The organism is Xanthomonas sp. D-109 (assembly GCF_017746095.1).
Taxonomy (GTDB): Bacteria; Pseudomonadota; Gammaproteobacteria; order Xanthomonadales; family Xanthomonadaceae; genus Xanthomonas_A; species Xanthomonas_A sacchari.
The window spans coordinates 19,222-63,763 of record NZ_JAGHWV010000002.1; the positions used below are offsets into that span (position 1 = coordinate 19,222).

The following is a 44,542-nucleotide window of genomic DNA, read 5'->3' on the forward strand; positions in this document are numbered from 1 at the left end:
TCTCCACAAGCACACGCCTATGCGTTCTTGCGCGGCGCTGCGCGCTACGGACCCTCACCCCAACCCCTCTCCCGGCGGGAGAGGGGCTGAAGCGCGTTCCTGCCGCATGTTGCGTAGCGCTGCGTCGACTTCAGCGCTGAGCAAGCCCAATCCCGAATCCCACTCCCGAATCCCGGCCTCTCAGAAATCCAGCACATATTCCATCGCCACCTCGCGGCCGATCGCGTCGTACAGGGTGGTGTTGTAGAACTGGTAGCCGTAGTAGCGCTCCTTGTTGTCGTAGCCGACGGTGTCGAGCACGTTGTTGATGTACAGGTTGACCTTCATCTTCGGGGCGATGCGGTAGCCGGCGGTGAGGTTCCAGTACAGCGCCGGGCCGACACGGCCGAAGTAGCGCGTGGTGCTCTCGCCGAAGTGGCGGTTGCCGCTGTCGGTGACGCGGCAGGCGTCGGAGGGGCTGGGCTGGTAGCCGTCGTCGAAGCGGGTGCAGGTGCCCCAGTTCACCGCCTGGGTGGAGCCGAAGCGCTTGGCGTACACGGTCAGGTCCAGCGGGCCGCCGTTCTCCCAGTGCACGCTGCCGCGCAGCTTGCTGCGGATCTTCTGGTCGCGCAGGTTCTTGTCGTCGTCGGTGCGGTAGGTCTGCTCGTGGTAGCCGATCAGGTTGTTGTAATCCAGGGCGAAACTGAAGTTGCCCCAGCGCGCGGTGTTGAGCCGGTATTTCAGCGAGGCATCGACGCCGGACACGTGCATCTGCGCGATGTTGATCGGTCCCTGCTCGATGCCGGTGACGCGGCCGTCGGCATCGCGCGACACGCGCGAGAGGATGCGGGCGCAGTATTCGGCGCCGCCGGGATTGACCCACACGCCGCCGGCCGTGGTCAGGCCGGTGCGGCAGCCTGCTTCGGCGCTGAGCACCTCGTCGCGGTTGAGATCCTTGATCATGTCCTGCAACCGGATCTTGTAGTAGTCCGCGGTCAGCGACAGGCCCTCGGCGATGTCCCAGACGAAGCCGGCGGTGACCGAGCGGCCATGCTCCGATTCCAGGTCCGGGGTGCCGCGGCGGTTGACCTGCATCAGGTAGAACACGTCGCTGTTCTCGGCGCTGCAGCCGCCGGTGAGGTAGTAGCCCTTCTGGATGCAGCGGTACTGGTCGATCACGGTCTGCTGGGTGGAGCTGGGCTCGCCGAGCACGTAGTGCATGTCCGGGGCGCGGAAACTGGTGGCGACGCTGCCGCGCAGCAGCAGCGTGCTCAGCGGCCGCCACTCCAGGCCGGCACTCCAGGTGGTGTCGCGCTGGGTGCCGATCGCCGCGCCGAGGTCGCTGCCATAGGCGCGATAGTCGCCGTAGCGGTCGTGACGCGCGGCCAGGCTGGCGTTGAGCGTGGACAGCAGCGGCACGTCGAACTCGATGCCGCCGGAGTAGCGCAGGCGCTCGCCGCCGCCGTAGTCGACCACGTCCAGCGGATAGCAGGTGTTGGCGCAGGGATCGGGCGACAGCCGGTAACCCTGCTTGGCCACTTCGCCGACCGCGGCGAACTTGATCGGCCCGGCCCAGCCCTGCAGCAATTCGCCGGTGATGTTGGCGCTGGCCTGGTTGACCCAGGAATCGGCGCGGTTGTGCGCCTTCACCGCCAGGTCGTTGTACTGCGCGCCGGTCAGCGGCTGGTACCAGCGTTCCTCGTTGAGATCGTAGATCGGCGTGCCGTCGGCGGTGCTGCCCAGTTGCGGGCCGAGGAAGTAGGCGGTGGCCTTCTGCGTGTCCACGGTACGCACGTATTCGTCCACGGTGTAGCGCGCGCGGCCCACCGCCACTTCCCAGTCGAAGCGATCGGCAAGGCGGCCCTTGAGGCCGGCGCTCAGGTCCCAGGACAGTTCCCTGGTGGTGTTGGCCAGGTTCTTCCAGCCGCCGGATTCGAAGCGGGTGAGCTGGCGGATCGCGTACAGGTCGCGGTCGCTGCCGGTGTCGTGGAACGGGCCGAGGTAGACGTAGGGCGGGTCGTAGGTCCAGTAGCCCACGCTCCTGGTCGTGGACAGCGTGCTCCAGGCCTGCACGCCGTTGTCGAAGTCGAAGGTGCCGTACAGATACGCCGAGCCGCTGTCGCCGCCGCTGGCGGCCAGCCAGTCGGCGTAGTCGTGGGCCATGCCGCAGTAACCGCCGAGGTTGCGCACGGTGTCGCTGTTGTAGTCGTAGCTCAGCCGCTGCGCATCGATGAACTGGCCGCCGAAGCGTGCACAGGTGCCGCTGGGCGGCGCCAGGCGCGTGTTGTTGCCGGCGTCGACCAGGCTCAGTCCGGTGAACGGATTGAAGCCGTACTTGCGCGCCTGCGCGGTCCAGTTGCTGTAGGACTCGTCGTCCTGGTCGTCCATCTTCGGCCGCTCGCCGACCGAGAGCGGATCGCGCCGGGTCCACTGCAGCGCGTAGGTCAGGTTCCACTTGTCGCCGCTGCGCCCGCCGACCCAGGACAGGTCGACCACGTCGCGCCCGCCGGCGGTGGCGGTGCCGCCGCGCAGGCGCACCTGGTTGCCTTCGTAGCCCTGCTTGAGGATCACGTTGATGACGCCGGCGACCGCGTCCGAGCCGTAGATGGCCGACGCGCCGCCGGTGAGGATCTCGATGCGTTCCACCGCCGCGGACGGGATGTTGGCGTAGTTGGCGAAGTTGCTCTCGCCGGCGTAGGGCTGCGGGTAGTCGGCGACGCGGTGGCCGTTGACCAGCAGCAGCGTGCGCCCGGGCCCGAGGTCGCGCAGGCTCACCGGCGAGGCGTTGGGCGTGTGCGAGCCGTACTTGGTGTCGGCCTCGACGCTGCCCTGCTGGTTGAGCGTGCTGAGCACGTCGTAGACGGTGAGGAAGCCTTCCTGCTGGATCTGCTGCGCACTGATCGTCAGCACCGGTTCGGCGCCCTCCACTTCCGAGCGCTTGATCCGCGAGCCGGTGACCACGACCTGGCCCAGGTCGGTGGCGGCGGCCTTGGGCGCGGCGGTGTCGGCATCCTGCGCGCGCGCCTCGCTGGCGCCGTACAGCGCCAGCACGATGCCGAACGCGAGGGTGGTGAGTGGGCGACGTGGCATGCGGTGTCCTCTGCAGCGGATGAAAGCGACGCCGTGCACGCACGACGTCCGGCGTCCCCTTCGCTGCGCCGCGCCCACGACCGTGCGCGCATGCCGCAGGCACACGCCACCCTGCGCCGGTCGCGACGCACAGAAGAAAACGAACATGCGGGCGTGCAGTTTCCCCTGCGCCCGTGCGCCCTAACCTGCATGGCGCCGACACCCGCTGTCAACACGCTGCCACGCATCGCGCGTAGACGCTTGTCGGTTATGCGCGATTCGCCGCATCGCGCGCGGAATCGTGCCGCATCGCCGCGGCGGGACACGGCGGCCCCGCTCAGGCGGGCGATGGCTCCTGCGTGGCGTGGCGCCCGCTGGCATACGGACCATGCACGGCCAGCACCGTGTCCGACTCGTCGCTGTTGTCGGTGACCACGATGCGGTACTGCGCGCCGCCCGGCGCGACCCGCACCACCACGTGGCCATTGGTGCTGGTCATCTCGCGGATGCGCTTGTTGGCGACGATATTCTCCGGCTTCATCGCGGTGGCGTAGATGTCGCGCGGGCCCGGGTACAGGCGTTCGCTGAGCATGTTCTCCAGCGGCGACACCGAGGGGTGCGCCGAGTCGTTGGTGAGGATGACGAACGCACGCGGGCGCAATGCGCGCACGCAGGCCGGGCCCATCGCGTCGGCATAGGCGTGATGGTTGGCCACCGCCACGTCGACCGCACCGGTCACCTGCGCCACCGGCGTTTCCACATCGCGCCAGGGGTCCTCGTCGTAGTAGTTGATGCTGTTGGAGAGATCGCCGCCGCTGTAGTAGGTGAACGCGCCATACTGCAGGCGCAGCGCCGCCGAGCACTGGTTCTCCGTCGGCACGGCGCCGGGCGGGAACAGTGCGCGCGTGCGCTCGCCATCGCCAGTCCAGACCTCGCCATTGACCACCAGGTTGCGGATGGCGAAGCCGGGATAGGCCGCGGCGTCGCGCCGCAGCCGCAGTTGGTCGGCGGCACCGGCACGGAAGCGCTCGACCTGCGCGCCGCGGGCGCGCTCCTGCTGGATGAAGGCGCGGTAGTTGCGCTGGTTGGGATCGTCCAGCGCTTGCGGAAACGCATAGTCCGGGTAGCCGCGGTCGAGGTAGCGGCGGATCGGTAGCAGTTGCGCCACGTCGGTCACGCCGGTCAGGGCGTAGTGCCCACCCGGCGCCAGCGGCGTGTCCGGCAGGCATTCGCCCATATGGTCGCGGTGGAAGTGGGTGAGGATGAACTCGTCGAGTTCATGCCGCCCCGCCTGCGCCAGATGCCGGCGCGCGTAGCGGCCGACCCACTCGCCCGGGCGGCGGCTGGCGTTGGGCAGCTCGTCGATCAGGTACTTGTCCAGGCCGTCGATGGCGCCGGCGTCGATCATCATCGCGGTGCCGTCGGGGCAGACGATCAGCGTCGCATTGCCGCGGCCGGTGCCGATGTGGTGGATGTCGAGCATGCCCGGGATCCAGCCGCCGAGCGGTTCGCGGATGCGATCGACCGAGGCCGAAGGCGTGGCGGCGGCGCGCTGCGCCCAGCCGGGGAGCGGCAGCATGCTGGAGGCGAGCGCGGTGCCGAGGCCGCCGAGGAAGCGACGGCGGGTGAAATGCGGAAGCGTCATCGAAAAGTCCTGGCGATCAACGAAACATGCGCACGTGGCATCGCCGCGCGCTGGCGGCGACCCACGTGCGACTCAGGGCGCGTGTCACCACGCCCATTGCAGCGAGGCGACGTAGCTGCGGCCGAAGATCGGCCGGCCCACGGTCGCGTCCGCCTGCACCAGGTCGCCGGACACGCCGGGCGCGCGCGCATTGCCTTCGGTGAGGCCGTGCGCATCGGTGACGTTGGTGCACAGCAGTTGCGCGCTGAGGTTGGCGTCGAGCTGCAGATGCAGGCCCAGGTCCAGGGTGCGATAGGCCGGCAGCACGCTGGCGTTGGTGAAGTCCTGGAAGCGCCGGCCGATGCCGAACCAGGTGGCGTAGGCGCGCGCATCCACCCCACCGACCTGGAAGCGGTAGCTCGGTTGCAGCGACCAGCTGTACTTGGGCACGCGCGGAATCTCGTTGTCGACCAGCGCGGCACCGGACAGGCCGCTGAAGGTGTCGGCGCCGCTGATGCGCGGATCCTGCAGGGTCACCGAGCCGGTCAGCTCGAACCCGCCCAGCGGCCGCCACGTACCCTCGAACTCCACGCCCTTGGTGCGCGTGTCGATCATCAGCGGCACGTTGACCAGCAGGCCGTTGGCGTTGGCGACATAGGTGCTCGAATTGAGTTTCCTGAAATCGCTGTAGAAGCCAATCAGCACCAGTTCCAGCGGGCGCGTGGCGTACTTCACGCCGAGTTCGGCCTGGCGGATCGGGGTCACCGGCGTGGCGCTGCCGTCGGGCATGCGCCCGCCGACGCCGTTGACCACGTTGCCCCATTGCTCGCTCAAGCGCGGGAAGCTGAAGCTCTCGGTGTAGCGCGCGAACACGTTGAACGGCTCGGTGAACTTATAGGAGGCGCCCAGCGTCCACGAGGTGCCGGCCATGTCCTTGCTGTAGGGCACGCTGCCGACCAGGCCGGTGACGGTGCGCGCGGCCAGCGGACCGCTCGTGGCGATGGTCTGGGTGCCGATCACGCCGCGGTTGCCGTCCTCGCGGCGCCACACCCGGCGCACGCCGGCATCCACTTCCAGCGCATCGTTGAGCTTCCAGGTATCGGCGGCATACAGCGCGGTGGCGGTGCCGTGGCTATCGCCGATCAGGTCGCCGCTGCCGTAGCTGGTGAAGCCGTTCTCGGTGACGTTGCCGAGTACCTGCCCGGCCGCGTTCAGGGCCTGGATGTCGAGCGCGTCGGGATTGCTCTTGACGTCGGTCAGCAGCGCATTGCCGATCTGCTGCTGGCGCAAGGTGAAGTGGCTGAAGCTCAGGCCCAGCGACACGTCGTGGCTGCTGCCGCCGGACATCTCGAACAGCCGTCCCAGGCGCAGGTCGTTGACGAAGTCGCTGTAGTGGGTCTGCGTGCTCGACCAGGTGTTGATCATGGTCAGGCCGGCGGTGGAGGCCGGATCGAATGGGGTGTTGGTGCCGGCCAGCACGTAACGCAGCGAGGCGGTGCCCGGGAACGCGGCGCGCGCGGCGGCCAGGCGGCTGCTGAGCGCGCTGGCCGCGTCCACCGGAGACCCGTTGAACAGCGCGTTGAAGCCCACGTCGCCATCGACATAGCGCGCCTTGTCGCTGAGCCGCCAGCCGTTGGCGAACTCGGTGTCGCCGCCCACGGTCAGGGTGCGGGTGACCGGATGCACGCCATCGGCCAGGTCGCGCGTCTCCACGCGGTTGCCGCCGTTGCCGTCCAGCGTGCGGATGCGCACGTTGCGGAAGCTGTCGCTGACGAGCGTGCCGGTGGACGGGTCGATCAGGTCGGCCAGCGAATCGCCGTTGCGCGGATCGGCCAGCGGGATCGCGCTGTAGAACACGCCGCGGTCGTTGAGGTATTTGAAGTCGGCGAAGAGCTTGCCGAAATCGAACTTGTAGGTGCCGCCGACCTTGATCTGCCCACCTTGGTTGCCGTTGCCGAAGCCCGGATCGCGCAGGCCGTCGCTCTGCCGGTAGAAGCCGCTGACCGCATACAGCAGGTTGTCGTTGCCCTCGACCGGCCCGGAGGTGGTGGCGTCGATGCGGCCCAGCGCGTTCGAACCGCCGGTCAGCTTGACCGCGCCCTTGGCGGTGTCGGTGCCGTGGTTGGTGATGAAGTTGAGCACGCCGCCGGCGGCATTGTTGCTGTAGATCGGCGCGGTGCCGCCGCGCACGATCTCCGCGTCCTGGGTGCCCAGGTCCAGCCGGTACACCTCATCGATCTGCAGCTGGCGCTCGTAGTTGGATTCGAACAGCGGCAGGCCGTCCTCCTGCACGTCGAGCAGGCGGAAACCCGACCACGGCAGGCCGCGGATCACCACGTTCTCGCCGCCGGCCTCGCCACCGGAATTCTCGACGGTGACGCCAGGTACCGAGCGCAGCATGTCGACCATGCTGCGCGGCGCCTGGCGCGCGATCGCTTCCGAGTCGACCGTGGAGATCGCATACGGCGCGGCGAACTTGGGCTGCTGGGTGGCGGTGCCGGTGACCACGATCCGGTCCAGATCGATCGCCCCGGCCGCGCCGTTGCTCGCAGCGATCGGGCTGGCTGCGGCGCTGCCGTTGGCCTGCACGATCACCGTATCGCCGTCCACGCGGAACGCCAGACCGGTGCCTTGCAGCAACCGGGCCAGGACCTGCTGCGCGTCGCCGGTGACGTTGCCGCCGGGGCTGCGCTTGCCGCGCAGCAGGTTCGGGTCGGCGATCACTTGCAGGCCGGTGGCGCGCGAGAACGCATTCAAGGTCTCGCCAAGGTCGCCAGGCGGCAATGTCGCGGCGGCAGCCGGCATCGCCACGGGCGCAGCGGCCTGAGCGGCGAGCGGCAGCGTCGCCATCGCGGTGACCAGGGCGACGGCCAATGCGGTGGCGCGAGGAAGTTGGGCGCAACGATGCAGCGGAGTACGGGGTGGCATGAGCGTGGGTCTGTCGAATTGCCAACGTGGCGTGGCGACAACAAAGACGCCGCACGACAGCAATTCCGACACCGGATTTCGTGAAATTTTTGTGACGCGTCGCAAGTCGTCGCGAGACGCCCATCGCACTTGCGTTCCGATTGCCGCCATCGCCTGCGCGATCGCGCGGGTCGCCAGGACGATTGCCGGGCGCACTGGCACCCGGCACGGCGGCGGCCCGATCGGGCCTGCGCGTTGCGCCGCCGCTCGGCGGCGCAACGCGGACGGCGGTCAGCCGCTTACGGCGAGGTCTTGAACGAGGCGTACGCCGTCGGGCTCCAGTTGCCGTTGTAGGCTCGCAACGACACCCAGTAGGTGGTGTTCGGACTGAGGTTGTTGAAAGTCCACGACGGCGTGGTGAAACCGCTGCTGGTCCCGGAAATCGCGGTGCCGGCATAGGCGTCGTTCTGGCTGGCGTACAGCGCGGTGTACACGCCGGCATGGGCGACATTGCCGCCGTACACCGGCGTGCTGCCCTGGTCCGTGATCGAGAAGGTCACCGTGGCGGTGCTGCGGGTGACATCGACATGGATGCTGGACGGTGCCGTGGGATCGTGCGCGACCGGCGTCACCGACGCCGACACCGAGGCGGCGCTGTTGCCCTGGGCGTTGAACTCGACCACGCTGACCGTGGCCGGCGTGCCGTTGTCCAGGCCATCGACATAGCCGGAGGTCGCGGTCGGCGGCAGGGTGATCGGCCCGAACGTGCTCGATCCCTGCTTGGCGGTGAGGATGTAGCCTTGTTCGACCGGATTGGCCGGTTGCCCGCCCCAGCTGACCTGCACGTTGTGGTTGCCGGCCGTGGTGGAGGCGATCGTCGGCGACGCCGGCGGGCCGACCGCGATCGCGGGCAACGGCAGGGTCTGCCCGGTGGTGCTGCCGTAGACCACCTTGCTCGGCTGCCAGCCGTCGCTGCCGGCCAGGTACACGTCGGCGGCCAGCGCCGCCGCTTCGCCGTCGCTCAGCGGCACGTTGCTCTTCGGCGAAGTGCTCTCGCGCAGGCCGATGTCGAAGCTGCCCCAGGTGCCGGCGGCGTTCTGGATACTGGAATCGTATTCGCGGTAGGTGGAGGTCGGCAGATTGTTGGTCCCGCCGGCGTCGGTCGACAGCGGGATGAATTCGATCCAGCCTGCGTTGCGCACCTGGCTGCCGAGCTTGGTGTGCAGGAAGTACACGGTGGAATACTGCCCCCACGGCCGTCCCAGCCACACGTTGTTCATGTACGGGCTGTCGAACAGCAGCTGCGTGTTGTTGAACACGAAGCCGTTGTCCTCGCTGGCGCTGCCGCGCGACTGTGCGGTGATGGTGGCTTCGCCGCCGAGGTCGCTGTGGATCTTGGTCTTGACGATGCTGTTGTCGAACACCGCCTTGCCGTTGCCGAAGATGTAGTCGACATAGCCTTCGACGTAGCAGTTGTCGAAGTAGGCGCGCTGGCCGTTGGTCACGTACAGCGTGTCCTGCCCGCCGAGCACGCGCACCGCGCGATACACGGCGCGATCGCCGCGCGACAGCAGCGCCACCGCCTGCGCGTTGTTCTCCAGTCCGGGCGCCTCGTAATCGGCGGTGTTCTGGATGGTCAGGTTGGCCGCGTAGAAATCCGAGCCGCTGACCGTCAGCGTGGAGCTGCCCGAGGTGCCGAGCGGCTTGCCGCTGGCCGCGTTGATGGTGGTCGCCGAATCGTTGTTGGTGATGACCACCTGCGAGGCATCGGCCCCGGTGCCGAGGAAGCCGACATTGGCCTGGGTGACGTTGAGTTTCTCGTGATACACGCCCGGCCGGATCTGGATCAGGCCGCCGCTGGCGGGCATCGCCGCCAGCGCCGCGCCGATGGTGGTGTAGGTACCGCTGCCGTCGGCCGCCACCACCAGCGGCGGCAGCGCGCTGAGGTTGACGCCGTTGATGCCCTTGGTGCCGGGACGCTGGCCGGGGAACTGCGCCAGGTACTGGATGGTCTCCACCGGCTTGTCGGTGATCAGGAAGCCGAACTTGGCGGTGTCGTGCCACCACTCGCGGAACGGCCGGTGGTCGGTACAACCGCCGCCGGCGCGGTCGAACTGGGTGGTGCTGGCGCTGCCGCATTCGGCCGGCTGCATCGGCGGCACCAGCGGCCCGCACACCCCGCCTTCCCAGATGGTGCCGGCGTCGCCGCTGAGATTGGACGCCGCGCCGCTGGGCGAACTCAGCGTGCACAGACGCTCGGGCACGTACACGCCCAGATTCAGGCCCTTTTGCCACAGCGAGGTGAACAGGTCGTCCTGGCCGTAGTTGAGGATCGCCCCGGCCGCCTTCAGGCTCAGTTCCGGCGGCAGCAGGCTGGTCGGCGTGCTTTGCTGGAACCAGTTCCACCAAGCGCTGTAGTCGTTGATCGCCCATGGCGAGGCGCCGGAGCCCTTCGACGCCGCGCCGTTGGTCGTGTAGACCGGTTGCACGTACAACAGCGAGACGTCGGTGTTGCCGATGGCTTGGTCGTCCGGATAGCGGCTGTGGTAGTAGTCTTGCGTCTGCTTGGCGTAATCGGACGGACCATTGAACAAAAGCGTCTGGAACTTGAGCACCACGTGCTCCGCCAACCAAAGCTCATAACCCGGGTCGTTGACGGTATTGATGGTGTGCAAAAGCCATGCGGCCGTGTCACGGACGTTCTCCGTCTGGCGCAGGTCCAGGAAGATCAGGCCGGTGTAGCTGTCCGCGTACAGCGCGAGCATCGTCGCGTCGAGCGAAGCCGGCCTGATGTTGATGTCGTCGCAGACCTGGTGGTCGTTGGTGTACCCGTACCCATCGGCATGGTTGTCGCAGATCGGCGTCGAAGAGATGTCCGACCACGTCGGCGTCTTCAGCGTCGTATCGCCGCCAGCCTCCTTCTGCCATCGGTAGATATCCGAATATTCGTTGCGCAACAGCATCCGCTTCAGGCTTTTGTCGTGCATCAGATACGGGACGTAATCGCTGGTTTCGTACACGTCCAGCTCGATCGCCTCGATGCCGTAGTTCATCGTGTTGATCGCGGCCTCGACAGTATTCTCCGGATGCGTGCGGTCCACCACGCCGCGATGCGCAGCGACGATGACCGGCGCGCTATCGCGCAAGGTGCCATCGGTGGTGGAAACGGTGCGTTGCTGGAAGGCGTCGAGCAACCGCTGCGTGGTGCCGCTGTCGATGACGTTGTAATACTGCGCCTGCGCTGGCGTCGCGATGCAGACGGCGATGGTCAGGGCGAGCACGTTGGCGACCATCAGCGGCATGGCCTTGCGCTGGAATTGCCTGTTCATGGGGAATCCTTTTCAGAGGCGGATCGGGGAACGACGCCGTCGCGCGGGGGCGCGGCGGCCGCTGTCGGAGCGTTGGCTCCGACAGCAAAGACGTCGCGGCATGCGCTTCCCGACAGCCCGATCGCATGAAATTTTTATGACCCGCCGAAGCGGAGTGGACGGCACGCTAGCGGCGTGCGGGCGTGTCCTTTGCGAGCGTGATGCCCGTTGCAGTGCGCTGGATCCGCAGCGGATACAGCCGCGCCAGGTGCGCCAGGGTCTGCTCCGGCTGGTCCAGGCGGAAGCGCCCGGACACCTGCAGCGCGCCCACCGCCGGATCGGCGATGGCGATCGGTCGCGGCGAGCGCCGGTTGAGCCGCTCCACCAGCCGCGACAGCGGAATGCCGGCGGTCTGCAGCCAGCCTTCGCGCCAGTCGCCGGCGCCTGGATCGAAGCGGGCGAGCGTGCCGAGCCCGGCGGGGGCGGCCTCGATGCGCATGCCCTGGGCCAGCACCCGGTGCGCGCGGCCGCTGACGATTTCCACCCGTCCCGAATACACCGACAGTTCGCTGATCGCGCCATCGCGGGCCAGATTGAACACGGTGCCCAGCACGCGGACCCGCGTCGCGCCGAGCGTGACCTCGAATGGGCGACGCGCATCGTGCGCCACATCGAAGAACGCTTCCCCGGCTTCGAGCGCGACCTCCCGACGGTGCGCGCGCAACTGCACGCGCACGCGGCTGGCACCGTTGAGGGTGAGCACCGAGCCGTCGTCCAGATGCAGCACCCGCATCTGGCCGGGCGCGGTGGCGACCACCAGCGGGGCCGGGTCTGGACGCAACCACGGCCACAGCAGCACCGCCAGCAACGCCAGGCTGGCGGCCAGCCCCACCGCCACAGGCCAGCGCCGTCGCGGCGTGCGCACGGGGGCGACGTGCGGCGCGGCCGTCGGCAACGCCACGCCGGCCAGGGCCTGCAGCAGCGCCGGCTCGTGCGCCAGCGCCCACAGCGCGTCGAACTCGGCGCGATGCGCGGGATCTGCGTCCAGCCACTGCTGCAACCCAGGCGGGTCGACCCCCTCGCCAGCGAGCTTGCGCGCCACCCAGTCCGCCGCATCGGCGGGCGATTGACCAGAAGGATGTCGCGGAAAAAGGTGTTCCAGACTCATGATTCTCCGTCCTGCCCGGGGCTCGGCAGCGCGCCCCGGGCAACCGCAGGGACACCGGCCAGCGGAAGCGTGGCATCGTTGCGCGCCACCGCATCCTGCAGCCAGCGCAGCGCGCGACTGACATGCTTTTCCACCGCACCTTCGCTCAAGCCCAGCGCCTGGGCGATCTCGCGGTAGCTCTGCCCGCGCAGCCGGCAGCGCACGAACACCTCGCGGCGCAGTGGCGGCATGCCCTGCAACGCACGGGCGAAACACTCTATACGCTCACGTTGCATCGCAGCCTCCTCCACACCCAGGGCAGGACTGGGCAGGTCGTCGCTGATCGGTTCGGTGCGCTGGCGCTGGCGCCGACGCATGTGGTCGTTGAGCAGATTCAGCGCGATGGAACGGGCCAGCGCGGCCATGTCGGTCACCACATGCTCGCGCGCGTAGACGACCAGGCGCAGGAAGGTCTCCTGCACCAGGTCCTCGGCCAGCGACCAGTCGCCGGTGCGCCGGAACAGAAAGCGATGCAAGGCTGGCCGGTGCTGGTCCAGCCGATGCTGATCGATGTGGCTGGCCGGGGTGGCCATGGAGTCCGAGGTGTGGAAGTGCGTGGACAGCTTATAACGCATCGGCATGCAACCGGCATGACCGGCGGGGTGCCGCCGTTGGCGCTCGCCTGCCCGCAGCACGCGAAACGGCACAAAAAAAGAGCCCCGCATCGCTGCGGGGCTCCTTTCGACTGCGTGGAACGGTCGGCCGAGGCCGGCTGGATCAGAAATCCATGCCGCCCATGCCGCCCATGCCGCCGCCCATGCCGCCCGGAGCGGCCGGCTCTTCCTTCTTCGGGGCCTCGGCCACCATCGCTTCGGTGGTGATCATCAGGCCGGCGATCGAGGCGGCGTTCTGCAGCGCCGAACGGGTCACCTTGGTCGGATCCAGGATGCCGAACTCGACCATGTCGCCGAACTCGCCGTTGGCGGCGTTGTAGCCGAAGTTGCCGCTGCCTTCCTTGACCTTGTTGAGGATCACGGACGGCTCTTCGCCGGCGTTGGTGACGATCTCGCGCAGCGGCGCTTCCATCGCGCGCAGCGCGATCTGGATGCCGTGGGTCTGATCTTCATTGGCGCCCTTCAGCTCGCCGATCGCGCTCAGCGCGCGCACCAGCGCCACGCCGCCGCCCGGGACCACGCCCTCTTCCACCGCCGCACGGGTCGCGTGCAGGGCGTCTTCGACGCGCGCCTTCTTTTCCTTCATCTCGATCTCGGTGGAGGCACCGACCTTGATCACCGCCACGCCGCCGGCGAGCTTGGCCACGCGCTCCTGCAGCTTCTCGCGGTCGTAGTCCGAAGAAGTCTCTTCGATCTGCGCCTTGATCTGCTTGATGCGCGACTCGATCGCCGAGGTGTCGCCGGCGCCATCGATGATGGTGGTGTTCTCCTTGGAGACCTGCACCTTCTTGGCGCGGCCCAGGTCCTTGATGGTCGCCTTCTCCAGCGCCAGGCCCACTTCCTCGGAGATCACGGTGCCGCCGGTCAGCACGGCCATGTCTTCCAGCATCGCCTTGCGACGGTCGCCGAAGCCCGGGGCCTTGACCGCCACGACCTTGACGATGCCGCGGATGGTGTTGACCACCAGGGTCGCCAGCGCCTCGCCTTCCACTTCCTCGGCGACGATCAGCAGCGGCTTGCCGGCCTTGGCCACGCCTTCCAGCACCGGCAGCAGGTCACGCACGTTGGAGATCTTCTTGTCGTGCAGCAGCACGAACGGATCGTCCAGGTCGGCCTGCTGGCTCTGCTGGTTGTTGATGAAGTACGGCGACAGATAGCCGCGGTCGAACTGCATGCCCTCGACCACGTCCAGCTCGTTCTCCAGGCCCGAGCCTTCCTCGACCGTGATCACGCCTTCCTTGCCGACCTTCTTCATCGCGTCGGCAATGATGTTGCCGATCGACTCGTCGGAGTTGGCGGAGATGGTGCCGACCTGGGCGATGGCCTTGTCGTCGGCGGTGGGCTTGCTGATCTTCTTCAGCTCGGCCACGGCAGCCACGACGGCCTTGTCGATGCCGCGCTTGAGGTCCATCGGGTTCATGCCGGCGGCGACCGCCTTGGAGCCTTCGCGGATCAGCGCCTGCGCCAGCACGGTGGCGGTGGTGGTGCCGTCGCCGGCGTTGTCGGAGGTCTTGGACGCGACTTCCTTCACCATCTGCGCGCCCATGTTCTCGAACTTGTCGGCCAGTTCGATTTCCTTGGCGACGGAGACGCCGTCCTTGGTGATGGTCGGGGCGCCGAAGCTCTTCTCGAGCACGACGTTGCGGCCCTTCGGGCCCAGGGTGGCCTTGACGGCATTGGCGAGGATGTTGACGCCGCGCACCATGCGCGAACGGGCGTCTTCACCGAAACGGATATCTTTGGCAGCCATGTTGAGTTACCTCGGGAATAGGGAATGGAGAACAGGGAATAGGCAGATCAAGAGCGGGCGGTCGGGACGGATGGAAATCGCGGGCGACGAAGGCGCCTTGCCGATTCCCGATTCACCATTCCCGATTCCCGCGATCGGCGGCGCTGTTAGCCGACGATCGCCAGAACGTCGTCTTCGCGCAGCACCTTGTACTCGACGCCTTCGGCCTTGTAGCTGGAACCGGCGTACTGGCCGTAGATGACCTTGTCGCCGACCTTCAGCGCCGGGGCGCGCACGCTGCCGTTGTCCAGCGGCTTGCCGGCGCCGACGGCCACGACTTCACCCTTGGTGGACTTTTCCTTGGCCGAATCCGGGATCACGATGCCGCCGGCGGAGATTTCGTCGGCTTCGATCGGCTTGACTACGACGCGGTCGTGAAGCGGCTTGATGCTCATTGAGTGAGACCTCTTAAGTGATTGATTGGTCTAGGAAAGGCCGGCGATGTTAGCACTCGCGCATGACGACTGCCAGCAACGCTCGCGAAAAAACCCGGTAGCGCCGGGATGCGCCAGATGTAGTGCCGTGGCGGGGGCTTTCAAGGGCCAGGGGCAAAAAATTTTTGCCGGCGCCGTGCATTCGGTGCCAAGCAGTGACCGAATTCCGTCACTGTGTCACAGAGGCAGGCTAGGCTGGCCGCGGACCCAGGGGGGGATCCATCACCAAAAGGAGTTGTCGATGAAGCCATCCGCCGTTGCGCTGCCGCTGGCCTGCCTGCTCGCCCTTGCCGGGCCGGCCCAGGCCGCCGTGTTCATCAACGAATTGCATTACGACGATGCCACCGCCGCCGGCGACACCGGCGAAGGCGTGGAGATCGTCGCCACCGCCGGGGAGAGCCTGAGCGGCTACCGCGTCTACCTGTACAACGGCAGCACCCCCGGCTCGGCCACCGTCTACGCCAACAGCGCGGTGCCGGCCGGCAACCTGGTCAGCTGCGGCGGGCAGGTGCGCATCGCCACCGTCAGCTATGCCAGCAACGGCATCCAGAACGGGCCCAACGACGGCCTGGCGCTGGTCGACGGCAACGGCAAGGTGGTGCAGTTCCTCAGCTACGAGGGCGCCATCACCGGCGGCGGCGGCCCCGCCGCGGGCATGACCAGCCAGAACCTGCCGGTCAGCGAGAGCAACAGCACTCCGGCCGGCACCTCGCTGCAACTGCGCGGCAACGGCAGCGCCGCGGCCGATTTCAGCTGGAGCGACAGCGCCACCAGCACCTTCGGCGCCTGCAACAACGGCCAGACCTTCGCCGGCGGCGGCAGCAATGCCGCGCCGACGGTGACCGCCACCACCCCGACCCAGGGCGCCACCGACTTCCCCGCCGCCGGCGACCTGGCGGTGACCTTCAGCGAGGCGGTGAGCCTGGCCAGCGGCGCGTTCGGCCTGAGCTGCCAGCAGTCCGGCAGCGTGGCGCTGACCTATCCCGGCAGCGGCACCCAGTTCGCGCTGTCCACCAACACCGCGCTGAAAGCCGGCGAGAGCTGCACCCTGAGCATCGTCGCCGCGCGCGTCAGCGATGCCGACGGCGCGCACCCGGCGCAGGACCGCAGCGTCGCCTTCACCGTGGCCAGCGGCTCGGGCGGCGGCAGCGGCGCCGGCACCTACTATTCGCACGTCAACACCTCCAGCCCCAGCCAGTTGCGCTGCTCGCTGCACGAGACGATCAAGGGCCACACCGTCTATCCGTACAGCAGCAGCTCCGGCACCGACACCTGGGCCATCCTGGAGATCGCCGACGAGGATCCGAACAACAGCCAGCGCGTGCTCGACGCCTACCGCAACCGCAGCTACGCCAAGGGCACCGACCGCGCGGGCAGCGGCAGCGGCCTGAAGTACAACCGCGAGCATAGCTGGCCGAACTCGCTGGGCTTCGGCACCTCCACCGGCGACAAGGGCCTGCCGTACGCGCCGTACACCGACACCCACATGCTGTACCTGACCGACGCCACCTGGAACGCCGACCGCGGCAACAAGCCCTACGCCAAGTGCGACAGCAACTGCGGCGAGCGCGCCACCGAGGCCAACGCCGGCTTCGGCGGCGGCAGCGGCCGCTACCCGGGCAACTCCAACTGGGTGCGCACCCCGGATGGCAACAGCGGCACCTTCGAGGTGTGGGACCATCGCAAGGGCGACATGGCGCGTGCGGTGATGTACATGGCGATCCGCTATGAAGGCGGGGTCGATGCCAAGACCGGGCAATCCGAGCCGGACCTGGAGCTGACCGACGACCGCAGCAAGATCGTCAAGACCTCGTCCTCGCCGGCCTACATGGGCCTGCTGTCGACGCTGATCGCGTGGAGCCAGCAGGACCCGCCGGACGATGCCGAGCGCGCCCGCAACGAGGTGATCTACAGCTTCCAGGGCAACCGCAACCCGTTCATCGACCACCCGGAGTGGGCGACCTCGTCGCTGTTCACTTCCGCCAAGCCCGCCAGTTGCCAGTTGCTCAACTGAGCCGTGTCACCTCGCCCGCTGCGGCTGCAGCGGGCGGGGATTAGGGATTAGGGATTAGGGATTGGGGATTCGCGGCGGCCGGCCACGGACCGGCGCCGCCAAAGCGCGGCCGGCATCCCTATACTGTCGGCCGCATGTCCGCGCCCGCCCTCCGCTTGCTGCTCAGCACCTGCCCCGACCCGGCCAGCGCCGCGCGGATCGCCCAGGCGCTGGTCGACGAGCGCCTGGCCGCCTGCGTCAGCCGCCTGCCCGGCGTGCAGTCCACCTACCGCTGGCAAGGCGAGGTGGAACACGGCGAGGAAGTGCTGCTGCTGATCAAGACCGCCGCCGACCGCCTGCCCGCCCTGCGGCAGCGGCTGTGCGCGTTGCACCCCTACGAGGTCCCCGAACTGGTCGAACTCGAGGTCGCCGGCGGCCTGCCGGCCTACCTGCAATGGGTGCATGCCGAAACCCGTGAGGAACCGTAAGCCGATGACCCTGCTGCACCGCCTCGCCGCCCTGTGCCTGCTGGCCGTGGCCGCCTTCCCCGCCCTGGCGATCAGCGAAAAGGACTTGCTGCCGGTGGACCAGGCCTTCGCGCTCAGCGCGCAGGCGCCCGAACGCGGCCGCATCGCGCTGCACTGGGACATCGCCAAGGGCTACTACCTGTACCGGCACCGCATCGCGGTCAAGGTGATCGGCGGCTTCAAGCCCAACCCGACCCTGCAGTTGCCGGCCGGCCACAAGAAGACCGACCCGTACTTCGGCGAGGTGGAGACCTACCGCGACGCCTTGAACGCGGTGCAGAGCGGCATCGCCGACCCCGGCACCGACCGCGTGCAGGTCGAGGTGCGCTACCAGGGCTGCGCCGATGCCGGCGTGTGCTATCCGCCGCAGAAGCGCCTGCTCGAGGTGACCCTGCCGGCCGCCACGGCCTCCGCCGATGCCGCGCCGGCGTCGGCGCTGCCGCCGCCGGCGGCGACGGGCGGGCTGCCGGGCAACGGCCCGGGCGCGGGCAACGGGGCCAAGCCGCTGTTCGGTCCCGGCCCCGGCGCCGCTGCGGTGCAGGGTCTGCCGCTGCCGTCGGACCAGGCGTTCCATTTCGAAGCCATCGCCAACGACGGCAACACCCTGTTGCTGCGCTTCACCCCGGCACCCGGCTACTACCTCTACCGCGACCGTACCGCGCTGGCGCTGGAGGGCGCGCCCGGCATCCGCACCGGCATGCCGCGCTGGCCGCAGGGCAGCTCGCACCAGGACGAACACTTCGGCAAGGTGGTGGTGTACTTCGACCAGACCGAGGTCACCGTGCCGCTGCAGCGCCAGCGCGCCGATGCCGCCGCCGCGACCCTGGTGGCGACCTTCCAGGGCTGCCAGACCGACGGCATCTGCTACCCGCCGATGACCCGACGGGTGAAGCTGGCGCTGCCCAAGGGCACCGTCACCCCGGCCGACCAGGCCGAGGTCAGCCCGCTGCTGGTGACCCCGCTGGACAGCCGCCAGGCCGATGCCGACGACGCGGCCGCGGCCACGGCCGCCGATGCCCCGCCGGCGACGCCGGACGCCTCGGCGCACAACGCCGCGCGCAGCGCCGCACCGCCGCCGGCCACGCAGAACCTGCTGTGGATCCTGCTGCTGGCGCTCGGCGGCGGGCTGCTGCTGAACCTGCTGCCGTGCGTGCTGCCGATCCTGTCGCTGAAGGTGCTGGGCCTGGCGCAGAGCGGCGAAAGCCGCGGCCGCGCCCGCAGCCATGCGCTGTGGTACACGCTGGGCGTGCTCGCTTCCTTCGCCGTGATCGGCGGCATCGCCGTGGCCGCGCGGCTGCTGTGGGGCTTCCAGTTGCAGCGTCCGGGCTTCGTCGCGGTGCTGGTGTACCTGATGTTCGTGGTCGGGCTGAGCCTGTCGGGCGTGTTCACCCTCAGCGCCAACCTGGGTGGCGTCGGCCAGTCGCTGTCCACGCGCAGCGGCCCGGTCGGCGACTTCTTCACCGGCGTGCTGGCCTGCGTGGTGTCCAGCGCCTGCATCGGCCCGTTCATGGGCCCGGCGCTGGGCTATGCGCTGACCGCGCCGGCGGCGGCGGCGATGCTGGTGTTCCTGACCCTGGGCCTGGGCCTGGCGCTGCCGTTCCTGCTGATCGGCTTCGTGCCGTCGCTGGCCAGGCGCCTGCCCAAGCCGGGCGCGTGGATGGAGACGCTCAAGCAGGTGCTGGCGTTCCCGATGTACCTGAGCGCGATCTGGCTGCTGTGGGTGCTGGGCAAGCAGCGCGGCGTGGACGCGGTGGCGCTGCTGCTGATCGGAGCCACTCTGCTGGCGCTGGGCCTTTGGTGGTTCGAGCGCGCGCGCTGGCGCGACCACAAGACCGGCATGCGCCTGGCCGCCGTGCTGCTGCTGGCCGCCCTGCTGCCGGCCTGGGGCGTGACCCGGCTGCCGCCGCCCAGCGCCAGCGTCGAGCGCAACACCGTGGCCTATTCGCCGCAGATGCTCGACCGCCTGCGCACCGACAACCGCGTGGTGTTCGTCAACATGACCGCCGACTGGTGCGTCACCTGCAAGGCCAACGAGCGCAACGTGTTCGACAGCGATGCGTTCCGCGACACCATCAAGCGGGTGGACGCGGTGTACATGAAGGGCGACTGGACCAACGAGGATCCGCGCATCAGCGCCTTCCTCGCCGAGCACAAGGCGGTGGGCGTGCCGCTGTACGTGGTCTATGGCCCGGGCGCGCCGCCGACGGTGCTGCCGCCGGTGCTGAGCCAGGCGGTGGTCGAGGACGCCCTGCTGCGCGCGGCGCGATGACTCCCGGCACGCGGCGCCTGCTGGCGGTCGCCGCGGTGGCGGCGGTGCTCGGCGTGGCGGCGGCGCACTGGTGGGAACGGCGGACGCCGGCGATGGCCCCGGCAACGTCCGCCACGGCCAGCGGCCATGCGGCAGCGCCGCCGGTCGCCGCGGCGCGCCCGGGCGATCCCGCCCCGGCGCTGCGCCTGCCCACGCTCGACGGCGGCCACCTGACCCTGGCGCAATTCCGCGGCCGGCCACTGCTGGTCAACGTGTGGGCGAGCTGGTGCGAACCGTGCGTGCGCGAGATGCCGGAACTGGACCGGCTGGCGCGCGCGCAACCGAGCGACGGCCTGCAGGTGCTGGGCATCGCCCTGGACCGCGCCGAGGACGTGCGCGCCTTCCTGCAGCAGGTGCCGATCGGCTACCCGATCGCGCTGGAGACGCCTGGCCCGGCCGACGCCAGCGTGCGCCTGGGCGACACCCAGGGCCTGCTGCCGTACAGCGTGCTGATCGACGCCGACGGCCGCATCGTCAGGCAGAAGCTCGGCCCGTTCGCGCCGGGCGAGGTCGAGGGCTGGGTGGGCGGCGGCGCGCAGCCGCCACGCTAGCCCGCGAACGCTGGACGCGCTCGCGCAGGAGCGGCTTCAGCCGCGACCAGGCATTACCGGTAAGGCCCGGTCGCGGCTGAAGCCGCTCCTGCGCGGGCAAAGCGGGCAGCGCACGCGTGCGGATCCGGCACTAGAACGCCAGCCGCTGCGGCGCATCACCACTGGCGCCACCATCGGCGGTCCGCGCCTGCGCCAGCGTCGCCAGTTCCTCGGCCAGGCGCTGCGCGGCGGCGCGCAGTTCCGGCACCGCGGTGATTTCCCACAGGCCGCCGCGCAGCAGCGGCCCCAGGCAGTACAGGCCGGAGACCGGCTGGCCGCCGGCGTCGCGTACCCGCAGCCGCGGATCGACGACCACCCCCAGGCCCAGCGGATCGGCCTGCAACAGGCCGGCCTCGCGCAGCGCCGCGACCAGCGGATGGCTGGTGCGGGCGACGTCGGTATCCAGCCCGGTGGCGCGGATCAGCACGTCGAACTGTTCGGTGCGCGCGCCGCGGTCGGCGCGGTCGCGGATCACCGCCTCCACCGCGTCCTCGCCCAGGCGCGCGCGCAGCAGGCGGCCGGCGCGAATCCGCAGCTGCCCCTGTTGCTGCATCTGCGCCAGCGCGGTGGCCGCAGCCGGCGCCAGGCGGTGCCGCGCCACCTCCCAGTACGGCCGCAGGTGGCGCAGGAAACGCGCGCGTGCCGCCGGCGCCAGGCCGCTCCAGAACGGCTGCAGGTGCGGACGCAGCGCATCCACCACGCAGCGCCAGTCCTCCACCACCGTGGTCAGTTGCCGCAGGCTGCGCACCAGGCCGCGCAGGTCGTGGCCGCGCAGCGCCTGCACCACGCTGGGCGGCAGGCTCACCGGCGCGCCCGGCTGAAGCAGATGCGCCTGCGGCGCCAGGCCGCGCCGCGACAGGGCGGTGATCGCGCCGCGGTGGCCGCGCCGGCGCAGGGTCAGGGCCACGTCGGCCATGGTCAGGCCGGTGCCGACCAGCAGCAGCCGCGCCTGCGGCGGCACCGTGTCGAGCACACCGTCCTGCCACGGCCAGCCGATGTAGCGCCGGTGCACCGCCAGGCGCGGGCCCACGCCCGGCAGCGCCGCCGGCGGCAGTGCGCCGATCGCCAGCACCACCACGTCGCTGACGAAATCCTCGCCATTGGCGAGGAACACGCGAAAGCCGTGCGGATCGCGCTCCAGCGCCACCGCCTCCTGCGCCAGCGGCACCACTTCGGTGGCCGCCTCCGCCAGGGCGGCCGCCAGGTGCTGCTCCAGGTACTGGCCGTACTGCAGCCGCGGCAGGAACGCCATGCCCTGCGCCGCATCCAGGTGCAGCGCCGCGGCGAAGCCGCCGGGATCCTGCGGATCCACGCCCAGGTCCTTGGCGCGCACGTTCAACAGGTGCTCCGGCCGCGCCGCGCCATAGGCGACGCCGCGGCCGAAGGTGTCGGCCATGCCGACCAGGGTGATGCGGCTGGCGGTACCCTGCCGGGCCAGCGCCGCGGCCAGCACATTGCCGCAGAATCCTGCGCCGATGATCGCAATTCGCATGGCACGCACCTTGGCCGCTCGGGGCATCCTTTGTGCCCCGGATGCGGCGCGCGGGTGTAAATCGCCGGTTAATGCGTGCGCTGTGCGGCATGGCGATCGGGCATCAGCACATGGGCGATGCCCATGAGCGGGCCGGGACACCGGCGCGCGGACCGCGCCGATCCGCCGCGGCCCGCCGTCTCGCTAGCGCGCCGGCAGGCGTTCCACCAGGCCGGGCGCATCGGCGATGAAGGTATCCAGCGCGCCGTCGGCGACCTTGACCGGGCCGCCGAAGCGGGTCGCGCCGGGAATGGAGGGAATCGCCTCCGCCTGCGCGGCGAGCTGCCTGGCCGCAGCGAAGGCCTGCCCGGCCGCCGGATCGGAGGCCAGTGCCTGGTTCAGCCCGTCCACGCTCCGGCGCAGCGCGCGGCCCCACAGCGCGGTCGCGTCCAGCCACGGCGCCGCCTCGGCCACGAACGCGCCGGTGGAGGTGCCGGCACGGATGCGCTGCGGTGCCGCCGCCAGGTCGTCGGCGGCGCGACCCAGCGCGGCCAGCGCCGCGGCGCGGGCAGCCGGATCGCCATCGGCCAGCGCGTCGCGGGTGGTGTCGATCAGCGCCTTGAGCCGCGGCGCCTGCGGCTGCCAGGGCAGATGGCCGAAGGTCGGCGCCAGGTGCTGGGTGTCGAAGAAGGTCAGCAGCGCGTCGGCCACCTGCGCATCGCCGCCGGCCAGGTCGCGCGCGGCCGCGCGCCAGGTGCGCTGTGCGTCGTAGCCGCGGTCGTTCCAGGCGAAGGCCAGCAGCCCGGCCACCGCCGGCCGGCTGGCCACTTCCTGGTTCATCGGGTTGGACACGATGCCGCTCAATTCCGCCGACAGCCCGGCCTGGCGGCGGTCGTACGGCGCCAGCAGCAGGCGCCCTGCGGTCTCGGCGAAGTCGTTGACCGGATAGTTGTCCCACAGCAGGGTCTTGCGCCCGAACGCCTTGGTCGCGTTCTTCGCATCGCTGACCGAGATCGACGCCGGGACCACGTCGGTGCCGGTCCACTGCACCACCACGCGCGGATCCAGTGCCTTGCGCAGCGTCGCCTTGTACGGCGATTCGGTGACGTTGTAGTACTCGGTCGGCACCATGATCAGCGCGCCGTGGCCGGCCGCGGCGATGTCCGCCTGCACCGCGTTGAGCAGTTGCGCCTGCGCAGTCGCCGCGGCCTGCTCGCCGGCCGGGCCGAACGCGGTGGCGTCGCCGGGGCAGTTCCACTTGGTGTATTCGATGTCGTCGAAGGCGATGTAGAAGCTGCGCACCCCGCGCGCGCGCAACGCGGCGAACTTGCGCCGGATCGCCTGCAGGTCGGCCGCGTCGCTGTAGCAGATCGAGGGCCCCGGCGAGAGCGCGTAGACGAAGTTGATGTGCTCGCGGTTGGCCACCGCGGCCAGCTTGCCCAGCGCCGCCAGCGTGGCCGCCGGGTACGGCGCGCGCCAGCGATCGCGCGCGAAGGCGTCGTCCTTCGGACTGTAGATGTAGGTGTTGGCCTTGAACCGCGCCAGGAACGCCAGGTGCGCGGCGCGTTCGGCCATGCTCCAGGGCTTGCCGTAAAAACCCTCGATCGTGCCGCGGACCGGCATCGCCGGCGCGTCGGTCACCGCCACCGAGGCGATGCGCCCGTGCGCGACCAGTTGCCGGAAGGTCTGCGCCGCGTGGTACAGGCCGGCGCCGTCGCGGCCGGCCAGCACGATCCGCGTGCCACCGCCGCTGGCCACGCTGCCCAGCGCATAGCCTTCCGCGCGTTCCGGCACATCCAGGTCGACGGCGGCCAGCGCATCGCGCACCGGCGCCGCGTCGACGGTGCCGAGCACCACCGACACCGCCTGCGGGTCGTGCGGCAGCGTGCTGGCGCGGCGGATGCGGGAAACGCCGGCCTCGCGCAACACGGCGCGCACCAGCGCGTCGGTAGCCGGGTCGGCCTTGCCGGCCTGCACCAGCACCACCGACGGCCCCAGCGGCAACTCCGGCCCGAGCAGGCGCAGCGCGGTCGGCGCCGGGTACACCGCCGGCAGGGTGGCCGGCGCCGCCGCCAGCGCGGGCGCGGTCGCGCCGGCCAGCAGCGCGAACGCCAGGATGTGGCGGCCAAGGCCGCAACGGCCAATACGCTCGGTTCGCATGCGCCTACCCTCGACTGGTATGTCAGTGATTTTGAAATGGTATATACCACTTCCACCGGCGCGTCGACGCGCGGCGGCGATGGCGCTGCAATGTGGCCGTCCCATGCTGCAGCGACACTTGCATGGTCCGCGCAAGATGCGACATAACCGCAGGCAGTGGCGCGGCCCGTTGCCCGCCCGCCATGCCTGCGCTGACGCGACGCAGACCGGCGAAAAATCAAACATTTGTTTAAAACATCCGCAACTTCGCCGAACTGGACAGCAATGCCGGCTTCGCGCAGACTGCCGCCCTTTCCGCTGCTTTGTTCCCGATGGCGCGACTGCTGCTGCTGCACGGCCCCAACCTCAACCTGCTCGGCACCCGCGAGCCGGGCGTGTACGGCCATGCCACCCTGGCGCAGATCGATGCCGCGCTGTTGGCCCAGGCCAGTGCCGCCGGCCACGCGCTGGAGAGCCTGCAATCCAACGCCGAGCACGTGCTGGTGGACCGGGTGCAGGCCGCGCGCGGCGACGGCACCGCCTTCATCCTGATCAACCCGGCCGCGTTCACCCATACCTCGGTGGCGCTGCGCGACGCGCTGGCGGCAGTGGCGATCCCGTTCATCGAGATCCACCTGTCCAACCCGCACAGCCGCGAGCCGTTCCGCCACCACAGTTATTTCAGCGACCACGCGGTCGGCGTGGTCTGCGGCTTCGGCGCCGACAGCTACCGCTATGCGATGGACGCGGCGCTGACCCGGCTGGGCGCGGCCGCATGAGCCGCGCACACGCCGGACCGGCACCGCATCCCCCCGTCTGAGCCCCCGGGCCGCGCGCCCGGTCTTTTTCAAAAGTCACCTCACGAGGCCGTTATGGATCTCCGCAAAATCAAGAAACTGATCGACCTGCTGGAAGAATCGAATCTCGCCGAGATCGAGATCAAGGAAGGCGAGGAAAGCGTGCGCCTGGCGCGCACCCCCAAGGGCATGACCGCCAGCGCGCCGCAGTACGTGGCCGCCGCCCCCGCGGCCGCGCCGGCCGCCGCCGCGCCGATGCCGATGAGCTCGCCCACCGAGGCCTCCACCGGCGGCAGCGCCAAGCCCGGCAACGCCCTGCCCGAGGGCCACGTGCTGCGCGCGCCGATGGTCGGCACCTTCTACACCTCGCCGGCCCCGGACAAGCCGGCCTTCGTCAGCGTCGGCCAGGCGGTCAAGGCCGGCGAGACCCTGGCGATCATCGAGGCGATGAAGATGTTCAACCCGATCGAAGCCGACGTCTCCGGCACCATCGTCGCGATCCTGGGCGAAAGCGGCCAGCCGGTGGAGTTCGACCAGCCGTTGTTTGTGATTGGCTGAGACGCCGGGAATCGGGAGTGGAGAATGGGGAATCGTCAAAGCGGCCGCACGAGCGGCTCGACGTCTGGCGTGACTCCATGGATCTGGTGGAAATGATCTATCGCCTCTCCGAGACGTTTCCGGCGACGGAACGTTTCGGGCTGACGGCGCAACTGCGCCGTGCAGCGGTCAGCATCCCCGCCAACATCGCCGAAGGCGCGGCACGCCGCTCCACTCCCGAATACCTGCGTTTTCTGTCGATCGCACGTGGCTCGCTGTCCGAGGCCAGCACGCACCTGCAGATCGCGCGCCGGCTCGACTACACCTCCGACATCGCGGCACTCGACGGATTGATCGATACGATCTTCGCCAAACTGACCGCATTGATGAATGTTCTGAGCAAGCGCGGAGATTGACGATGCACGCCGTCCTCCATTCCCGATTCTCCATTCCCAATTCCCGGCCTTCCCATGCTCGATAAAGTCGTCATCGCCAATCGCGGCGAAATCGCGCTGCGCATCCTGCGCGCGTGCCATACGCTCGGCATCCGCACGGTCGCGGTGCATTCCACCGTGGACCGCAACCTCAAGCACGTGGCCATGGCCGACGAGTCGGTGTGCATCGGCCCGGCGCCCTCGTCGGAGAGCTATCTCAACATCCCGGCGCTGATCGCCGCGGCCGAGGTCACCGACGCCCAGGCCATCCACCCCGGCTACGGCTTCCTGTCGGAGAACGCCGACTTCGCCGAGCGCGTGGAGCAGTCCGGTTTCATCTTCATCGGGCCCAAGGCCGACACCATCCGCCTGATGGGCGACAAGGTCGAGGCGATCCGCGCGATGAAGGCCGCCGGCGTGCCGTGCGTGCCCGGCTCGGGCGGCCCGCTGGGCGAGGACATCGTCGCCAACACCAAGATCGCCCGCGAGATCGGCTACCCGGTGATCATCAAGGCCGCCGGCGGCGGCGGCGGCCGCGGCATGCGCGTGGTGCATTCGGAGGCCGCGCTGAAGGCCGCCATCGAGACCACCAAGTCCGAGGCCAAGGCCGCCTTCAGCAACGACCAGGTGTACATGGAGAAGTTCCTGGAGAATCCACGCCACGTGGAGATCCAGGTGCTGGCCGACGGCCAGGGCGGCGCCATCCACCTGGGCGAGCGCGACTGCTCGATGCAGCGCCGCCACCAGAAGGTGGTGGAGGAAGCGCCGGCGCCGGGCATCACCGAGGAACTGCGCAACGAGATCGGCAAGGTCTGCGTGGACGCCTGCATCCGCATCGGCTACCGCGGCGCCGGCACCTTCGAGTTCCTGTTCGAGAACGGGCGCTTCTACTTCATCGAAATGAACACGCGCATCCAGGTGGAGCACCCGGTCACCGAGCGCATCACCGGCATCGACCTGGTCTGCGAGCAGCTGCGCATCGCCGCCGGGCACAAGCTCAGCATCAAGCAGAAGGACATCGTCCTGCGCGGCCATGCGATCGAGTGCCGCATCAACGCCGAGGATCCGGAAACCTTCATGCCCAACCCGGGCCTGATCACCGGCTTCCATCCGCCCGGCGGCCCCGGCGTGCGCGTGGACACGCACATCTACAGCGGCTACAAGGTGCCGCCGAACTACGACTCGATGATCGGCAAGCTGATCGTGCACGGCCCCGACCGCGAGACCGCGATCGCGCGCATGCGCGTGGCGCTGAGCGAGATGGTGGTGGACGGCATCAAGACCAACATCCCGCTGCAGCAGCGGATCATGCGCGACAAGGGCTTCCAGGCCGGCGGCCAGAACATCCACTACCTGGAAAAGCGCCTGGCCGAACGCAAGAACAAATCGATTGCGTTGGTTTGACAGCCGGGAATGGAGAAACGGGAATCGGGAATCGGCAGTGCCGGCTCCCGATTTTCGACGGAGAAGGCCGCGACCTCGCGAGCGCGTTCGCCTGAGCACCACAGGATCGGGGCGGAACGAATAGGCCGGGGGGCGAATGGCCTCGATACAGCGCGTCGGCGCCCGTCGCCGACATCGTTGCTACAACCACCGCGCAGCGCGATGAGGGCCCGGGAACCCGCTCTTGCGATTCCCCATTCCCGACTCCCCACTCCCGGCTATTTCCCCTGCTGCGTCCCCGCCACCGGCTCCGCGCCCAGGCTCGAGGTCGGGCTGACGATCATCACCGTCTCGGTGGAGCCGTCCGGCCAGACGATCTGGAAGGTGCTGCCCGGGGCCAGGGTGGAGAACGGCATGCCGCTGTTGGCGCGGTAGATCGCCGCCACCTGCGCGGCGCCGGCGCGGCGCACGTCCGGCGCGGAATGCGCGGTGGTCAGCTCGACCTTGGACAGACCGCGGTAGCGCTGCTCGGCGGTGTCGATCAGCAGCAGGCCCGCCGCCGCCGCCGAATAGGCGACGAAGGCCAGGACCCAGAACCAGAACTTGGCGCCGTGCAGCCATCGCCGGTAATTCATGAGCCTGCTCCCGTGCTGTCCACCAGTCGATTGACCATGTCGTTCATCGTGTCCGTGCCTTGCCGCGGCACCGCGGCGTCGTAAACAAAACTGCTGAAGTCCTGGGTGGGGTCACGCGAGCAGATCCCGCCGTTGGCGCAATAGCGGGTCATCAGCTCGCTGTCCGGGCCGCAATCCAATCCCAGCCTGCAGGCGGCCAACTGCCAGGCCAATTCGGAAAACTGGGTGCCGGCCACGCTGCCGCCCAGGCTGTCGTCGCCGCTGGCGGCCAGGCCCATCGCCGGCGCCAGCGCCACGTAGGCATCGGGATCGCCGGAGGCGCGCACCCGCGCGACCAGGTCGCGCTTGTACTCGGCGCCGGCATGCAGCGGCTGGCCCAGCGCCAGCAGCGCCGCTTCGGCAGCCAGGTTGCCGCCACGCGCGGCCTGCACGCGCTGGGCGACGATGGCCTGGCGGGTCAGGCCGTCGCCGGGCACGAAACCGGCGCAGCGGCGGCCGACGCGGGCGCGCGCCTGCACCATCTGGTCCGAGGTCGGCAGGCGCGCATCGGCGATCGCGCGGGTGTCGGCGCCGTAGCCGACCGGGTCCATCGCATAGCCGGCGCAATAGTCGTAGATGCGGCTCAGCCGCCAGGACGCCTCGGGGTCGCCGTGCGCGGCGGCGATCGACAGCTGCTGCGCGGCGCGGTAGAGGTCGGCACTGCGCTCGCCCTCGTTCTCCTCCCGCAGGCGCGCAGGCGTCGACGCCTGGCGCGACGCCGTGGCCGGCGTGGCGGACGCGGGGTAGGCGTCGGCCGCCACCGCGCTCGCCGGCGCGGGCGCCGCCGCCGGTGCGCCCGGCAGCGACAGCGCGCGATAGGCGACCACGCCCAGCAACAGCGCGGCGGGCGCCAGCAACAGCCAGGTTGGACGGGACACGACGGGCATGCGCGAAAGAGCCGGACAACGGGCGGAAACGCAGCCGGACCCCCTGTCGCCCTGCCGCTGCGAGCCGGCAGTCTACCCCAGGCCACGGCCGCGGCATGCGCCAAATACGGCCGGGGCATCGGCGCATGGACGTGCGGACCGGCGGCACGGACGAACGGCAGGGTGCGGTGGCCGGCATGGAACCACGCCCCAGGCCTGGCCCGCCGACACGCGCGCGCTGCTCCGCCGCGCCGGCCGGGCCGTCTCCAGCGCAAGGCCCGCCGCCCGTCTAAGATGCGCGCTTCCCCTTCTTGCCCCACCGACCGATGCCGTTCCTCGAACTGACCCTGCGCTGCACCGACGCCACCCAGCCCCGCTACGAGACCGCGCTGGAGGATGTCGGCGCGCTGGCGGTGACCCTGCTCGATGCCGACGCCGACACCAGCAACGAACGCGCGATCCTGGAACCGGGCGTGGGCGAGACCCCGCTGTGGGGCACGCTGGTGCTGAGCGCGCTGTTCCCCGAGGACCAGGACGGGCTGGTGCTGCTGGCTGCGCTGGAGGCGTTCGACCCCGGGCTGGACTGGGCCCAGGTCACCTTCCGCAAGGTCGACGACCAGGACTGGGAACGGGCCTGGCTGGACCAGTTCCAGCCGATGCGCTTCGGCGCGCGCACCTTCATCGTGCCGTGGAACCACGACCTGCCGGAGGACGCCCGCGGCGCCGACGCCGCGGTGGTACGCCTGGACCCTGGCCTGGCGTTCGGCTCCGGCACCCACCCGACCACCGCGCTGTGCCTGCGCTGGCTGGACGCGCTGGCCGCCGACGGCGTGCTGGCGCAGGCGCGCGTGCTGGATTTCGGCTGCGGCTCGGGGATCCTGGCACTGGCCGCGCTGAAGCTGGGCGCCGCCGCCGCGGTGGGCGTGGACAACGACCCGCAGGCGCTGCTGGCCAGCCACGACAACGCCGAACGCAATGCGGTCGGCGAGCGCCTGGCGGTGTACCTGCCGGCCGACGAACCGACGGCCACCTATCCGGTGGTGGTGGCGAACATCCTGGCCTCGGCGCTGGACGCGCTGGCGCCGACCCTGGCCGCGCGCGTGGCCCCGGGCGGGCGCATCGCCCTGTCCGGCATCCTGCACGGCCAGGAACAGGAGCTGCTGCAGCGTTATGCGCCGTGGTTCTCGGAGTTGCGTACCGAGCAGGACGGCGACTGGATGCGCATCGAGGGCGTGCGCCGCGACTGAATCGGGGCGCGAACGCGCCCAGCGGCGCCACAGCGCGGCATTCGCCACGCCAGGCATGGCCCGCGCCCGGGCCGGTCCAGTTAAGCGAAGACAGTATCGCTAACATTCATTCGCTGGACAGCGCCACGAACCAACCGCAGCGGCCGGCGCGGCTATATCTCGCCTCCCCTGCGGAGGTGCGTGTGAACAGCAAGCTGTACGAACGGGTGCGCGAAGCGCGCAAGCTCACCGGCCTCACCCAGGAGGCCCTGGCGCTGGACCTGGGCGTGACCCGCAGCGCTGTGGCGCAGTGGGAAATGGCCGAAGGCACGGCGCCGGCGCTGGAGCACCTGATCGCCCTGGCCCGCCGCAGCGGGCTGCATTTCGAATACTTGGCCACCGGCCGCGGCGAGCGCGTGTTCGGCGAACCGATGACGGCCGATGCCGCCGCCATCGGCGAACTGCCCAGCCAGTACCAGTTCACCGACCAGCAACTGCGCCTGCTGGAGCGCTTCGAAGGCCTGAGCCCGCGCCAGCGCGCCGGCCTGCTCGATCTGCTCGACCCCCGCAGGTCGCGCTGAGCGCGCCGCGGCGGGTTGCTCGAGTTGGGAATCGGGAATCGGGAATCGAATTCAGGTTCTCGGCCCCTGATCGCGCGGCGGCCGATCGGTGCGCCTGTCTGACGCCTGCAAGGCCGCGCCAGCGCGCTGCAGATCCCGCCGGCGCGTGCTTGAACATGCTTGAATAAGGGTCTCGCCGTCGTCGTCCGCGCGCATGCCCGATCGCACTCCGCCCCGCCCCAGCCTCGCCACCTTGCTGCGCCAGCCCGATCCGTCCGCCACGCCGGACGAGACCCCGGTCGCGCCAGCGGCGGACGAGGCGGCGTCGGCAGGCGCGATGCCGCCGACCGGCACCACAGCGCATCCCACGGCGCCGAGCGTCTCGCCAACGTTTGCGAACGCAACGTCGGTCGAGACCGAGAGCGAGGCCGACACATCCCGCGCGCCCAGCGAGCCGCATGACCTGGACGCGCCGCTGGCGGCGTCGGCGCCGGACCCGACACCGGGACTGGCGCCAGCCACACCCGCGGCACTGACGACCGCCCCCGCCGCGCCGGTATCCGCCGCCGCCCCGAGCTTCCTGCACGGGCCACGCGCACGGCGCCCGGTGCTGCGCGCCGCGCCGTGGCAGTGGATCGCGCTGGCCGGGCTGGGCCTGCTGCTGGCGCTGCAGATCCTCATCGCCGATCGCCAGCGCCTGGGCACCGACCCGCGCTGGCGGCCGTGGGTGGCCGGGGTCTGCCAGGTCCTGCGCTGCAGCGTGCCGGCCTGGCGCGAGCCGGCCGCCTTCACCATGCTCAGCCGCGAGGTGCGGCCGCTGCCCGGCCATGCCGGCACCCTGCAGGTGCAGGCGACCTTCCGCAACGACGCGCGCTGGGCGCAGGCCTGGCCGCTGCTGCAGCTGTCGCTGGCCGACGCCGACGGCCGCACCATCGGCAGCCGCGTGCTGCGCCCGCAGGAGTACCTGGGCCGCGCGCGTCCGGACAGCGTCACGCTGGCACCGGGACAGAGCGCGCAGATCGCCTTCCAGGTGCGCGAACCGGCGGCCGAGACTGCGGCATTCAGTTTCGACTTCCACTGAGAACGCTGCGTTCGGGCACTGCGCCATGGCAGCGGCGCAGGCCACGCGCTAGACTCGTCCCCCCGCGCCGGCCCTCCTGCCGTCCGGTGCCGCTGTCATTCGGGGATCCGTCGAACTTGAACGCCGCCACCACTCGTCCTGACTCCAGTCGCGGCGCGCCGAAGCCGCCGCTGCGCGAACACGTGGCGCAATCGGTCCGCCGCTACCTGCGCGACCTCGACGGCTGCGATGCCGACGACGTGTACGAGATCGTGCTGCGCGAGATGGAGATCCCGTTGTTCGTGGAAGTGCTCAACCATTGCGAAGGCAACCAGAGCCGCGCCGCCGCGCTGCTGGGCATCCACCGCGCCACCTTGCGCAAGAAGCTCAAGGAATATGGGCTGGCTTGATTGAGGCTGGGAATCGGGAATCGGGAATCGGGAATCGGGAATCGGGAATCGGGAATCGGGAATCGGGAATCGGGAATCGGGATCCAGCATGCTGTCCTGCATGACTCGACTGTCAAGCGATCCGAACACACCGCGACCCAGCTTGTAGCGCCTGCACATCGCCCTCGTAGGAGCGGCTTCAGCCGCGACGCCTGAAACCTACCAGGCAACCGAACGCACTACCGCAGCGAAGAAGCCACCGAACGTCGAACCGCGCGTCTCGCCATTGTGGGAGGGGCTTCAGCCCCGACGCGACATCGTCTGAAGATGCGGGTGCGGACGCCATGCTGCCCTCCTCCTGCGCGATCGACCGCGTTGCGCGCTCGGTAAAGCATCGTGGCTGACGCCGCTCCTACGCAGGCGCAACACTCGCAGCGCGCGCCGCTCCAACCAATCCCCAATCCCGACATCCCCACTCCCCGCCCCTCACACCCATCCATAGCGGATCAGGTGGAAGAACACCGGCGCCGCAAAACACACCGAATCCAATCGGTCGAGCACGCCGCCGTGGCCTTCGATCATGTGGCCCCAGTCCTTGATGCCGCGGTCGCGCTTGATCGCCGACATCACCAGGCCGCCGAAGAAGCCCATCAGATTCGCCACCAGCGCCAGCGCGAACGCCTGCAGCGGCGAGAACGGGGTGATCCACCACAGTGCCGCACCGAGCAGGCTGGCCGAAAGGATGCCGCCGACGAAGCCTTCCACGGTCTTGGACGGCGACAGCTTGGGCGCGATCAGGTGCCGGCCCAGCAGCTTGCCCCACACGTACTGCAGCACGTCCGAGGACTGCACCACGATCACCAGGAACGCGAACAGCAGCAGGTTGCGGTCCTCGTAGCCGGGGATGCGCAGGTTCAGCAGCGCCGGCACGTGCGAGATGCAGAACACGCAGATCATCAGCCCCCACTGCACCTTGGCGGTACGCTCCAGATAGCGCGTGGTATCGCCGCCGATGGTCGCCAGGATCGGCAGCACCAGGAACGCATAGACCGGGATCAGCAGCGTGTACAGGCCGTACCAGTCGCTCCACACCAGCCAGTACTGCCAGGGCAGCACCACGTAGAACGCGACCAGCAGCGCGTAGTAGTCGCCGCGCCGGGTCGGGGTGAGGGTGATGAACTCGCGCAGCGCGAACAGCGACACCAGCGCGAACAGCACGATCACGCCCAGTCGGCCGAAGGCGAACGCCAGCGCCACCACCCCGGCCATCACCCACCACGCGCGGATCCGCGCCACCAGGTTGTCCAGCACTGCGTTGGGCCGTCCGCGTGCGCGCCAGCGCAGGGTCTCGGCGATCAGCGTGGCCACCACCAGCACCGTGGCGATGCCCAGGAACAGCCACACCGTCTGCTGCCGCAGCGAGGATTGCTGCAGGTGTTCGCTCAGCGCGATCGGATTCATCGGGCCGCCTCCACCTGCTCCGGCGCCAGGGCCAGCAGGGCCGCACGCGCGCGATCGAGGAAGGCCTGCTTGTCCTCGCCGGCACCCAGCCGCAGCGGTTCGCCGAAGGTGGTGGTGCACAGCAGCGGCAGCGGCAGCCACATGCCCTTGGGCATCACCCGCTTGAGGTTGTCGATCCACACCGGCACGAACTCCAGTTCCGGGCGCTGCCGCGCCAGGTGATAGAGCCCGCTCTTGAACGGCAGCAGGCCGTCCTCGGTGTTGCGCGTGCCTTCCGGAAACAGGATCAACGAGCCGCCGGCGTCGACCGCTTCGCACAGGCAGGCGATCGGATCGCGCTGGCGCTGCTGCGGATCGCGCTCGATCAGCACGCCGTTGAACACCGCGTGGATCAGGTAGCGGCGCAGCGCATCGCGCTGCCAGTAGTCGGCCGCCGCCACCGGCCGCACCTCGCGCCGCAGCGGCGCCGGCAGCGACGACCAGATCAGCACGAAATCGCCGTGGCTGGCGTGGTTGCCGTAGTACACGCGGCGTTCGCTGGACGGCATGCAGCCACGCCACAGCGCACGTGCGCCGGTGAGCAGGCGGATCGCGGCGCTGCAGCCGCGGGCGATCAGGCGTTCGATCATTTCCACTCCAGTTCGCGCACGATGGCGCGCACGCGGATCACGATGGTCAGGGCGGCGGCGGCAATCAGCAGCGCCAGCGCCACGGCAAGGATCGTGCGGGCCAGTACCACGTGTTGCAGCAGCAGCGCGACCGCCGCCAGCAAGGCGGCCAGCGACAACCAATGCATGCGTTGCGCGCGCGCCATCGGTCCCTGCAGCGGTTCGCGCACCGCGCAGGCCAGGCCGAGCATGCGCACATAGGCGGTGCCCACGCACAACAGGGCGGCGGCCCAGCCCAGTTCCGCACCGATGCCCAGCACCGGCTGCAGGCCATAGCCCACGCCCAGGCACACCGCCACGTCCGACAGCCGGTCCGGCGCCTCGTTGTACACCGCGCCGGCGCGGCCGATCATCTGCGCCTGCTGCGCCATCAAGCCATCCAGGCGGTTGCACAGCAGCCGCGCCTGCAACGCCAGCACCGCCAGCACCAGCAGCGCGGCGGCGTTGGCCGGCGGCTCGCGCCAGGCCAGGGCGAACATCAGCGCCGCCAGCACCGCGCACGCCAGGCCGCTCCAGGACACGCCGTTGGGCGTGGCCCCGCGCGCGCGCAACGCCAGCGCCAGCCGCGCACGCCATTGCGCGCGCCGCGCCTGCCAGGTCGAACCGGCCATCAGTCGCCGCCTCCACACCCGCCGCAGCCACCGCCGCCGCAACTGCTGCCGCCGTCGCTGCTGCCACCGTCGCCACCGCAGTTGCTGGTCGAACAGCTGCCGCCGCGGCCGTTGGCTGCGGGCGCACGCAGGGCGTGATAGTCGGCCCAGGGCGTGGTCATCAGCACGCTGGTCCCGGCCAGGGCCAGCGGCAGCGCCAGGTGCGAGCCGGGCGCCAGCGAGGGTACGGCGACGCCATCGCGCCAGGCCGCCTCGCGGTCGGCCAGCAAGGCATCGCCGGCGACGCTGCGCCGCGGCGGCGTGAGCAGGAAGCCGAGTGCAACGACGCTGACCACCACCATCGCCGCCACCAGGAAGCCGATCGGACGCTGCAACTGCAGGCCGATCCGCAACTTCATCACGCCCAGGGTCCACAGCGCCAGCAACGGCGCCGCGCCGAGCAGGCGGGCGCACAGCGCCTGCCCGTGGCCCAGCCACAGCCCCTTGGCGACCAGCGCCCGGCGCAGCGGCGCGGCGTCGCGCTGCAGCGCGGCCAGCGCCTGCTGCAGCTGCGGGTGCGCGCGCACGATCGCCTGCGCGCGCTGCAGCGCCGGCGGTACCGCGACCGTGGTGGACTGCAGCCGCGCCTGGCGGCGCACGTGCGGCTCCGCCTGCAGGCGTACCGCGCCGGCCGCCAGCAGCAGGGCCAGTTGCTGGTCGGCGACGCGCTCGCTGCCGCCGGCCAGATAGGCCAGTTCGGTGGCGTCGAGCGGCGTGTCGAGCGCGGCGCGGCGCAATCCGCGCACGGCCAGGCGCAGGCGCGCGCCCAGGCTCCAGGCCAGGCCGATGCTGGCCAGGAACAGCAGCAGGAACGGCGGTCCGGGCCAGTGCAGCGGCGACAGCGGGCCGTGGCGTTGCCAGAGCACCGCGAACAGCAGGGCAACGCCCAGCATCCAGCCCCACAGGGCGACGCCGGCACGCGCCGGCGCGCTGCGGCGCGTGCCGGCCTGGCGCGGTGCCGGCGCGGATGGCCGCGTGCCGGCCGGCGCCGGCCAGCATGCCGCCGGCGGCTCGCCGAAGTAGTGCCGGTACTGCGCCAGGGTGGCCGCGTACTGCGCCTGGAAGCGCGCGGCGTCGGCCGGGTCGCCGCGTCCGGGATGGTGGTGCAGGGTGCGGCGCAGCACCTGCGGACAGAACCGCTGCCAGTACTCGCGGGTGTCGGTGAGGTGCGCATGCCAGGCCTGGTCGACCAGCGGACTCGGCGTGATCTCCTCGCCGGCGACGCAGGCCAGGAAGCAGAAGCGCCGGTATTCCTCGACCAGGTGCGCGGCCAGCGCCAGCGACACGCCGGCCTCGTCGGCGACGCGGCGCTCGAACGCCGGCAACGCCGCGTCGCCCTCGCCGAAGCCATCGGCCTGCAGGCGCTGCCACAGCGCCGCGTGATCGGGATCGACGCTGGCCGGCAGCAGTGGCGCCGGCGTTCGCGTCATCGCAGCGCTCCCAAGCCCGCTGGCGCCGTGCACAGCGCCAGCAGCAGGGCCAGCCCCTGCAGGGCGAAACACAGCAGCTGCCGCCGCAGCAGGCGGCGCATGCCCTGCCAGCGCGCCAGCCAGTCGCGCGGCGGCGGCAGCGTGCGCAACAGGCCAAGCCGCTGCAGGGCCGCGTCCAGGTCGGCGCCAGCGCGTTGCAGGTCCGGTTCGGCCAGCACTGCCTCAAGCAACGCCACGTCCAGGCCGACCCGCGCCGCCCAGTAGCGCTGCAGCAGGCCGGCCAAGGCGGCGACGCCACAGCAGCACACGGCGAGGACGGCACCGGTGCCGGCATACCACGCCGCCAGCAGCACGCTGACCGCGAGCAGCAGCAGCGACAGCCGATCCAGCGGCGCACACTGGCGCAGCACCGCCGCCATCGTGCGCAGTTCCAGCGGCGTGCTCATGCCGGCACCTCCCGCGCCTGCAGCGGCGCCGGTGGCGCGGTGCAGGCGGCGGCGATGGCGGCACGCTGCGCCGGCCCCAGCACGATCCGCGGCGCGTGCGCTCGCAACAGCGCCAGCGCATCGTCCACGCTGGCGGCGCGGCCGCTGCGCAGCAGCCAGGTGGCCACTGCTGCCGCGCTGCGCGAATAGCCCAGCGCGCAGCAGGCCAGTACCTGGCCGTGCGTGCGCGCCGCTTCGATCGCGTCGGCGGCCATGCGCAAGGCCGCGGCCGGCGGCGCCACCAGGTCCAGCATCGGCACCACGCGGTCGTGCGCGTGCGCCTCGCGCAACGACAGTTCCGCACTGACATCGACCACGGCGGCGAAGCGTGCGCGCTCGCCACGGCCGGGGAGGCGCCCGAGCCAGACGCCGTCGACGATCGCGCGCGGCGCCGGATCGCGCCAGGTCCAGGCGCGCGAGTTGAGCCAGGCAGCGACCAGGTACGGCGCGTACAGCCAGCGCGCGGCCAGGCTCAGGCGGCCGTCGTCACGTTTCTGCAGGCCCAGCGGGCCGAGCAGCGCATAGCTCAGCGCGACCAGCAGCAGCGACATCGCCGGCCACAACAGCCACCAGCCGGCGCCACCGAGCGCGCGCGCGGCAGCCACGCAGGCCGCGCTGCCGAGCAGGTACAGCGCGGCCAGGCGCCAGCGCCGCGGATCGCGCGCGGGCGCCGCGGCCCGCCACGGCGCGGCAATGCGCTCCGGCCACAGCCACACGCACAACCATCCCGCGACCAGGCCGGTGGGCACGTCGAGGAAGTGGTGCTGGTAGGTGGTCAGCACCGACAGCCCGATCAGCGCGAACCAGCCGTGCAGGGCCCACCGCGCCAGCCCGTGCAGGTGTTGCGCGTAGCGCACCCACAGCACCACCAGCAGCACGATGTGCAGCGACGGCGCCTGGTTGAACGGCTTGTCGAAGCCGAGCAGCACTTCGAACAGCCAGCCGAACACGCCCTCGGTCGGCGGCCGCTCGAAGCTGAAGCGCAGCGGCCACAGCAGGAAGCAGCCCACCGCCAGCAGTTGCGCGGTGAGCAGGCGCCGCGCATGCGTGTCCAGTTCGGCGCGCGTGCGGCAGACGAAGAACGAGGCGGCGTAGAACAGGTCGATCGACCAGTACGGCACGATGGTCCACGGCCAGAACGGGATGTGGCTTTCCCAGGCGAACGGCAGCGACGGCACCTCGGCGCGGCGCGCGGCCAGGGTGTTGGCCAGGCCGTAGCTGAGGAAGAAGAACGGCCCCAGCAGCGCCAGCCAGGCCAGCGCACGCCGCCACGGCCGCGCGGCCACCGCGCTCATGGCGCGATCCGCTGCGCCAGCGACACGGTGAAGATGCCCCAGTCGTCGATGCGCTGCTCCAGCTTGCGGAAGCCGGCCGTGCGCACCAGTTCGTCCATCTCCTGCTGGGTGCGCCGGCGCATCACCCAGGCCGCGCCATCGCGGTGGCTGGTCAGCGCGCGGGCGATGAATTCCAGCTGCGGATGCCAGGGCTGGCCGGTGTAGACCAGGTAGCCGCCCGGCGCCACCGCCGCGGCCACGCCCTGCAGCGAGCGCAGCACCTGGTCGTTGTCCGGGAACAGCTCGTACAGGCCCGACACCACCGCCAGCGTCGGCCGCGGCTGCAGCGCGGCCAGCGCGTCGCGGTCGAAGGCGTCGCCCTGTTCGAAGCGGGCGATGTCGGTAGCGCCGAGCGTGGCGATCAGCGCGCGGCCCTGCGCTACGTTCAACGGGCTGAAATCGCGCAACAGGATCGCGTCGGCGCGCTGGCTACCGCCGGCCAGCGCTTCGAGCACGTAGCGGCCGTGGCCGGCGGCGATGTCCAGCGCGCGCACCGGCAGGCCCGCGGCGCGCAGCCGCTGCATCGCCAGGCCCAGCAGTTCGTGCAGATGCTGGCGGCGCACACGGATGCCGCGCCAGCCGATCGCATCCAGGTAGTTGCGGTCGATCATCCGCCCCAGCGGGCCGCGCCCGGCCGCCTGGTCGCGGTAGATGTAGTCCAGCGTGCTGCCGGAATCGAAGCCGGTCTGCAGACCCAGGGCGATGCCCTCGGACAGCCGCCCGCCCAGGCGCAGGCCGGCGCGCACGCCGCGCCAGCGCAGGTCCTGCAGGCTATGGCGCTGCGGCGGCCAGGCCAGGCGCTCGGCTTCCTCGAAGGTCGGCCCGCGGCGGTGCGCGTGGCGCAGGCTCGGCAGCGCCGGCACCTCGGCGAAGCGCTCGCGCACGAAACGACGGATCTGCGCCAGTGCCGGTGCGCGGTCGCGCTCGCCCAGGGTGTCGTGGAAGAAACCGGGCAGCAGGTGGCGCTCCTTCACCGGCGAGGACAGGCGCTCGTAGAAGCGGTCCTGCGGCCCGCGGTGCACCACGAAATCGCTGCCGGACACCAGCAACTGCACCGGCACGGTGATCGCCTGCGCGTCGCCGACCACGCGATCCGCCGCCGCGTACAGGCCCAGCAGCACGCGCACCGAGATCGGCCGGGTAATCAGCGGATCGGTGCGGTAGCTCGCGACCCGCGCCGGGTCGTGGGTCAGCCACTGCGGCTTGACGTAGCTGTTGACGAAGAAGTTGCCGCGCAACTTCTGCATCAAGGCCAGCCCGGGCCGTGCGAACGGCACGTACAGCTTGACCTTGAACGCCGGCGAGGCCAGCACCAGCGCGCGCAGCGGCGGCGCGTAGTCGTGCACCCAAGTGCTGGCGACCACCGCACCCACACTCTGTGCGATCACCACGATGTCCTGCACGGCGATGCCGTGGACCTCGCCGATGTGCGCGACGAAGCGGTCCAGGTCGCGCACCAGCGCCGGGAAGCCGGGGGCATCGCCGCGCGCGCCGGGCGAGCGGCCGTTGCCGCGCGCATCCCAGGCGAACACCGCGCAGTCGTCCAGGCCCAGTTCCTCGGCCAGGTGCATCACCCGCCCGGAATGTTCGTGGCCGCGATGCAGCAGCACGATGGCCCTGGGCGGTGCCGCTGGCGTCGTGGCCGGCCAATGCCGGTAGAACAACCGTGTGCCGTCGAAACTGACGAATTCGCTTTCGTTGACCTGCCGCATCCGTTGCCGATGTCCTGTCTGCCGTGAATCCACTGTGTCCCGCGGCCGCATCGGCCGCGCCCCGCTTACGCGCGCGCAGCCGCCTCGCGCAATCCCGCCGCGACCCGGCGCAGCACGGTCACCGCGCACAACAGCGCCACCGCCATGGCGATGGCCGTGACCGTCGCCGCGCCGATCCAGGCGCCGGCCAGCAGCACGCCGATCAGCCCGACGACGAAGGCACGGTCGCTCTTGCCCATCGGCCCATCGTAGCGGCGGCTGGCACCGACCATCAGCCCGAGCACGCCGGCATATTCGGTCAACGCCGCGGTCAGCGCCATCAGCCACAGCCAGCCCGCACCGACGCCGGGCACGCCGAGCAGGCTCAGATACAGCGCCGCATCGGCGACCACGTCGCACAGTTCGTTGAGGTAGGCGCCCAGCCGCGACTGCTGGCCGAACTCGCGCGCCAGCATGCCGTCCACCGCGTTCAAGGCCATCCGCAGCAGCATCCACAGCGGCAGCAGCGCGTACCACAGCGGCTGCGCCGCGCCTTGCGCATAGACCACCGCAGCGACCAGCAGCGACACCAGCGCCGCGGCCGCCGTCACCTGGTTGGCGGTGACGCCGCGCCGGTACAGCACCCGCACGCCGGGCCGCAGCAGGTCCTGGAAACGTCCTTTGAGGGCATAGATCGACACGCGCGTGGTCCTGACGGCGAGAGCGGGGCGGCGACAGCCTAATGCATCGCAGCGGCGGCGCGCGCGATGGCGCGCAACCCACCATGCCCAATGCAGGCGGCGCACGCAGCGGCACAGGCAACCGTGTGCGTCGTCGACGCGCGGCGGATTGCCGTGCAGCGTCTGCGGCGCCGAAGCGCTGCTGTGCACGGGCGCTCGCCCTCGGCGCGATCGCCCCGACCGGGGCGCATCGGCACGATCCGCGCGCCCGGCACGCGCGCCGGCCGGGCGTCGCCGGGCCCCAGCGCCTACAATGGCGGCCCGTTCCGCTGCCCCCGCCCTGCCCCATGTCCTCCGATCTCCTGCCCGTGCGCCGGGCGTTGCTGTCCGTTTCCGACAAGACCGGCCTGATCGACCTGGCCCGCGCGCTGGCCGCGCGCAACGTCGAACTGCTGTCCACCGGCGGCACCGCCAAGGCGCTGCGCGAGGCCGGGCTGGCGGTGAAGGACGTGTCCGAACTGACCGGCTTCCCGGAAATGATGGACGGCCGGGTCAAGACCCTGCACCCGCTGGTGCACGGCGGCCTGCTCGGCCGCGCCGGCACCGACGATGCGGTGATGGCCGAACACGGCATCGCCGCGATCGACCTGCTGGTGCTCAACCTGTATCCGTTCGAGGCGGTCACCGCCAAGGCCGACTGCACGCTCGCCGACGCGGTGGAGAACATCGACATCGGCGGCCCGGCGATGCTGCGCTCGGCGGCCAAGAACTTCGCCCGCGTGGCGGTGGCCACCGACCCGGCGCAGTACGCCGAGCTGCTGGCCGAGCTGGAGGCCAACGACGGCCGGCTGTCGGCGGCCAAGCGCTTCGCCCTGGCGGTGGCCGCGTTCAACCGCGTCGCCCAGTACGACGCGGCGATCAGCAACTACCTGTCCGCGGTCACCGCCAGCGACGCCGCCGTGCCCACGCGCAGTCCGTTCCCGGCGCAGATGAACTCCAGCTTCGTCAAGGTGATGGAACTGCGCTACGGCGAGAACCCGCACCAGCAGGCCGCGTTCTACCGCGACCTTTCCCCCACGCCCGGCACCCTGGCCACCTTCACCCAGCTGCAGGGCAAGGAGCTGTCCTACAACAACATCGCCGACAGCGATGCGGCCTGGGAATGCGTGCGCCAGTTCGACGCGCCGGCCTGCGTCATCGTCAAGCACGCCAACCCGTGCGGCGTGGCGGTCGGCGCCGGCTGCGGCGACGCCTACGAACTGGCCTACGCCACCGACCCGACCAGCGCCTTCGGCGGCATCATCGCCTTCAACCGGCGGCTGGATGCGGCCACCGCGCAGGCGATCCTGGACCGCCAGTTCGTCGAGGTGCTGATCGCCCCCGACTACGACGACGCAGCGCTGGAGTACGCGAAGAAGAAGGCCAACGTGCGCGTGCTGCGCATCCCCGCCGGCGACGGCGCCTACGGCATCGACAGCAAGCGCGTCGGCTCCGGCATCCTGCTGCAGACCAGCGACGCCCACGTGGTGCCGCGCGACGCGTTGAAGGTGGTGACCCGGCTGACGCCGACCGAGGCGCAGTTCGACGACCTGCTGTTCGCGTGGAAGGTGGCCAAGTACGTCAAGTCCAACGCCATCGTCTACGCCAAGGACCACCGCACCATCGGCGTCGGCGCCGGGCAGATGAGCCGGGTGTACTCGGCGCGCATCGCCGGGATCAAGGCCACCGACGCCGGCCTGGCCGTGGAAGGCTCGGTGATGGCCTCCGATGCGTTCTTCCCGTTCCGCGACGGCATCGACGCCGCCGCCGCGGCCGGCATCAAGGCGGTGATCCAGCCGGGCGGTTCGATGCGCGACGCCGAGGTCATCGCCGCGGCCGACGAGCACGGCATCGCCATGGTGTTCACCGGCGTGCGCCACTTCCGCCACTGAGGCCGGAGCGATGCGCATGTCCGCTGTCGCGCCCGGTCCGCTCGCCGTGCTGGCCCTGGCCGGCGTGCTCGTGCTCGGCGGCTGCAAGCCGGCCGCGACGCCCGCACCCAGCGCGGCACCTGCGTCCGCCAGCGCCCCAGCGCCAGCCCACGTCAGCCGCACCGCGCGGCTGCAGGCGTTCCTGCAGCAGCGCTACGGCAGCGCCGCCATGCTCGCCGGGCACTGGCCTGGGCAGTGGGCCCAGGATGGCGCGCGCCATGCGGTGGACTGGCAGGTCTGCGCCGAACAGCCGGTGGTGATCGGCGACGGCTGGCAACAGTTGCTGGCGGTGTGCGGCACGCTGCGCGATGCCGGCCATCCGGAGCCGGGCACCATCGACTTCTACGTGCTGCGCCCCGAAGGCCAGGGCTTCGCCGTCGCCACCGAGCGCACCGGCGACACCTATGGCAGCAACGGCCAGCCGGGCGAGGTCGGCATCGTCCGCGCCGGCAGCGATTTCTACGGGTTCCGCGTCGAGGACGGCTGGTTCGGCCAGGGCTATGCGCTGCAATCGCAAACGCTGATCCTGCCCGGCCCCAAGGGCCTGGTCGATGCCGGCAGCGTGCGCAGCCACATCGACAACGGCGCCGCCGCCGACTGCGACGCCGCAGATGCGGCAGCGGACTGCAAGGCCGGCCAGTTCGACCTCGACTTCGCCCTGCGCTTCGACGACCGCGACCACGCCGCCCGCGTCTGGCCGCTGCTGATCGAGGAAACCGGCGTGGATTGTGGCCAGCGTCAGGTCCAGCGCGAACACCGCTTCGTGCTGGACACCAAGACCTGGACCTACCATTTCCCCGAAGCGCTGCAACGCGAAGGCTGCGCATGAGGCACGCGCGCCCGGTGCAGCCGTTCCCCTTTCCCCTGCAATCTGGAATTCCACGATGAAACTGCTCGTCATCGGCTCCGGCGGCCGCGAACACGCCCTGGCCTGGAAGCTGGCCCAGTCCCCCCGTGTCGACGAAGTGCTGGTGGCGCCCGGCAATGCCGGCACCGCTAGCGAAGCCAAGTGCCGCAACGTGGCGGTCAAGGTGAACGACCTCGACGGCCTGCTCGCGCTGGCCCAGGACGAAGGCGTGGCGCTGACCGTGGTCGGGCCGGAAGTGCCGCTGGTGCTGGGCGTGGTCGACCGCTTCCGCGCCGCAGGGCTGCGCATCTTCGGCCCCAGCGCCGCCGCCGCGCAGTTGGAAGGCAGCAAGGCCTACGCCAAGGACTTCCTGCAGCGCCACGGCATTCCCACCGCGTTCTACGCCGTGCATACCGAGGTCGAGGCCGCATTAGCCTATGTCCGCGACAAGGGCGCGCCGATCGTGATCAAGGCCGACGGCCTGGCCGCCGGCAAGGGCGTGATCGTGGCGATGTCGCTGGACGAGGCCGAGGCCGCGGTGCGCGACATGCTCTCCGGCAACGCCTTCGGCGACGCCGGTGCGCGCGTGGTGATCGAGGAATTCCTCGAGGGCGAGGAAGCCAGCTTCATCTCCATGGTCGACGGCCACACCGCGCTGCCGATGGCCACCAGCCAGGACCACAAGCGCGTCGGCGACGGCGACACCGGCCCCAACACCGGTGGCATGGGCGCGTATTCGCCGGCGCCGGTGGTGACGCCCGAGGTGCACGCGCGGGTGATGCGCGAAGTGGTGGAACCGACCGTGCGCGGCATGCGCGACGACGGCGTGCCGTTCACCGGCTTCCTCTACGCCGGGCTGATGATCGACGCCAGCGGCGCGCCCAAGGTGATCGAGTTCAACGTGCGTTTCGGCGATCCGGAAACGCAGCCGGTGATGTTGCGCCTGCAGTCGGACCTGCTCGACCTGCTCGAGGCCGCGCTCGACGAACGCCTGCACGCGACCGAAGCGCAGTGGGATCCGCGCCCGTCGCTGGGCGTGGTGCTGGCGGCGGCGCCGTATCCGGAGACCCCGGTCACCGGCGAGCCGATCACCGGCCTGGACGCGGTGCCGGCCAACGCCAAGGTATTCCATGCCGGCACCACGCTGGACGCGCAGGGCCGCGTGCTCAGCGCCGGCGGCCGCGTGCTGTGCGTGGCGGCGTTGGGCGACAGCGTGGCGCAGGCGCAGCGCCATGCCTACGCCGGCGTGGAGCAGATCCACTGGGCCAGCGAATTCCACCGCCACGACATCGGCTGGCGCGCGATCGCGCGCGAGCAGGGGGCGTAGCGCGTCGCCATGTGTAGGAGCGGCTTCAGCCGCGACGAGCGAAGCCCAAAGCACAGCTGACAACTTCGCGCGTCGGGACTGAAGTCCCTCCCACAAGGATGCCCAGCCCGCTCC

Annotated in this window: 35 protein-coding genes; 15 read left to right on the forward strand and 20 right to left on the reverse strand. The window is 70.5% G+C overall.

Features of this window, described 5'->3' with window-relative positions; genetic code table 11:
* Positions 1–180: 180 nt before the first annotated feature.
* The 8 genes from J7357_RS03580 to J7357_RS03615 form a co-directional block, all read right to left on the reverse strand.
* Positions 181–3,069: a TonB-dependent receptor gene (locus J7357_RS03580; protein ID WP_244667249.1), complete on the reverse strand. Its 2,889-nt coding sequence runs from the start codon at positions 3,067–3,069 to the stop codon at positions 181–183.
* Positions 3,070–3,385: 316 nt separating this feature from the next.
* The gene (locus J7357_RS03585) at positions 3,386–4,693 is read right to left on the reverse strand and encodes a hypothetical protein (RefSeq protein ID WP_209244918.1); all 1,308 of its coding nucleotides are present in this window, start codon (positions 4,691–4,693) and stop codon (positions 3,386–3,388) included.
* Between the two features lie 84 nt (positions 4,694–4,777).
* The gene (locus tag J7357_RS03590) at positions 4,778–7,546 is read right to left on the reverse strand and encodes a TonB-dependent receptor (RefSeq protein WP_209244919.1); all 2,769 of its coding nucleotides are present in this window, start codon (positions 7,544–7,546) and stop codon (positions 4,778–4,780) included.
* Between the two features lie 332 nt (positions 7,547–7,878).
* On the reverse strand, positions 7,879–10,908 hold the full coding sequence (locus J7357_RS03595; protein WP_209244920.1) for a pectinesterase family protein: 3,030 nt from the start codon (positions 10,906–10,908) through the stop codon (positions 7,879–7,881).
* A 166-nt stretch (positions 10,909–11,074) separates the two neighbouring features.
* Positions 11,075–12,055, reverse strand: coding sequence for a FecR domain-containing protein (locus J7357_RS03600; RefSeq protein WP_209244921.1), 981 nt, complete (start codon positions 12,053–12,055; stop codon positions 11,075–11,077).
* Complete coding sequence (locus J7357_RS03605) at positions 12,052–12,759, reverse strand: RNA polymerase sigma factor (protein ID WP_209244922.1); 708 nt, start codon at positions 12,757–12,759, stop codon at positions 12,052–12,054. Before J7357_RS03605 ends, J7357_RS03600 begins: the two co-directional genes overlap by 4 nt.
* Before the next feature lie 52 nt (positions 12,760–12,811).
* Positions 12,812–14,458, reverse strand: a complete 1,647-nt coding sequence (gene groL / locus J7357_RS03610; RefSeq protein ID WP_010340980.1) for a chaperonin GroEL — start codon at positions 14,456–14,458, stop codon at positions 12,812–12,814.
* 146 nt (positions 14,459–14,604) lie between these two features.
* The gene (locus J7357_RS03615) at positions 14,605–14,892 is read right to left on the reverse strand and encodes a co-chaperone GroES (protein ID WP_010340979.1); all 288 of its coding nucleotides are present in this window, start codon (positions 14,890–14,892) and stop codon (positions 14,605–14,607) included.
* Between the two features lie 280 nt (positions 14,893–15,172).
* Between J7357_RS03615 and J7357_RS03620 the strand changes: the two genes are divergently transcribed.
* From J7357_RS03620 to J7357_RS03635, 4 genes are all read left to right on the forward strand, one after another.
* Positions 15,173–16,945, forward strand: coding sequence for an endonuclease (locus J7357_RS03620; RefSeq protein ID WP_209244923.1), 1,773 nt, complete (start codon positions 15,173–15,175; stop codon positions 16,943–16,945).
* A gap of 134 nt (positions 16,946–17,079) precedes the next feature.
* Positions 17,080–17,412, forward strand: a complete 333-nt coding sequence (gene cutA, locus J7357_RS03625; RefSeq protein WP_010340977.1) for a divalent-cation tolerance protein CutA — start codon at positions 17,080–17,082, stop codon at positions 17,410–17,412.
* 4 nt (positions 17,413–17,416) lie between these two features.
* Complete coding sequence (locus J7357_RS03630) at positions 17,417–19,720, forward strand: protein-disulfide reductase DsbD (protein ID WP_209244924.1); 2,304 nt, start codon at positions 17,417–17,419, stop codon at positions 19,718–19,720.
* Positions 19,717–20,310, forward strand: a complete 594-nt coding sequence (locus tag J7357_RS03635; protein ID WP_209244925.1) for a TlpA disulfide reductase family protein — start codon at positions 19,717–19,719, stop codon at positions 20,308–20,310. Before J7357_RS03630 ends, J7357_RS03635 begins: the two co-directional genes overlap by 4 nt.
* A gap of 130 nt (positions 20,311–20,440) precedes the next feature.
* On the opposite strand, the gene J7357_RS03640 is transcribed toward J7357_RS03635, so the two are convergent.
* Both J7357_RS03640 and J7357_RS03645 read right to left on the reverse strand, forming a co-directional pair.
* Positions 20,441–21,841 carry an FAD/NAD(P)-binding protein gene (locus J7357_RS03640; protein WP_209244926.1) on the reverse strand — a complete coding sequence of 467 codons (1,401 nt, stop codon included), beginning with the start codon at positions 21,839–21,841 and terminating at the stop codon, positions 20,441–20,443.
* A 183-nt stretch (positions 21,842–22,024) separates the two neighbouring features.
* Complete coding sequence (locus J7357_RS03645) at positions 22,025–23,980, reverse strand: beta-N-acetylglucosaminidase domain-containing protein (protein WP_209244927.1); 1,956 nt, start codon at positions 23,978–23,980, stop codon at positions 22,025–22,027.
* A 311-nt stretch (positions 23,981–24,291) separates the two neighbouring features.
* Here J7357_RS03645 and aroQ point away from each other — a divergent pair, with 311 nt between their 5' ends.
* The 4 genes from aroQ (at position 24,292) to accC (ending at position 27,131) form a co-directional block, all read left to right on the forward strand.
* Entirely contained in the window at positions 24,292–24,738 is a 447-nt protein-coding gene (gene aroQ, locus J7357_RS03650) for a type II 3-dehydroquinate dehydratase (RefSeq protein WP_019801847.1), read from the forward strand.
* Between the two features lie 93 nt (positions 24,739–24,831).
* The gene (gene accB, locus J7357_RS03655; RefSeq protein ID WP_148827977.1) at positions 24,832–25,314 is read left to right on the forward strand and encodes an acetyl-CoA carboxylase biotin carboxyl carrier protein; all 483 of its coding nucleotides are present in this window, start codon (positions 24,832–24,834) and stop codon (positions 25,312–25,314) included.
* A gap of 17 nt (positions 25,315–25,331) precedes the next feature.
* The gene (locus J7357_RS03660) at positions 25,332–25,709 is read left to right on the forward strand and encodes a four helix bundle protein (protein ID WP_026143397.1); all 378 of its coding nucleotides are present in this window, start codon (positions 25,332–25,334) and stop codon (positions 25,707–25,709) included.
* Between the two features lie 54 nt (positions 25,710–25,763).
* Complete coding sequence (accC, locus tag J7357_RS03665) at positions 25,764–27,131, forward strand: acetyl-CoA carboxylase biotin carboxylase subunit (protein ID WP_017911501.1); 1,368 nt, start codon at positions 25,764–25,766, stop codon at positions 27,129–27,131.
* Between the two features lie 257 nt (positions 27,132–27,388).
* Here the strand turns inward: accC and J7357_RS03670 are convergent, their stop codons facing one another.
* Both J7357_RS03670 and J7357_RS03675 read right to left on the reverse strand, forming a co-directional pair.
* A complete protein-coding gene (locus J7357_RS03670; protein ID WP_209030252.1) occupies positions 27,389–27,745 on the reverse strand; it encodes a hypothetical protein in 357 nt (118 codons plus the stop codon).
* Positions 27,742–28,671, reverse strand: coding sequence for a hypothetical protein (locus J7357_RS03675; RefSeq protein WP_209244928.1), 930 nt, complete (start codon positions 28,669–28,671; stop codon positions 27,742–27,744). Before J7357_RS03675 ends, J7357_RS03670 begins: the two co-directional genes overlap by 4 nt.
* 305 nt (positions 28,672–28,976) lie before the next feature.
* Here J7357_RS03675 and prmA point away from each other — a divergent pair, with 305 nt between their 5' ends.
* From prmA to fis, 4 genes are all read left to right on the forward strand, one after another.
* On the forward strand, positions 28,977–29,897 hold the full coding sequence (prmA, locus tag J7357_RS03680; protein WP_209244929.1) for a 50S ribosomal protein L11 methyltransferase: 921 nt from the start codon (positions 28,977–28,979) through the stop codon (positions 29,895–29,897).
* Between the two features lie 182 nt (positions 29,898–30,079).
* Entirely contained in the window at positions 30,080–30,457 is a 378-nt protein-coding gene (locus tag J7357_RS03685; RefSeq protein ID WP_019800993.1) for a helix-turn-helix domain-containing protein, read from the forward strand.
* A gap of 193 nt (positions 30,458–30,650) precedes the next feature.
* Positions 30,651–31,517, forward strand: coding sequence for a DUF3426 domain-containing protein (locus J7357_RS21295; protein ID WP_244667250.1), 867 nt, complete (start codon positions 30,651–30,653; stop codon positions 31,515–31,517).
* 116 nt (positions 31,518–31,633) lie between these two features.
* Entirely contained in the window at positions 31,634–31,906 is a 273-nt protein-coding gene (gene fis / locus J7357_RS03695; RefSeq protein ID WP_010343856.1) for a DNA-binding transcriptional regulator Fis, read from the forward strand.
* Between the two features lie 465 nt (positions 31,907–32,371).
* Here the strand turns inward: fis and J7357_RS03700 are convergent, their stop codons facing one another.
* The 8 genes from J7357_RS03700 to J7357_RS03735 form a co-directional block, all read right to left on the reverse strand.
* Entirely contained in the window at positions 32,372–33,346 is a 975-nt protein-coding gene (locus J7357_RS03700) for a phosphatidate cytidylyltransferase (RefSeq protein WP_209244930.1), read from the reverse strand.
* Positions 33,343–33,975 carry a lysophospholipid acyltransferase family protein gene (locus tag J7357_RS03705; RefSeq protein ID WP_209244931.1) on the reverse strand — a complete coding sequence of 211 codons (633 nt, stop codon included), beginning with the start codon at positions 33,973–33,975 and terminating at the stop codon, positions 33,343–33,345. Before J7357_RS03705 ends, J7357_RS03700 begins: the two co-directional genes overlap by 4 nt.
* A complete protein-coding gene (locus tag J7357_RS03710; RefSeq protein ID WP_209244932.1) occupies positions 33,972–34,625 on the reverse strand; it encodes a CDP-alcohol phosphatidyltransferase family protein in 654 nt (217 codons plus the stop codon). Before J7357_RS03710 ends, J7357_RS03705 begins: the two co-directional genes overlap by 4 nt.
* A complete protein-coding gene (locus J7357_RS03715; protein ID WP_209244933.1) occupies positions 34,625–36,094 on the reverse strand; it encodes a TIGR04222 domain-containing membrane protein in 1,470 nt (489 codons plus the stop codon). Before J7357_RS03715 ends, J7357_RS03710 begins: the two co-directional genes overlap by 1 nt.
* Positions 36,091–36,540 (reverse strand): hypothetical protein, encoded by a 450-nt coding sequence (locus J7357_RS03720; RefSeq protein ID WP_209244934.1) that lies wholly within the window; start codon positions 36,538–36,540, stop codon positions 36,091–36,093. The genes J7357_RS03715 and J7357_RS03720 overlap by 4 nt, the downstream gene beginning before the upstream one ends.
* Positions 36,537–37,874, reverse strand: coding sequence for a phosphatase PAP2/dual specificity phosphatase family protein (locus J7357_RS03725; protein WP_209244935.1), 1,338 nt, complete (start codon positions 37,872–37,874; stop codon positions 36,537–36,539). The genes J7357_RS03720 and J7357_RS03725 overlap by 4 nt, the downstream gene beginning before the upstream one ends.
* Entirely contained in the window at positions 37,871–39,625 is a 1,755-nt protein-coding gene (locus tag J7357_RS03730) for a bifunctional alpha/beta hydrolase/class I SAM-dependent methyltransferase (protein WP_209244936.1), read from the reverse strand. Before J7357_RS03730 ends, J7357_RS03725 begins: the two co-directional genes overlap by 4 nt.
* Before the next feature lie 65 nt (positions 39,626–39,690).
* Positions 39,691–40,305: a CDP-alcohol phosphatidyltransferase family protein gene (locus J7357_RS03735; RefSeq protein WP_209244937.1), complete on the reverse strand. Its 615-nt coding sequence runs from the start codon at positions 40,303–40,305 to the stop codon at positions 39,691–39,693.
* 326 nt (positions 40,306–40,631) lie between these two features.
* On the opposite strand from J7357_RS03735, the gene purH reads away from it, so the two are divergent.
* The 3 genes from purH to purD are packed head-to-tail and all read left to right on the forward strand — an operon-like array spanning position 40,632 to position 44,428.
* On the forward strand, positions 40,632–42,215 hold the full coding sequence (gene purH, locus J7357_RS03740) for a bifunctional phosphoribosylaminoimidazolecarboxamide formyltransferase/IMP cyclohydrolase (protein WP_209244938.1): 1,584 nt from the start codon (positions 40,632–40,634) through the stop codon (positions 42,213–42,215).
* 16 nt (positions 42,216–42,231) lie between these two features.
* Positions 42,232–43,083 carry a hypothetical protein gene (locus tag J7357_RS03745; RefSeq protein WP_209244939.1) on the forward strand — a complete coding sequence of 284 codons (852 nt, stop codon included), beginning with the start codon at positions 42,232–42,234 and terminating at the stop codon, positions 43,081–43,083.
* 55 nt (positions 43,084–43,138) lie between these two features.
* Positions 43,139–44,428, forward strand: a complete 1,290-nt coding sequence (gene purD / locus J7357_RS03750; protein ID WP_209244940.1) for a phosphoribosylamine--glycine ligase — start codon at positions 43,139–43,141, stop codon at positions 44,426–44,428.
* Positions 44,429–44,542: the final 114 nt, after the last annotated feature.

Coding starts and splice junctions, on each gene's coding strand:
- J7357_RS03635 (WP_209244925.1), top strand. CDS start 19,717: ATGACTCCCGGCACGCGGCGCCTGCTGGCGGTCGCCGCGGTGGCGGCG.
- J7357_RS03710 (WP_209244932.1), bottom strand. CDS start 34,625: ATGGCCGGTTCGACCTGGCAGGCGCGGCGCGCGCAATGGCGTGCGCGG.
- J7357_RS03600 (WP_209244921.1), bottom strand. CDS start 12,055: ATGAGTCTGGAACACCTTTTTCCGCGACATCCTTCTGGTCAATCGCCC.
- J7357_RS03630 (WP_209244924.1), top strand. CDS start 17,417: ATGACCCTGCTGCACCGCCTCGCCGCCCTGTGCCTGCTGGCCGTGGCC.
- J7357_RS03670 (WP_209030252.1), bottom strand. CDS start 27,745: ATGAATTACCGGCGATGGCTGCACGGCGCCAAGTTCTGGTTCTGGGTC.
- J7357_RS03705 (WP_209244931.1), bottom strand. CDS start 33,975: ATGATCGAACGCCTGATCGCCCGCGGCTGCAGCGCCGCGATCCGCCTG.
- J7357_RS03675 (WP_209244928.1), bottom strand. CDS start 28,671: ATGCCCGTCGTGTCCCGTCCAACCTGGCTGTTGCTGGCGCCCGCCGCG.
- J7357_RS03620 (WP_209244923.1), top strand. CDS start 15,173: ATGAAGCCATCCGCCGTTGCGCTGCCGCTGGCCTGCCTGCTCGCCCTT.
- J7357_RS03720 (WP_209244934.1), bottom strand. CDS start 36,540: ATGAGCACGCCGCTGGAACTGCGCACGATGGCGGCGGTGCTGCGCCAG.
- purH (WP_209244938.1), top strand. CDS start 40,632: ATGTCCTCCGATCTCCTGCCCGTGCGCCGGGCGTTGCTGTCCGTTTCC.
- aroQ (WP_019801847.1), top strand. CDS start 24,292: ATGGCGCGACTGCTGCTGCTGCACGGCCCCAACCTCAACCTGCTCGGC.
- J7357_RS03700 (WP_209244930.1), bottom strand. CDS start 33,346: ATGAATCCGATCGCGCTGAGCGAACACCTGCAGCAATCCTCGCTGCGG.
- J7357_RS03585 (WP_209244918.1), bottom strand. CDS start 4,693: ATGACGCTTCCGCATTTCACCCGCCGTCGCTTCCTCGGCGGCCTCGGC.
- cutA (WP_010340977.1), top strand. CDS start 17,080: ATGTCCGCGCCCGCCCTCCGCTTGCTGCTCAGCACCTGCCCCGACCCG.
- accB (WP_148827977.1), top strand. CDS start 24,832: ATGGATCTCCGCAAAATCAAGAAACTGATCGACCTGCTGGAAGAATCG.
- accC (WP_017911501.1), top strand. CDS start 25,764: ATGCTCGATAAAGTCGTCATCGCCAATCGCGGCGAAATCGCGCTGCGC.
- J7357_RS03615 (WP_010340979.1), bottom strand. CDS start 14,892: ATGAGCATCAAGCCGCTTCACGACCGCGTCGTAGTCAAGCCGATCGAA.
- J7357_RS03640 (WP_209244926.1), bottom strand. CDS start 21,841: ATGCGAATTGCGATCATCGGCGCAGGATTCTGCGGCAATGTGCTGGCC.
- prmA (WP_209244929.1), top strand. CDS start 28,977: ATGCCGTTCCTCGAACTGACCCTGCGCTGCACCGACGCCACCCAGCCC.
- J7357_RS03745 (WP_209244939.1), top strand. CDS start 42,232: ATGTCCGCTGTCGCGCCCGGTCCGCTCGCCGTGCTGGCCCTGGCCGGC.
- purD (WP_209244940.1), top strand. CDS start 43,139: ATGAAACTGCTCGTCATCGGCTCCGGCGGCCGCGAACACGCCCTGGCC.
- J7357_RS03725 (WP_209244935.1), bottom strand. CDS start 37,874: ATGAGCGCGGTGGCCGCGCGGCCGTGGCGGCGTGCGCTGGCCTGGCTG.
- J7357_RS03605 (WP_209244922.1), bottom strand. CDS start 12,759: ATGCGGGGCTCTTTTTTTGTGCCGTTTCGCGTGCTGCGGGCAGGCGAG.
- J7357_RS03645 (WP_209244927.1), bottom strand. CDS start 23,980: ATGCGAACCGAGCGTATTGGCCGTTGCGGCCTTGGCCGCCACATCCTG.
- groL (WP_010340980.1), bottom strand. CDS start 14,458: ATGGCTGCCAAAGATATCCGTTTCGGTGAAGACGCCCGTTCGCGCATG.
- J7357_RS03580 (WP_244667249.1), bottom strand. CDS start 3,069: ATGCCACGTCGCCCACTCACCACCCTCGCGTTCGGCATCGTGCTGGCG.
- J7357_RS03595 (WP_209244920.1), bottom strand. CDS start 10,908: ATGAACAGGCAATTCCAGCGCAAGGCCATGCCGCTGATGGTCGCCAAC.
- J7357_RS03715 (WP_209244933.1), bottom strand. CDS start 36,094: ATGACGCGAACGCCGGCGCCACTGCTGCCGGCCAGCGTCGATCCCGAT.
- J7357_RS03730 (WP_209244936.1), bottom strand. CDS start 39,625: ATGCGGCAGGTCAACGAAAGCGAATTCGTCAGTTTCGACGGCACACGG.
- J7357_RS21295 (WP_244667250.1), top strand. CDS start 30,651: ATGCCCGATCGCACTCCGCCCCGCCCCAGCCTCGCCACCTTGCTGCGC.